Annotated in this window: 61 protein-coding genes and 1 tRNA gene (2 of these 62 only partly in view); 38 read left to right on the plus strand and 24 right to left on the minus strand. The window is 63.1% G+C overall.

Annotated elements, in window-relative coordinates; all coding sequences use genetic code 11:
• The 10 genes from AC1RRE_RS11040 to AC1RRE_RS11085 form a co-directional block, all read left to right on the plus strand.
• Window positions 1-569, plus strand: the 3' portion of a protein-coding gene (locus tag AC1RRE_RS11040; protein WP_492981184.1) for a YdcF family protein. The gene continues 226 nt to the left of window position 1, outside the view; 569 of the gene's 795 nt are visible here — the last part of the coding sequence; its start codon lies off the left edge, out of view; its stop codon occupies window positions 567-569.
• An 82-nt stretch (window positions 570-651) separates the two neighbouring features.
• Window positions 652-1815 (plus strand): lytic murein transglycosylase, encoded by a 1164-nt coding sequence (locus tag AC1RRE_RS11045; RefSeq protein WP_492981185.1) that lies wholly within the window; start codon window positions 652-654, stop codon window positions 1813-1815.
• Between the two features lie 103 nt (window positions 1816-1918).
• A complete protein-coding gene (locus AC1RRE_RS11050) occupies window positions 1919-2911 on the plus strand; it encodes a septal ring lytic transglycosylase RlpA family protein (protein WP_492981186.1) in 993 nt (330 codons plus the stop codon).
• Entirely contained in the window at window positions 2889-4076 is a 1188-nt protein-coding gene (locus tag AC1RRE_RS11055) for a D-alanyl-D-alanine carboxypeptidase family protein (RefSeq protein ID WP_492981187.1), read from the plus strand. The genes AC1RRE_RS11050 and AC1RRE_RS11055 overlap by 23 nt, the downstream gene beginning before the upstream one ends.
• Entirely contained in the window at window positions 4073-4726 is a 654-nt protein-coding gene (gene tmk / locus AC1RRE_RS11060; protein WP_492981188.1) for a dTMP kinase, read from the plus strand. The genes AC1RRE_RS11055 and tmk overlap by 4 nt, the downstream gene beginning before the upstream one ends.
• On the plus strand, window positions 4723-5859 hold the full coding sequence (locus tag AC1RRE_RS11065) for a DNA polymerase III subunit delta' (protein ID WP_492981189.1): 1137 nt from the start codon (window positions 4723-4725) through the stop codon (window positions 5857-5859). The genes tmk and AC1RRE_RS11065 overlap by 4 nt, the downstream gene beginning before the upstream one ends.
• A gap of 35 nt (window positions 5860-5894) precedes the next feature.
• Window positions 5895-6629, plus strand: coding sequence for a Crp/Fnr family transcriptional regulator (locus AC1RRE_RS11070; RefSeq protein WP_492981190.1), 735 nt, complete (start codon window positions 5895-5897; stop codon window positions 6627-6629).
• Window positions 6630-6822: 193 nt separating this feature from the next.
• Window positions 6823-7794 carry a tripartite tricarboxylate transporter substrate binding protein gene (locus AC1RRE_RS11075; RefSeq protein WP_492981191.1) on the plus strand — a complete coding sequence of 324 codons (972 nt, stop codon included), beginning with the start codon at window positions 6823-6825 and terminating at the stop codon, window positions 7792-7794.
• A gap of 69 nt (window positions 7795-7863) precedes the next feature.
• Window positions 7864-8334, plus strand: coding sequence for a tripartite tricarboxylate transporter TctB family protein (locus AC1RRE_RS11080; protein ID WP_492981192.1), 471 nt, complete (start codon window positions 7864-7866; stop codon window positions 8332-8334).
• A gap of 13 nt (window positions 8335-8347) precedes the next feature.
• A complete protein-coding gene (locus AC1RRE_RS11085) occupies window positions 8348-9853 on the plus strand; it encodes a tripartite tricarboxylate transporter permease (RefSeq protein ID WP_492981193.1) in 1506 nt (501 codons plus the stop codon).
• A gap of 3 nt (window positions 9854-9856) precedes the next feature.
• On the opposite strand, the gene AC1RRE_RS11090 is transcribed toward AC1RRE_RS11085, so the two are convergent.
• Both AC1RRE_RS11090 and AC1RRE_RS11095 read right to left on the minus strand, forming a co-directional pair.
• On the minus strand, window positions 9857-10468 hold the full coding sequence (locus AC1RRE_RS11090; protein ID WP_492981194.1) for a hypothetical protein: 612 nt from the start codon (window positions 10466-10468) through the stop codon (window positions 9857-9859).
• 114 nt (window positions 10469-10582) lie between these two features.
• Window positions 10583-11215, minus strand: a complete 633-nt coding sequence (locus tag AC1RRE_RS11095) for a TetR/AcrR family transcriptional regulator (protein ID WP_492981195.1) — start codon at window positions 11213-11215, stop codon at window positions 10583-10585.
• Window positions 11216-11423: 208 nt separating this feature from the next.
• Here AC1RRE_RS11095 and AC1RRE_RS11100 point away from each other — a divergent pair, with 208 nt between their 5' ends.
• From AC1RRE_RS11100 to AC1RRE_RS11135, 8 genes are all read left to right on the plus strand, one after another.
• Window positions 11424-12623 (plus strand): substrate-binding domain-containing protein, encoded by a 1200-nt coding sequence (locus AC1RRE_RS11100; protein ID WP_492981196.1) that lies wholly within the window; start codon window positions 11424-11426, stop codon window positions 12621-12623.
• 53 nt (window positions 12624-12676) lie between these two features.
• The gene (locus AC1RRE_RS11105; protein ID WP_492981197.1) at window positions 12677-13447 is read left to right on the plus strand and encodes an ABC transporter ATP-binding protein; all 771 of its coding nucleotides are present in this window, start codon (window positions 12677-12679) and stop codon (window positions 13445-13447) included.
• Window positions 13444-14166, plus strand: a complete 723-nt coding sequence (locus AC1RRE_RS11110) for an ABC transporter ATP-binding protein (protein ID WP_492981198.1) — start codon at window positions 13444-13446, stop codon at window positions 14164-14166. The genes AC1RRE_RS11105 and AC1RRE_RS11110 overlap by 4 nt, the downstream gene beginning before the upstream one ends.
• Window positions 14163-15179, plus strand: coding sequence for a branched-chain amino acid ABC transporter permease (locus AC1RRE_RS11115; protein ID WP_492981199.1), 1017 nt, complete (start codon window positions 14163-14165; stop codon window positions 15177-15179). Before AC1RRE_RS11110 ends, AC1RRE_RS11115 begins: the two co-directional genes overlap by 4 nt.
• Window positions 15180-15194: 15 nt before the next feature.
• Window positions 15195-16262: a branched-chain amino acid ABC transporter permease gene (locus AC1RRE_RS11120; protein ID WP_492981200.1), complete on the plus strand. Its 1068-nt coding sequence runs from the start codon at window positions 15195-15197 to the stop codon at window positions 16260-16262.
• The gene (locus tag AC1RRE_RS11125; protein ID WP_492981201.1) at window positions 16259-17104 is read left to right on the plus strand and encodes an alpha/beta fold hydrolase; all 846 of its coding nucleotides are present in this window, start codon (window positions 16259-16261) and stop codon (window positions 17102-17104) included. Before AC1RRE_RS11120 ends, AC1RRE_RS11125 begins: the two co-directional genes overlap by 4 nt.
• Window positions 17105-17146: 42 nt before the next feature.
• The gene (locus tag AC1RRE_RS11130; RefSeq protein WP_492981202.1) at window positions 17147-17644 is read left to right on the plus strand and encodes a Fur family transcriptional regulator; all 498 of its coding nucleotides are present in this window, start codon (window positions 17147-17149) and stop codon (window positions 17642-17644) included.
• 142 nt (window positions 17645-17786) lie between these two features.
• Window positions 17787-18257: an aminoacyl-tRNA deacylase gene (locus AC1RRE_RS11135; RefSeq protein ID WP_492981203.1), complete on the plus strand. Its 471-nt coding sequence runs from the start codon at window positions 17787-17789 to the stop codon at window positions 18255-18257.
• Window positions 18258-18314: 57 nt separating this feature from the next.
• On the opposite strand, the gene AC1RRE_RS11140 is transcribed toward AC1RRE_RS11135, so the two are convergent.
• From AC1RRE_RS11140 to AC1RRE_RS11160, 5 genes are all read right to left on the minus strand, one after another.
• Window positions 18315-18566: a hypothetical protein gene (locus tag AC1RRE_RS11140; RefSeq protein WP_492981204.1), complete on the minus strand. Its 252-nt coding sequence runs from the start codon at window positions 18564-18566 to the stop codon at window positions 18315-18317.
• A gap of 84 nt (window positions 18567-18650) precedes the next feature.
• Entirely contained in the window at window positions 18651-19406 is a 756-nt protein-coding gene (locus tag AC1RRE_RS11145; RefSeq protein ID WP_492981205.1) for an enoyl-CoA hydratase, read from the minus strand.
• Window positions 19407-19418: 12 nt separating this feature from the next.
• The gene (locus AC1RRE_RS11150; protein WP_492981206.1) at window positions 19419-20273 is read right to left on the minus strand and encodes a GNAT family N-acetyltransferase; all 855 of its coding nucleotides are present in this window, start codon (window positions 20271-20273) and stop codon (window positions 19419-19421) included.
• On the minus strand, window positions 20273-21457 hold the full coding sequence (metC, locus tag AC1RRE_RS11155; RefSeq protein WP_492981207.1) for a cystathionine beta-lyase: 1185 nt from the start codon (window positions 21455-21457) through the stop codon (window positions 20273-20275). Before metC ends, AC1RRE_RS11150 begins: the two co-directional genes overlap by 1 nt.
• Window positions 21458-21554: 97 nt before the next feature.
• Complete coding sequence (locus tag AC1RRE_RS11160) at window positions 21555-22568, minus strand: zinc-binding alcohol dehydrogenase family protein (protein WP_492981208.1); 1014 nt, start codon at window positions 22566-22568, stop codon at window positions 21555-21557.
• A 109-nt stretch (window positions 22569-22677) separates the two neighbouring features.
• Here AC1RRE_RS11160 and AC1RRE_RS11165 point away from each other — a divergent pair, with 109 nt between their 5' ends.
• From AC1RRE_RS11165 to AC1RRE_RS11210, 10 genes are all read left to right on the plus strand, one after another.
• Complete coding sequence (locus AC1RRE_RS11165; protein ID WP_492981209.1) at window positions 22678-23559, plus strand: LysR substrate-binding domain-containing protein; 882 nt, start codon at window positions 22678-22680, stop codon at window positions 23557-23559.
• 33 nt (window positions 23560-23592) lie between these two features.
• Window positions 23593-24993: a M20 family metallopeptidase gene (locus AC1RRE_RS11170; RefSeq protein ID WP_492981210.1), complete on the plus strand. Its 1401-nt coding sequence runs from the start codon at window positions 23593-23595 to the stop codon at window positions 24991-24993.
• Window positions 24994-24999: 6 nt separating this feature from the next.
• Window positions 25000-25455: a YqaA family protein gene (locus AC1RRE_RS11175; protein WP_492981211.1), complete on the plus strand. Its 456-nt coding sequence runs from the start codon at window positions 25000-25002 to the stop codon at window positions 25453-25455.
• 67 nt (window positions 25456-25522) lie between these two features.
• Complete coding sequence (locus AC1RRE_RS11180; RefSeq protein ID WP_492981212.1) at window positions 25523-26542, plus strand: amino acid ABC transporter substrate-binding protein; 1020 nt, start codon at window positions 25523-25525, stop codon at window positions 26540-26542.
• A 245-nt stretch (window positions 26543-26787) separates the two neighbouring features.
• Entirely contained in the window at window positions 26788-27807 is a 1020-nt protein-coding gene (locus tag AC1RRE_RS11185) for an amino acid ABC transporter substrate-binding protein (RefSeq protein WP_492981213.1), read from the plus strand.
• An 87-nt stretch (window positions 27808-27894) separates the two neighbouring features.
• Window positions 27895-29088, plus strand: coding sequence for an amino acid ABC transporter permease (locus AC1RRE_RS11190; RefSeq protein WP_492981214.1), 1194 nt, complete (start codon window positions 27895-27897; stop codon window positions 29086-29088).
• Window position 29089: 1 nt separating this feature from the next.
• Window positions 29090-30178: an amino acid ABC transporter permease gene (locus tag AC1RRE_RS11195; protein ID WP_492981215.1), complete on the plus strand. Its 1089-nt coding sequence runs from the start codon at window positions 29090-29092 to the stop codon at window positions 30176-30178.
• 14 nt (window positions 30179-30192) lie between these two features.
• Window positions 30193-30933, plus strand: a complete 741-nt coding sequence (locus AC1RRE_RS11200) for an amino acid ABC transporter ATP-binding protein (RefSeq protein ID WP_492981216.1) — start codon at window positions 30193-30195, stop codon at window positions 30931-30933.
• A gap of 167 nt (window positions 30934-31100) precedes the next feature.
• A complete protein-coding gene (locus tag AC1RRE_RS11205) occupies window positions 31101-31595 on the plus strand; it encodes a hypothetical protein (protein ID WP_492981217.1) in 495 nt (164 codons plus the stop codon).
• 64 nt (window positions 31596-31659) lie between these two features.
• Window positions 31660-32331, plus strand: a complete 672-nt coding sequence (locus tag AC1RRE_RS11210) for a DUF1345 domain-containing protein (protein ID WP_492981218.1) — start codon at window positions 31660-31662, stop codon at window positions 32329-32331.
• Here the strand turns inward: AC1RRE_RS11210 and AC1RRE_RS11215 are convergent.
• Both AC1RRE_RS11215 and AC1RRE_RS11220 read right to left on the minus strand, forming a co-directional pair.
• Window positions 32328-32648, minus strand: a complete 321-nt coding sequence (locus tag AC1RRE_RS11215) for an AzlD family protein (RefSeq protein ID WP_492981219.1) — start codon at window positions 32646-32648, stop codon at window positions 32328-32330. The genes AC1RRE_RS11210 and AC1RRE_RS11215 overlap by 4 nt on opposite strands.
• Complete coding sequence (locus tag AC1RRE_RS11220) at window positions 32641-33369, minus strand: AzlC family ABC transporter permease (protein WP_492981220.1); 729 nt, start codon at window positions 33367-33369, stop codon at window positions 32641-32643. Before AC1RRE_RS11220 ends, AC1RRE_RS11215 begins: the two co-directional genes overlap by 8 nt.
• Before the next feature lie 52 nt (window positions 33370-33421).
• On the opposite strand from AC1RRE_RS11220, the gene AC1RRE_RS11225 reads away from it, so the two are divergent.
• Together AC1RRE_RS11225 and AC1RRE_RS11230 are read left to right on the plus strand one after the other, a co-directional pair.
• Window positions 33422-34057 carry a CGNR zinc finger domain-containing protein gene (locus AC1RRE_RS11225; protein WP_492981221.1) on the plus strand — a complete coding sequence of 212 codons (636 nt, stop codon included), beginning with the start codon at window positions 33422-33424 and terminating at the stop codon, window positions 34055-34057.
• Window positions 34058-34132: 75 nt separating this feature from the next.
• Window positions 34133-36244, plus strand: a complete 2112-nt coding sequence (locus AC1RRE_RS11230; protein ID WP_492981222.1) for a catalase — start codon at window positions 34133-34135, stop codon at window positions 36242-36244.
• On the opposite strand, the gene AC1RRE_RS11235 is transcribed toward AC1RRE_RS11230, so the two are convergent.
• The 6 genes from AC1RRE_RS11235 to AC1RRE_RS11260 form a co-directional block, all read right to left on the minus strand.
• Window positions 36245-36856, minus strand: a complete 612-nt coding sequence (locus AC1RRE_RS11235) for a GNAT family N-acetyltransferase (protein WP_492981223.1) — start codon at window positions 36854-36856, stop codon at window positions 36245-36247.
• Window positions 36857-36866: 10 nt separating this feature from the next.
• Complete coding sequence (gene sseA / locus AC1RRE_RS11240; RefSeq protein ID WP_492981224.1) at window positions 36867-37733, minus strand: 3-mercaptopyruvate sulfurtransferase; 867 nt, start codon at window positions 37731-37733, stop codon at window positions 36867-36869.
• Window positions 37734-37754: 21 nt separating this feature from the next.
• Entirely contained in the window at window positions 37755-38477 is a 723-nt protein-coding gene (locus AC1RRE_RS11245) for an alanyl-tRNA editing protein (RefSeq protein ID WP_492981225.1), read from the minus strand.
• Window positions 38478-38481: 4 nt separating this feature from the next.
• A complete protein-coding gene (locus AC1RRE_RS11250) occupies window positions 38482-39483 on the minus strand; it encodes a cysteine synthase A (protein ID WP_492981226.1) in 1002 nt (333 codons plus the stop codon).
• A gap of 70 nt (window positions 39484-39553) precedes the next feature.
• Window positions 39554-40201 (minus strand): NUDIX domain-containing protein, encoded by a 648-nt coding sequence (locus tag AC1RRE_RS11255; protein ID WP_492981227.1) that lies wholly within the window; start codon window positions 40199-40201, stop codon window positions 39554-39556.
• Entirely contained in the window at window positions 40186-40683 is a 498-nt protein-coding gene (locus tag AC1RRE_RS11260) for a gamma-glutamylcyclotransferase family protein (protein WP_492981228.1), read from the minus strand. Before AC1RRE_RS11260 ends, AC1RRE_RS11255 begins: the two co-directional genes overlap by 16 nt.
• Before the next feature lie 57 nt (window positions 40684-40740).
• Here AC1RRE_RS11260 and AC1RRE_RS11265 point away from each other — a divergent pair, with 57 nt between their 5' ends.
• The gene (locus AC1RRE_RS11265; protein ID WP_492981229.1) at window positions 40741-41430 is read left to right on the plus strand and encodes a ChrR family anti-sigma-E factor; all 690 of its coding nucleotides are present in this window, start codon (window positions 40741-40743) and stop codon (window positions 41428-41430) included.
• Window positions 41431-41443: 13 nt separating this feature from the next.
• On the opposite strand, the gene AC1RRE_RS11270 is transcribed toward AC1RRE_RS11265, so the two are convergent.
• From AC1RRE_RS11270 to AC1RRE_RS11295, 6 genes are all read right to left on the minus strand, one after another.
• Window positions 41444-42796: a class I SAM-dependent methyltransferase gene (locus tag AC1RRE_RS11270; RefSeq protein WP_492981230.1), complete on the minus strand. Its 1353-nt coding sequence runs from the start codon at window positions 42794-42796 to the stop codon at window positions 41444-41446.
• An 11-nt stretch (window positions 42797-42807) separates the two neighbouring features.
• Complete coding sequence (locus AC1RRE_RS11275) at window positions 42808-43614, minus strand: DUF1365 domain-containing protein (protein ID WP_492981231.1); 807 nt, start codon at window positions 43612-43614, stop codon at window positions 42808-42810.
• A 2-nt stretch (window positions 43615-43616) separates the two neighbouring features.
• Window positions 43617-44954 carry an NAD(P)/FAD-dependent oxidoreductase gene (locus tag AC1RRE_RS11280; RefSeq protein WP_492981232.1) on the minus strand — a complete coding sequence of 446 codons (1338 nt, stop codon included), beginning with the start codon at window positions 44952-44954 and terminating at the stop codon, window positions 43617-43619.
• Window positions 44951-46441 carry a cryptochrome/photolyase family protein gene (locus AC1RRE_RS11285; protein WP_492981233.1) on the minus strand — a complete coding sequence of 497 codons (1491 nt, stop codon included), beginning with the start codon at window positions 46439-46441 and terminating at the stop codon, window positions 44951-44953. Before AC1RRE_RS11285 ends, AC1RRE_RS11280 begins: the two co-directional genes overlap by 4 nt.
• Before the next feature lie 156 nt (window positions 46442-46597).
• Window positions 46598-47455 carry a LuxR family transcriptional regulator gene (locus AC1RRE_RS11290; RefSeq protein WP_492981234.1) on the minus strand — a complete coding sequence of 286 codons (858 nt, stop codon included), beginning with the start codon at window positions 47453-47455 and terminating at the stop codon, window positions 46598-46600.
• Window positions 47456-47543: 88 nt separating this feature from the next.
• Complete coding sequence (locus AC1RRE_RS11295; protein WP_492981235.1) at window positions 47544-47996, minus strand: winged helix-turn-helix transcriptional regulator; 453 nt, start codon at window positions 47994-47996, stop codon at window positions 47544-47546.
• Between the two features lie 142 nt (window positions 47997-48138).
• Between AC1RRE_RS11295 and AC1RRE_RS11300 the strand changes: the two genes are divergently transcribed.
• The 3 genes from AC1RRE_RS11300 (at window position 48139) to AC1RRE_RS11310 (ending at window position 49730) form a co-directional block, all read left to right on the plus strand.
• Entirely contained in the window at window positions 48139-48912 is a 774-nt protein-coding gene (locus AC1RRE_RS11300) for an SDR family oxidoreductase (protein WP_492981236.1), read from the plus strand.
• Between the two features lie 130 nt (window positions 48913-49042).
• Entirely contained in the window at window positions 49043-49267 is a 225-nt protein-coding gene (locus tag AC1RRE_RS11305; RefSeq protein ID WP_492981237.1) for a hypothetical protein, read from the plus strand.
• Between the two features lie 70 nt (window positions 49268-49337).
• A complete protein-coding gene (locus AC1RRE_RS11310) occupies window positions 49338-49730 on the plus strand; it encodes a RidA family protein (RefSeq protein WP_492981238.1) in 393 nt (130 codons plus the stop codon).
• Between the two features lie 13 nt (window positions 49731-49743).
• Here the strand turns inward: AC1RRE_RS11310 and AC1RRE_RS11315 are convergent, their stop codons facing one another.
• Together AC1RRE_RS11315 and AC1RRE_RS11320 are read right to left on the minus strand one after the other, a co-directional pair.
• Window positions 49744-50370: a LysE family translocator gene (locus AC1RRE_RS11315; protein WP_492981239.1), complete on the minus strand. Its 627-nt coding sequence runs from the start codon at window positions 50368-50370 to the stop codon at window positions 49744-49746.
• Between the two features lie 110 nt (window positions 50371-50480).
• Entirely contained in the window at window positions 50481-51146 is a 666-nt protein-coding gene (locus AC1RRE_RS11320; RefSeq protein ID WP_492981240.1) for a hypothetical protein, read from the minus strand.
• A gap of 198 nt (window positions 51147-51344) precedes the next feature.
• Between AC1RRE_RS11320 and AC1RRE_RS11325 the strand changes: the two genes are divergently transcribed.
• Window positions 51345-51815: a hypothetical protein gene (locus tag AC1RRE_RS11325; RefSeq protein ID WP_492981241.1), complete on the plus strand. Its 471-nt coding sequence runs from the start codon at window positions 51345-51347 to the stop codon at window positions 51813-51815.
• 145 nt (window positions 51816-51960) lie between these two features.
• On the opposite strand, the gene AC1RRE_RS11330 is transcribed toward AC1RRE_RS11325, so the two are convergent.
• Window positions 51961-52035: transfer RNA gene (locus AC1RRE_RS11330), tRNA-Asn, on the minus strand.
• A gap of 155 nt (window positions 52036-52190) precedes the next feature.
• On the opposite strand from AC1RRE_RS11330, the gene AC1RRE_RS11335 reads away from it, so the two are divergent.
• The 3 genes from AC1RRE_RS11335 to rpsI form a co-directional block, all read left to right on the plus strand.
• Window positions 52191-52610 (plus strand): PaaI family thioesterase, encoded by a 420-nt coding sequence (locus tag AC1RRE_RS11335; RefSeq protein WP_492981242.1) that lies wholly within the window; start codon window positions 52191-52193, stop codon window positions 52608-52610.
• A gap of 410 nt (window positions 52611-53020) precedes the next feature.
• Window positions 53021-53488: a 50S ribosomal protein L13 gene (gene rplM / locus AC1RRE_RS11340; RefSeq protein ID WP_492981243.1), complete on the plus strand. Its 468-nt coding sequence runs from the start codon at window positions 53021-53023 to the stop codon at window positions 53486-53488.
• Window positions 53488-53961, plus strand: the 5' portion of a protein-coding gene (gene rpsI / locus AC1RRE_RS11345; RefSeq protein WP_492981244.1) for a 30S ribosomal protein S9. Its footprint extends 9 nt past the window's final position; the window shows 474 of its 483 coding nt (coding positions 1-474); it begins with the start codon at window positions 53488-53490; its stop codon lies off the right edge, out of view. Before rplM ends, rpsI begins: the two co-directional genes overlap by 1 nt.

Below are 53961 nucleotides of genomic sequence, written 5' to 3' on the forward strand. Positions count from 1 at the left end.
ACGGTATCCTGGTGCTGGGCGGCGCCGAGGAACCGGCGGTCATGGCGGCGTACGACTGGCCGGAATTGAATGGCAGTGCGGACCGGCTGGTGGCCTTTGTCGCGCTGGCCCGTCGCTATCCGGACGCGCGTCTGGTCTTCAGCGGTGGTGCTGCCGTGCCGCATCCGCAAGGCGCCGTGACCGAGGCCGATGTGGCGGCCCGTGCCTTTGCGCTCCTGGGGCTGGATCCGGCACGCGTGACCTATGAAAGCACCTCGGGCAATACGGCCGAAAATGCCCGCAACACCATGGCGCTGATTCGGCCGCAGCCCAACGAAACCTGGCTGCTGGTCACATCGGCCATTCATATGCCGCGCGCCGTGAACACGATTGAGTCGGCTGGCTGGCCGGCCGTACTGCCGTATCCGGTGGATTTCCGGACACAGGAAGCCGCGCGCCCGAACCTGCTGCACAGGCTGGCTCGGCTGGATGCCGCCAGCAAGGAATGGTTCGGTCTGCTTGGTTATCGGCTTATGGGGTACACGCACGATTTGCTCCCCGCGCGCAGGAGCCCTGCACCGAAACCGTGAAATATCACAGTTTGGGACTGGCGGTGGCGGCCCCGGCAGGTTAATGCCTTGAAGGTCTTACAGATTACGGATTCGGGGATTCATGATGCGAAGCTGGCGGCTTGCGGTAGTTCTGCTGGGTTTCGGACTGGTTGCTGCCTGTGGCTGGCGTCCGTCCGGCACGCCGCGGGAAGGCTCGGCCGCTGCGCAGACCGTGGCAACGGAAACGCCGGCGCAAAGCGGCAGCACCGCGCCGCAGACGCCCGCTCCGGTAGCGCCTGCATCCAATGCGACGGCGTCCGCGCCGATTGCGCCCTTCAATCGCACAGAGTTCGACGCTTTCCTCGCCGAAGTCCGCACCGAGGCCCTGCAGAAAGGCATCAAGCAGGATGTCGTGCGCACGGCGCTTACCGGCGTCGAACCGGTCATGCGCATTATCGAGCGCGACCGCAACCAGGCGGAATTCAAACTCAGCTTCGCCACCTATCGCGACCGCGTCATCACCCAGCAGAACGTGCAGCGCGGCCAGCGTCTGCGCGATGATCATCAGGCCGTACTGCGCCAGGTGGCGCAGCGTTACGGCGTGCAGCCGCGGTTTGTGCTGGCGATCTGGGGCATTGAGACCCGCTATGGCGCGGTCAAGGCCGATGTGCCGCTGATGCATTCGCTGGCGACGCTGGCCTTCGACCGTCGTCGGTCCACGTATTTCCGCAACGAGCTGTTCGCCGCGCTGACCATGCTGGATCGCGGCTATATCGATTTCCCGACCATGAAGGGGTCGTGGGCCGGCGCCATGGGCCAGCCGCAGTTCATGCCGACCAGCTACCTGTCCTATGCCGAGGATTTCGACGGCGACGGCAAGCGCGACATCTGGAACAACACCAACGATGTCTTTGCTTCCATCGCCAACTATCTCGCCAAGCATGGCTGGAACACGAATCAGACCTGGGGCCGCGAGGTGCGGATTTCCAACGACCTGCAGCGCAAGCTGCCCGACATGGTCCGCGAGGGCCGCTCGGGCTGCCGGGCCATCGACCAGATGACCCGCGACCTCTCGGTCGAGGACTGGAGTCGGCTGGGGGTGCGGCGCGCCGATGGCGGCGAATTGCCCAAGGTCCAGCAGTCCGGTGCCCTGGTGCAGCCGGACGGCCCCGGTGGCCAGACCTTCCTGGTCTACGGAAACTACCGGTCGATCCTCCGGTACAACTGCGCCCATCACTACGCTTTGACCGTCAGCCTGCTTGCCGACCGCCTCGGCGACGGTTAATATACGCAATATCTAGACCATGCAGCGACGTCGGCACGCCATCCCTTGCTATTCCGAAGGGGTCGGGGGGGACTCCCGATCCACATGGACGTCCTGCGCCCGGATGGTTGCCCTGGCGGTCCTTGCCCTCGGGCTTTCGGGCTGCGCCGAGGCGACGCTGTTCAATCACACTGCCAAGTCGGTGGTGCGCGGGGGGGACTCCAAGCAGTCCCAGGTCGGCAAGGGCGGCATCTACAAGGTAGGCAACCCCTACCAGATCGCCGGTGTCTGGTATTACCCCAAGGAAGATCCGAATTACGACGAGACCGGCATTGGCTCGTGGTACGGCGAGCAGTTCCACGCCAAGACCACCGCGAATGGCGAAACCTTCGACATGAACGAGGTCACCGCCGCGCATCCGACTTTGCCGATGCCCTCGCTGGTGCGTGTCACCAATATGGAAAACGGCCGCACCATCGTCGTGCGCGTGAATGATCGTGGTCCCTATGTGAATGGCCGCGTGATCGATCTGTCGCGCCGCAGCGCGCAGCTTCTCGGTTATGACCGTCAGGGCACTGCCAAGGTGCGCGTGCAGTATGTCGGTCCGGCGCCGCTGTCTGGCGATAACACCATGATCGCCTCGCGCAGCGCCGGTGGCGACGAACGCCCGGCTGCCGCCCCGCGTGGCGGTGTTCAGGCTGAAGCCCTGCCGCCGCCGCCCGGCGCGAAGGGCCGCAGCGGCGATGTGGTGCAGACTGCGCCGGCGCAGCCGTCGCCGATGCAGATTCTGCAGGCCCAGAATCCGCAGGGCACGCAGACCAAGGTCGGCGATACGGTCGCCGTGGCCGACCTGACACAGCAGAAGGTGGAACAGGGCCCAGCGCGCGGTGGCCAGATCTATGTTCAGGTCGGCGCCTTCACGCTGCATGAGAATGCACACAAGCTGGCGGCGCAGCTTTCAGGCATCGGCCCCACGGGTGTGTCGTCCACATTCGTGAACCGGCAGGAATTCTTCCGCGTCCGCCTCGGGCCCTTCAACCCGGTGGCCGCCGCCGACCAGGCCCTGCAACAGGCTATTAACAGTGGACAGAACAATGCGCGTATCGTTGTCGACTAAGGTTGCCCATGCGGCGTTTGCCGCGCTGATGGTTTTTGCTGCCGGCACGTTGCCGGCCAGAGCCCAGCTGGGTCAGGTCGAAACGGTGGCGCGCCAGATGCTGCTGATCGATTACGACACAGATACGGTAATCTTCGAGAAGAATGCCGACGAGCTGATGCCGCCGTCGTCAATGTCCAAGCTGATGACTGCCTTCATGGTGTTTGAACAGCTGCAGGCCGGCAAGCTGCGTCTGGACGACATGCTGCCGGTCAGCGAGAAGGCGTGGCGCATCCAGGGCTCGAAGATGTTTGTGCCGATCGGTGGCCGCGTGAAAGTGGAAGACCTGTTGCGCGGCATGATCATCCAGTCGGGCAACGACGCCTGCATCGTGCTGGCCGAAGGCATCGGCGGCAATGAAGAGCGGTTCGCCGAGATGATGACCGAGCGTGCACGGCAGCTCGGCATGAAGAACACCACGCTGCGCAATGCGTCGGGCTGGCCCGATCCGCAGCACATGATGACGGCCCGCGACCTGGCCATTCTGGCCAAGCAGCTGATCTCGCGCTTCCCGCAGTATTACCACTTCTACTCCGAAAAGGAGTTCACCTACGGCATCGACCAGGTGACCAAGAAGCCGATCACCCAGGGCAACCGCAATCCGCTGCTCTACAAGGATGTCGGCGCCGATGGCCTGAAGACGGGTCATACCGACGCAGCCGGCTACGGTCTCACCGTATCGGCCAAGCGCGGTGAGCGCCGCCTGATCCTGGTGGTGAACGGCCTGAAGAGCATGAACGAGCGGTCGCGTGAGTCCGAGCGCCTGCTCGAACTCGGCTTCAGCCAGTTCGACAATTACAAGCTGTTCACCGCCGGCGCGACGGTCGACGAGGCCGATGTCTGGCTCGGCAATGCGCCGAAGGTTCCGCTGGTGATCGAGAAGAGCCTGGCGCTGACCCTGCCGCGCCAGAGCAAGGCCGGCGTCAAGGTCACTGTCACGTATGACAATCCGATTCCGGCGCCCGTTGTGAAGGGCACTCCGGTGGCCAAGCTGGTGGTGGCCAACAAGGATGCCACGCTGATGGAAGTACCGCTGGTTGCCGGCGCCGATGTGCAGCAGCTTGGCTTCACCGGCCGCATCAGCGCCGCCGTCAGCTATCTGCTCTGGGGCGCGAAGAAGCAGTGACCGCGAAAGGCGGGCGCTTCATCACGCTGGAAGGCGGCGAGGGCGCCGGCAAGTCCACCCAGGTCAAGCGGCTGGCTGCGAAGCTGGCCGAGCGCGGCATCGAAACCGTTCTGACGCGCGAGCCCGGCGGTACGCCGGGCGCCGAAGCCATCCGCAGCCTGCTGGTCACGGGCGATCCCGATCGCTGGGACGCCATGACCGAAACCCTGCTGCATTACGCCGCCCGTCGCGCCCATGTCGAAAAGACTGTGAAACCGGCGCTGGCGCGCGGCGCCTGGGTGATCTCGGACCGGTTTGCCGATTCCACCATGGCATATCAGGGCTACGGCGGTTCAGTCGGTCGCGAGACGGTTGCCGGCCTTCACAAGCTCGTTCTGGGTGATTTCGCGCCCGACCTGACGCTGGTGCTCGACCTGCCGGTTGAGATCGGCCTGCAGCGGGCAAAAGCGCGCATGCAGGGCCAGGCTGCGGCCGAAGACCGCTACGAGCGCATGGGCACAGCATTCCACGAGACGTTGCGTCGGGCCTTCCATGACATTGCCGCCCGTGAACCGCAGCGCTGTCGCATTGTCGATGCCAGTGGCGATGTTGATGCCGTGGCAGCGGCACTCTGGAAGACAGTCGCCGCACAGTTTACCCTGATCCCATGAGCGGCTACGAGCCACAACAGGCGGCCTCCTGGGGGCCGCGCCATAATGCTGCGCTGTTTGGCCATGCCACAGCGGAGAAGACGCTGCTGGATGCCTGGGCGTCCGGTCGCCTGCCGCATGCTTGGATGATCACCGGCGCGCGCGGCATCGGCAAGGCGACGCTGGCCTTCCGCTTTGCGCGCTTCCTGCTCAAGCATGGTCCGGCCGCCAATATGGACAGCGGCCCCAGCCTGTTCGGCGACGGTCCGGTGCTGCCCGAGACGCTGGCCATCGCCGAAGACGATCCGGTGTTCAGCCGCGTCGCCAATGCTGGCCATGCCGATCTTATCACGGTCGAGCGCAGCTACGATGAGAAGGGCGACCGCTGGCGCGGCGACATCGTGGTGCAGGATGTGCGCGCGGTGATCGACCGCTTTGCCATGACGGCGGCCGAAGGCGGCTATCGCGTCTGCATCGTCGATGCAGCCGACGACATGAACATCAATGCGGCGAACGCATTGCTGAAGATTCTGGAAGAACCGCCGCCGGATGCGGTGCTGCTGCTGGTCACCCATGCGCCGGGCAGCCTGCTGCCCACCATCCGCTCGCGCTGCCGCCGGTTGCCGTTACGCGCGCTGGATGAAGCCGCGTTGCTGCCGGCACTGGAGGGCATGCTGCCCGATCTGGATGCAGCCGAACGCCGTGGCCTTGCCGTGCTGGCGGAAGGATCGCCCGGCCGCGCGGCGATGCTGGCCGGGCAGGGCGGATTGAAGCTGCTGCACGGCCTGCTCGATCTGGTGGCGCAACTGCCCAAACCCGATATTGCCAAGCTTCATGCCTTCGGTGACGCGATCAACCGTGACCGCAGCGGAGCCGGCTTCCAGTTGATGACTGACCTGTTCCGCTGGTGGCTGGCGCGTCTGGTGCGGGCTTCGGCCGCGGGCCGGATCGGCGGCACCGGCTGGTCGGAGATTTTTCCTGGTGAAACCGCGCTGGCGCAGCGTTTGGCGCAATGGCAGGGGCCGGACCGCTGGGCTGAGGACTGGGAACAGATCGGTCGCTTGCTCGACCGCGGGGAATCGGTCAATCTTGACCGCAAGCAGATGCTGCTGAACCTGTTCGCAGCGCTGGCGCGGTCTGCAGCCGCTCGTTGAATATTCAGCTTACCGTTTAGGGGCAGGGGGATTTCATGGCCAAGGCCGCCGTTGGCGCCAGCGCACCCGACAGTCTGGAAAAGATCGAACTGCTGTCCGATCTGAGCCCGGCTGCGCGCGCCGAAGTCGAGCGTGCCTGCCAGTGGCGTCGCTTCGCCGCCCATGAACAGATTCTGGATCGCAACAGCGACAGCCGCGATGTCTATTTCGTCGTCGAGGGCACCGTCGAGGTGGTGAACTTCTCCGGCAACGGCCGTGAGATTTCCTACGCACTGGTTTCGGCCGGCAGCTATTTCGGCGAGATCGCGGCCATCGACGGCGAGCGCCGCTCGGCCAGTGTGGTGGCGCAGACGACCTGTCGTCTTGCCGCGATGCCGCCCAAGGCTTTTGAAGCGCTGGTGGCGCGCGAGCCCGCCGTCGGCATCAAGGTGATGCGTCGTCTGACCAGCATCATCCGTGCCAATAACGAACGCATCATGGATCTGGCGACACTGGGCGCAATCCAGCGCGTCTATCGCGAACTGCTGAAACTGGCGCGCCAGGATCCGCTCAATGCCGATGGCTGGATGATCTATCCGATGCCCAAGCAGCACGAGATCGCCCGCCGTGCCGCCACCACGCGTGAGACGGTGGCGCGCGTTCTGGCCAACCTGCTGCATGGCGGTCAGGTCACCCGCAAGGACAAGACCTACTATCTGACCGACCGCGGCGCACTGGAACAGGCGATTGTTCGCCTGGATGTCCGCCAGAACAGCCACGGGCTGGCGTAAACTCTTCACCTGTCACCTGTCGATACAAGTGATGCTGCGCTGCACTGTCTGCGCATTAGGTCGAACCGCGCCTGCACGTTTCCAGATTGCCCTGACATATCAGATGCGAGATAGTAACCGGGTGGTGCATAGACGCGCGGCTTAAAGACGTGTCGGCACAACGAGGAAACGTCAATCAGCAGGAGGGTAACCCATGCGTGGGTTCAAGGCATTCGTCACCAGTCTTGTCGCTGGCGCGGCATTGCTGACGTCAGTCGGCGCGCAGGCCGCATTCCCGGACCGCCCCATTACCATGATCGTACCCTGGGGTGCCGGCGGCGGCACCGATGCCACCGCGCGCATCATCGCCAGCCTGATGGAAAAGGAACTCGGCCAACCGGTGAACGTCGTCAACCGCACCGGCGGCAGTGGCGTGGTCGGTCATGCCGCCATCGCCCAGTCGCAGCCTGACGGCTACACCATCGGCCTCATCACGGTCGAGATCGCGATGATGCACTGGCAGGGCCTCACCGAACTCACGCCGTCATCCTATACGCCGATCGCGCTGGTGAATGCCGATCCGGCCGGCGTTCAGGTTGCTGCCGACGCGCCGTATAAAACCGTGAAGGAATTGCTTGCGGCGGTGAAGGCCAGCCCGGGCAAGTTCAAGGCTTCCGGCACCGGGCAGGGCGGCATCTGGCATCTCGCCATTGCCGGCCTGCTGCGCGACCAGGGCATTGATCCGGCCTCCGTCGGCTGGGTGCCTAGCAACGGTGCCGCGCCGGGCCTGCAGGACATGATCGCCGGCGGCGTGCAGATCGCACCGGTTTCGCTGCCCGAGGCCCGCGCGCTGATCGAAGCCGGCAAGGTGAAAAGCCTGGCCATCATGGATGCCAAGCCCTCGGCGCTGTTCCCCAACGTGCCGACGCTGAAGTCCGAAACCGGCAGCGACTGGACCATGGCTGCCTGGCGCGGCATTGCGGCGCCGAAGAACATCCCGAAGGAAGCAGCCGACAAACTGCTGGCGACGGTGAAGAAGGTCTATGACAGCAAGGACTATCAGGACTTCATGGCGCAGCGCGGCTTCGGCATCGTCTGGGCTGGTCCGGAGGACTATGCCAAGTTCATGGCCAAGTCGGATGCCGATATGGGCACCATCATGAAGGCCGTCGGCATCGCCAAGTAAGCGCACGCGTCTCTGCCGGCGCGGTCATGCGGCCGCGCCGGCCTTTCTATTTCCAGACAGGTATGGCCCATGCGTATCCATGATGCCCTCAGCGGTGCGGTTCTGGCATTGCTGTCCGTACTGATCCTTGTCACCGTCAGTCAGTATCCCCCCATTCCCGGACAGAACATCGGGCCTTCGGCTTTCCCCGGGCTTCTCGCCATCCTGCTGCTCGGCTGTTCGCTGGCATTGATCTGGCGCGGTATCCGCGCCGAACGGCAGCCGCTGATTGTGCTGGGCGCCTGGGTGCGCTCGCCGCATCATATGGCCAACTTCCTGCTGATCATCGCGGCGCTGCTGTTCTATGTCTTCTGCGCCGATATCCTCGGCTTCATCCCCACCGGCATTCTCATTCTCAGCGTGCTGTTTTACAGCCTGCGGGTGAAGCTGATGCTGATCCTGCCAGTCGCTGCCGGCGTGACGCTGGTGATCCATACGATCTTCTACAAATTCTTGCGCGTGCCGCTGCCTTGGGGGCTGCTGCAAGGAATGATCTGGTAGGGGCGCAAAAACCATGGGCGATTTTCTTCAGCATACCACCGCGGCCTTCCATCTGGTCTTTGACCCCTATGTTCTGGTGGTCATTCTCTGTTCAGCCATGTTCGGGATGTTCGTCGGCTGCATTCCCGGCCTGACGGCGACGATGGCGACGGCGCTGCTGGTGCCGATCACCTTCTTCATGCCACCGGTGCCGGCCATTGCCGCCATCGTCACGGCGACGGCGATGGCGATCTTTTCCGGCGACATCCCTGGTGCGTTGTTGCGCATTCCAGGCACGCCGGCCTCGGCCGCCTATACCGATGAAGCCTACAAGATGACCCTGAAAGGGCAGGCCGAAACCGCGCTGGGTGCCGGCCTGGTCTTCTCGGCCATCGGTGGCCTGTTCGGCACGGCGGTGCTGGTGACATCCGCGCCGGCGCTGGCCGAGATCGCGCTGAAATTTTCCTCGTTCGAGTATTTCTGGCTGGTCCTGCTCGGGCTGGCTGGCGCGGTTTTCATCGGTAGCAACAGCATCCTGAAGGCCTGTATCTCGTTGATCCTGGGCCTGCTGATCGCCTGTGTCGGCCTCGACAATCCCGGCGGCTATCCACGCTTCACCTTTGGCAATACCGAATTGATGGGCGGCGTCAGTCTGATTCCGATGATGGTGGGCATGTTTGCCGTTTCGGAAATCCTGCGCTTTGTCGTCAGCATGGATCCACCGATGACCATCGCCGTAACGCGGCTGGGCAGCGTGTTCAAGGGCATGTGGGGGTTGTTGGTGAAGTATCCCGGCGCGCTGCTGCGTGGCAGCGTGTTGGGCACCATCATTGGCATCCAGCCGGGCTCGGGCGCCGACATGGCGTCCTGGATGTCCTATGCGATGAGCAAGAAATTTTCCAAGGAACCCGAGAAGTTCGGCACCGGCCATGTGGAAGGCATCGTCGAGTCCGGCGCGGCCAACAACAGTTCGTTGGCGGGCGCCTGGATTCCGGCGCTGGTTTTTGGCATTCCGGGCGATTCCATCACCGCTATTGCCATCGGCGTGCTGTACCTGAAGGGCCTCAATCCCGGGCCGACGCTGTTCCTGAACGCCCCGGAAAACGTCTACGCGATTTTCCTGGTCTTCATCCTGGCCAACATCATCATGGTGCCGCTGGGCTGGCTGACCATCCGGCTGGCGACCAATATTCTGCGTGTCCCGCGCAACATCCTGATGCCGGTGATCATGCTGTTCTGCATCGTCGGCTCGTTCGCCATCAACAACACCGTGTTCGGCGTTCTGTTGATCCTGGTCTTTGGCGTGCTGGCTTTCGTGATGGAAGAGAACGGCTTTGCCGTCGCACCAGCCATCCTGGGCGTGGTGCTGGGCACCATGCTGGAAGAGACCTTTGTCACCTCGATGATCAAGGCGAACGGCAATCCGCTGGTCTTCTTCGAGCGACCGATTTCGGCGGGACTGGGCGTCGCCACCTTCATCATCTTGTTCTGGCCGCTGGGGAGTTGGCTGGTCGGGCGTCTGCGCGCCAGACCAGCCTGACCATCAGGCGGAGGCGGCAGTCACGCGCATGGCGCGGCTGCGCCACCAGCCGGCGATCCGGATGATCATCGCCAGCACGACCAGTGCCACCGGCAGCCAGTAGAGCGGCATGTCCGGTGTGCGCTTGATGTTGGTGAAGATGAATGAAATCGCGATATACCAGGCGCCAGTCCAATGCAGGATGCGCCAGTTGCGCGCTCCCACGAACCGCACTGCGGCGTCGAACGACGTGGCTGCCATCAGCACGATGAACAGATAGGCCGAGGCGCCGCTGATGATCGAGGACAGCGGCGACATCTCGTTGAACAGCACCGGATCGAGTATGGCGAAGGCGATAATGAGAATGGCATGGATGCCATGCGAGGCGGCGAAGCTGACGCCGAGATAGCGGCGGTTGCGCAGCAGCCAGCGGGTAAAGCCGCCGGGCCAGAACTTCACCAGCGCCGAGGCCATGAAGACCGGCAGGAACAGGACCAGCGAGGTTCGGGCCGTGACCCGGATCGCCGTGCGGATGCTGTCGACGGAGTAATCGCCAGCGCCGACAATGAGTAGAGCCATCAGGGCGAGCAGGGCTGAGATCAGTCCCGTCAGTCGCCAGCCATTGAGATGTGTCATCGGTAGGCCCTCCCTGCAAAGCCATGCGCCATCCTTCTCAGGCAAAGGCAGGAACGACAAGTGATGGCCGTTACATCCGCTTTGCGGTCACGGCCACGTGATGGTGCGTAACGTCTAGCGAACGTGAATGGCGATGCCGTTGGCGATCATGGCCATCGCGTCATCCACGACAGGCCCCAGTGGCGTCTTGGTGTCCCACAGACCGTAGCGCTTGCCGAGGAAGTCGGCCATGCCCATCAGCATCCAGGCGCGGATTTCGGTCGCCTGCCGCCCGCCGCCGGGGGTGATCTCGTTGTGCTTTTCGGCTTCGTCCAGCACCTCGCAATAACCGGCGACGAAGTCGAGGTAATACTGGCGATAGATTTTCGGATCGACAAACTGCGAGACGTCGACCACCTGGTAGAGATCGGGATTGCGCCGCACGAATTCCAGGAAGGCGAGCAGGCCCAGCCGTTCGGCCTCCATACGGTTGCGCGCGCCGGCAATCGCCTCGGTCAGCTGGTGGCGCAGGCTGCGGCCCAAATGCAGCACCAGTTCGCGCAGCACGTCTTCCTTGGTGCGGAAGTAGATGTAGAAGGTGCCCTGGGCGACGCCGGCCTCGGTGGTGATGGCGGCGATCGAGGTTTCGGCAAAGCCGTGCCGGCCGATCTCGCGCTTGGCGGCGTCGAGGATTTTCTGCCGGGTCTGTTCGCCGCGCCCTGTCTTGGGCCGGGGCAGGGCGCGGTTTTTCTGGGTCGCGGTCGCCATGGGCGGTGCTGTCATTCTCCGTGGGCGGCCGGTTCCACCGGCCGCAATCCGCCTTGACGGGCGGTGGACCTGAGAGTACGAATACATGAAACATGAATCAACTGTCATGTTTGGGCCGCCCGGGTGGGCGCGGCCCGGCACTGGGGACCCCACTGGGACCACCCGGGCCACCGCCGGCTCATCCATACTGTTTCAAGGGAGAGGAAACATGCAGCGCATCACCAAGACGGCCGGTCTGGCCGCTGTCCTGACAGCCGGTCTGGCATTGTCGGCGCAGGCCGCCGACCTGAAGATTGCCCTGATCACCAGCAAGTCCAGCAATCTCGAAGCCTATGCCCGGCAGACGGAAGACGGCTTCAAGATGGGGCTGGAATACCTGACCAAGAACACGATGACCTGGCAGGGTCGCAAGATTCAGCTGATCATCAAGGACGATCAGGGCAAGCCTGATATGGCCAAGTCGCTGCTGGAGCAGGCCTATGCCGACGACAATGTCGACATCGCGATCGGCACCACCTCGTCCGGCGCTGCATTGGCCATGCTGCCGGTCGCCGAAGAGCACAAGAAGATCCTGATCGTCGAGCCCGCCGTGGCCGATGATATTACCGGGGCGAAGTGGAACCGGTATATTTTCCGCACCGGTCGCAACTCGACACAGGATGCCATTGCCGGCGTCGCTGCATTCCCGGCAACGGGAGAAATGAACATTGGCACTTTGGCGCAGGATTACGCCTTTGGTCGCGATGGCATTGCGGCTCTGAAAAAGTCGCTGTCCGAGCTGAAGCCCAACGTCAAGGTTGCGTTCGAGGAATACGCCCCGCAGAACGCGACCGATTTCACCGCCTCTGCGCAGCGTCTGTTCGATGCACTGAAGGACAAGCCCGGCCGGAAAATGATTGTCGTCTACTGGGCTGGCCCCAATCCGCTGCCCAAGATCGCCGACCTGAAGCCGGAGCGTTTCAATATCGAACTGTCCACTGGCGGCAACATCCTGCCGGTGATGAAGACCTTCAAGCCGTATGCCGGTATGGAAGGCGCTATCTACTATTATTACGACTTCCCGAAGAACGCGATGAACGATTGGCTGGTTGCCGAACACAAGAAGCGTTTCAACGGCAATCCGCCGGACTTCTTCACTGCTGGCGGCTTTGCGGCTGCCTCTGCCGCGCTGACTGCTGTGCAGAAGGCGGGCGGCACCAACACCGAGAAGCTGATCGCCGCCATGGAAGGCATGGCCTTCGATACCCCGAAGGGCAGCATGATCTTCCGCAAGGAAGACCATCAGGCGATGCAGCAGATGTATCACTTCAAGGTCAAGAAGGACGGCAAGGACGACAACGATCTTCTGGAGCTGGTGCAGACCATCCAGGAATCGGCCATGCCGCTGCCGATCCGCAACAAGCGTTGAGTCCACACGGCCGGGGCAGGTGACTGCTCCGGCCGTTTTTATCTACTGAGATCATGTCCGCCACGCCCACGCTCGAAACCCGCGACCTGACCATCCGTTTCGGCGGCCATGTCGCCGTGAACGCGGTGAGCTGCGCCTTCCGGCCCGGCACCCTGACGGCCATCGTCGGCCCCAATGGCGCCGGCAAGACCACCTATTTCAATCTCATTTCCGGCCAGCTGAAATCCACCGCCGGGCAGGTGCTGCTCAATGGCGAAGATGTCACGGGCCTGAGCGCGTCCGCCCGCACCAAGAAGGGCATGGGCCGCGCCTTTCAGCTAACCAACCTGTTTCCGAACCTGACCGTGCGCGAGAATGTGCGCCTTGCTGTTCAGTCTCGTGCGGGCGCCGGGCTCCAGTTGCTGCAGCTCTGGAGCCATCGCCGCGACCTGATCGACAAGGCGGATGCGCTACTGGCGTCTGTGCGTCTGCATGACAAGGGCGACGCCACGGCGGGCGCCTTGCCGCATGGCGATCAGCGCAAGCTGGAAGTGGCGCTGCTGCTGGCGCTGGAACCCGATATCTTCATGTTCGACGAGCCGACTGCGGGCATGTCGGTAGACGAAGTGCCGGTGATCCTGGAACTGATCCAGGACATCAAGGCACGCGGCGACAAGACCGTGCTGCTGGTCGAGCACAAGATGGATGTGGTGCGCAGTCTTGCAGATCGCATTATTGTTTTACACAACGGCCAGCTGGTCGCCGATGGCGAACCGGCAGCCGTGATCGCCTCGCCGATCGTGCAGGAAGCCTATCTCGGCATCAGTCCGAAGCAGGCGGCATGAGCGACCTGCTGCGTCTGGACGGCGTCCATACCCATATCGCGCAGTACCATATCCTGCATGGCGTCGATCTCGCCGTGCCGCGCGGCCAGCTCACCATGCTGCTCGGGCGCAACGGTGCCGGCAAGACCACGACCCTGCGCACGATCATGGGCCTGTGGCAGGCCAGCAAGGGCCGCGTGGTGTTCGATGGTGAGGATATCACAAGCAAGCCGACACCCGAGATCGCGCAGAGCGGCATCGCCTACGTGCCCGAAAATATGGGAATCTTCGCCGACCTCACGGTGCGCGAAAACATGATCCTGGCGGCCCGCAGCGGCGAGATAGATGCAGCGCGGCTGAAATGGATTTTCGGCCTGTTCCCGGCGCTGGAGAAGTTCTGGCTGCTGGCGGCGGGCTCGCTGTCAGGCGGGCAGAAGCAGATGCTGGCGATTGCGCGTGCCATCGTCGAGCCACGCGCACTGTTGCTGATTGACGAACCGACCAAGGGCCTCGCGCCCGCGATCATCATGAACATGATCCAGGCATTCAGGGAACTGAAGTCGACCGGCGCGACCATCCTGCTGGTCGAACAGAATTTCCTTGCCGCCAAGCTGCTGGGCGACCATGTCGCCGTGATGGATGACGGCCGCATCGTGCATAGCGGCGCGATGGCGGAACTGGCCGAGGACAAGAGTCTGCAGCAGCGCCTGCTGGGCCTCAGCATGGATGCGCATCAATGACAGCCGCTGCCGCCACCGAAACCGCCAGCCTGCCTCGGGTGAAGGTCGATATCTTGCCGGTGCTGCTGGTGCCGCTGCTGATGCTGGTGGCGCTGCCTTTCGTCGGCAGCGTGTCGACCTGGGTGACGCTCACCGTGGCCGCGCTCGCCATGGGCATGATGATCTTCCTGATGGCTTCGGGGCTGACGCTGGTCTTCGGCCTGATGGACGTGCTGAATTTCGGCCACGGCGTTTTCATTTCGTTTGGCGCCTATATGAGCCTGGTGGCACTGGGGCCGCTGGCTGCCTGGGTCGAGGCCGACAACCTGCTGCTCAATCTCGGCGTCCTGCTCGCCTGTATCCTTGTGGCCATGGTTGTCACCGGCGGCCTGGGCTGGGCGTTTGAGCGCGTGGTGATCCGGCCGGTCTATGGCCAGCATCTGAAGCAGATCCTGATCACCATGGGCGGCATGATCGTGGCCGAACAGATGATCCATGTGCTCTGGGGTGCCAGTCCGATCCCGTTACGGCTGCCGACCGCGCTACGCGGCGCCATCGTGGTCGGCGATGCGGCCATGGAGAAATACCGCGTCATCGCCGTGGTGCTGGGCCTGGCTGTCTTCGGCCTCATGTACCTGATCCTGAACCGCACCAAGATCGGGCTTCTCATCCGTGCCGGCGTCGAGAATGCCGAGATGGTGGAAGCGCTGGGCTACAAGATCCGTCGACTGTTTGTGGGCGTCTTCATTGCCGGCTCGGCGCTGGCCGGGCTGGGTGGTGTGCTCTGGGCCTTCTATCGCCAGACGCTGACTGCCGGCATGGGTATGGAAGTGAACGTGCTGATTTTCATCGTCATCATCATCGGCGGGCTGGGCTCGGTCGGCGGCTGCTTCACCGGCGCGCTGCTGGTGGCACTGGTCGCCAACTATACCGGCTTCCTGGCGCCCAAGCTGGCGCTGGGCAGCAGCATTCTCCTGATGGTGCTGATCCTGCTGTGGCGGCCGCAGGGGCTGTATCCCGTGGCGAAGCGGTAAGGGGGGCAGAGCAACATGCTGCATAGCCTTCTCTCCGGCGATTATCCGCGCTCAAAGCCATTGGCCGCCGTGCTGGTGCTGATCCTGATCAGCCTGGCCTTCGCGCCCTTCCTGTTTCCGGGCAGCCAGCCGCTGAATGTCGCGGCCAAGATCTGCGTCTTCATCATCCTCGTGGCGAGCTACGACCTGCTGCTCGGCTATACCGGCATCGTGTCTTTCGCCCATACCATGTTCTACGGCATCGGCGGCTATGGCGTGGCAATTGCCATGTACAACTTCGATGCCGGCTGGGGTGCGTTGGGCATCGGCGTGCTGGTGGCGATGGTGCTGGCCATGCTGCTGGCGCTGCTGATCGGGCTGTTCAGCCTGCGCGTCCGCGCGATCTTTTTTGCCATGATCACGCTGGCGGTCGCCTCCGCCTTTGCAATCCTGGCGTCGCAACTCAACGAGATTACGGGGGGAGAGGACGGCCGCAGCTACCGGATTCCGGAATTGCTGCGGCCGGCTTTCCGGCTGTTCGATGATCCCGTCCTGGGGGTCAATATCAACGGCCGCATCCTGACCTATTACCTGATTTTCTTCTCGGCGCTGGGCCTGTTCCTGCTGGCGCTGCGGATGATGAACTCGCCGTTCGGCCGTGTGCTGCAGGCGATCCGCGAGAATGATTTCCGCGCCGAGGCGTTGGGCTATCGCGTCGTGGTCTATCGCTCGATCGCCAACTGCCTCTCGGCTGGCATGGCCACGCTGGCCGGCGTGCTGATGGCGCTCTGGCTGCGCTATACCGGCCCGGATACCACGCTCAGCTTCGCCATCATGATCGACATCCTGCTGATGGTTGTGATCGGCGGCATGGGCACGCTCTATGGTGCGGTGCTGGGTGCGACGATCTTCATTCTGGCGCAGAATTACCTGCAGGTGCTGATGGGGCAGTTCAGCACGGCGCTGGAAGTGGCCGGCGTGCCGCTGCTGCCCAGTCTGTTTCATGCCGACCGCTGGCTGCTCTGGCTCGGCATCCTGTTCGTCCTGAGTGTCTATTTCTTTCCTGCCGGCATCGTCGGCAAGTTGCGGCAAATGCGCCGATGACACCTGAATCCCGCTACCTCACGCTGGCTGGCCGTAGCGTCCATGTCTTCGATTGGGGCGCGAAGGACGCGCCGCCGGTCATCCTCTGGCATGGCTTTGCCCGCAACGCGCATGACTTTGACGACCTGGCCGCGGCGCTTAGTGACCGGTATCGCCTGATCGCCGTCGATACCATCGGCCGTGGCCTGAGCGCCTGGAGCCCGAATCCCGATGTGGAATACAGCGTGCCTTTCTACACGGGGCAGGCGGTCGAGCTGCTGGACCAGCTCGGGCTTTCCACCGTGCGCTGGGTCGGCACCTCGATGGGTGGTCTGGTCGGCATGGCGGCAGCTGCGACGGTGCTGAAATCCCGCATCAGCCATCTGGCATTCAACGATATCGGCCCGGCCATTGCCCCCGAGGCCGTGCAGCGCATCCTGAAATATGCCGGTGCGCCGCCGGCGTTCGACACGCTGCCGGAACTGGAACAGTATTTTCGCGAAATCTACGCGCCCTTCGGGATCGCCAGCGATGCCGGCTGGCGCAAGCTGGCCGAAACCTCATCGCGCCGTCTGCCCGATGGCCGGCTGACGCCGAATTACGATCCACAGATCGCTGCGGTCTTCGGCCGTCAGGTGGCTGCGGCGCAGGGCGCTGACGCCTGGCCGATTTATGATCTGATCACCACCCGCACGCTGCTTGTCCGTGGCGCGGTCTCCGATCTGCTGAGTGCGGATACGGCAGCGGAGATGACCCGGCGCGGCCCCAAGGCACGCCGAATCGATATCCCCGGTGTGGGCCATGCCCCGGCGCTGGATACCCCTGAACAGATTGCCCTGATCGCGGCATTTCTGGCGGAATAGCGGCAGTTGGCCGGGCCGGCGGCCCGCCCTATACTGAAGCCCATGTCCAGCGCGCCCCACCAGCTTCATACCCATGTCCATGGGCATGGCCACGACCATGCCAGTTGCATCTCCGATGCGCTGGCCAAGGCCGAGGCTCATTGCGCCGCCAAGGGGGCCAAGCTCACGCCCGTGCGCCGTCGCGTGCTGGAGCTGATCTGGCAGAGCCACAAGCCGGCCGGCGCCTATGACCTGCTGGCGCAGCTGGGCAGTGATGGCCAGAAAGCGGCGCCGCCGACGGTGTATCGCGCGCTCGATTTCCTGGTCGAGCAGGGGCTGGTGCATCGCGTCGAAAGCCTGAACGCCTTCATTGGCTGCACCGAGCCCGGCCATGCCGTGCAGCAGGAAATCTTTATCTGTCGCAATTGCGGTACGGCAACCGAGATCAACGATCCGGAACTGGGCAACCGTATCCAGCAGGATGCCCGCGCGCTCGGCTTTCAGGTGGAACGCCAGACCATTGAAGTGGTTGGCATCTGTCGCGACTGTCGCGCTTTATAAGCAGCGCACACAAGCGCCGCGTCCCGCAATTGTCATTTTTGCCGCTGCTGCATTCCGTCGTAGCCTGATCGCAATCGGTGGTCATGCCGGGGGAAACAGATTGAAGCCGGCATAACCGTCGCCCTTGCCAGAGGAGGGTGCCATGGCACTTGCGACCAGTTTGCGGCAGTTTCTCGACCGTCACGATATTCCTTATGACATCGTTTCCCATCGTCGCGCGGCAACCATGCAGGAAGCTGCGCATTCGGCCGGCATTCCGGAATCCTGCGTCGTTAAAGCGGTGCTGGTGGAGGACGATGACGGCTTCATGCTGGCTGCCGTACCGGCCTCCTGCGATGTCGCTCTGCATAAGCTGTCGCGGGCCGTAAAACGTCCGGTGGGCCTGGCCAGCGAGCGCGATATCGGCACGCTGTTCAAGGACTGCGCACCCGGTGCCTTGCCACCGCTGGGCAGCGCCTATGGCGTCGAGGTCGTGATCGACCGCAGTCTGGATGCAGTGGACGATCTTTATTTCGAAGGCGGTGATCACTGCACGCTGGTGCATGTGCGGAGCAAGGATTTCCGCCGCCTGATGCCTGAAGCCCGGCACGCACGGATCAGTGTCGAACACTGAATCAGAAAGGCCCGCAGTTGCCTGCGGGCCTTTCCTCCGTTTCTCCCTGTAATGGGCTTAGTGTTTCTGCTTCTGACGATCGCCGTCGATCTCACCGGGCTTGCGGCCCGGTTTCACGACGCGGCTATCGCCATCGGTATCTTTGCCAATCTGGCTGTCGGCTCGCTTGCCGCCATCGACGTCACCGGCGACGTGACCCGGTTTCACCACGCGGCCGTCGTTATCGGTGTCGCGGCCCACATCGCTCTGGCCGGATTTCGGCGGCATGCGGGTCTGCTGCGGTGAAGGCTGTTGTGTCTTGTTGGGCATGAGGTTCTCCCTTTCTGGTTATGAAGGAAAAACCCATGTACAGCGATGATGTTCCGCTTTGATTGCGGCTACGCCTCGCTTGAATCAACTGAATTTTGGCGGTCTCTTCTCGAAGAACGCCGTCATCGCCTCGCGTGCTTCGGCCGACTGCAGCTGTGCGCGGAAATGCACGCCCTCGGCGGCCATCTGGCCGGCGATGTCACCACGGCTTTTCCGCAGCAATTCCTTGGTCAGCTTCATCGCGGTCGGCGGCTTGGCCGCCAATTTCTGCGCCACCTTGGTGGCCTCGGCCAGCAATTTGTCATCGGGGAAGACCGCATTGGCAATGCCGTACTCTTTCGCCGTGGCAGCCGTGAAGGGTTCGCCCAGCATCACCAGTTCAGCCGCGCGGTGATAGCCGATCATGGCTGGCAGCAGCAGCGACGAGGCAGCCTCGGGCACCAAGGCCAGGTTGACGAAGGGGAAGGAGAGCTTCGCGCTCTCGCCCACATAGACCAAATCGCAATGCAGCAGCATGGTGGAGCCGACGCCGACCGCGACGCCGGAGACGGCGGCGATCATCGGTTTCGACAGCGTGCTGATCGCGCGCAGGAAACGGAAGACCGGACTGCCATCACCCTGCGGGGGATTGTTCAGGAAGTCCTGCAAGTCGTTGCCGGCCGTGAAGGCGCCACCGTTGCCGGCAAACAGCACGACGCGCACGGCGCTGTCGCCTTCAGCCTTTTCCAGTGCATCGGCCAGCGTGGCGTACATGGCCGAAGTGAGGGCGTTCTTCTTGTCGGGACGGTTGAAGGTGATGGTCAGGATGCCATCAGCCTGTGCGGTCAGAATCTCGGACATCTCGTCTGCTCCCTAATCTTTGAGCAATACGATGGCATAGTCTCCGACACGGGAAAAGCCTAACGCAAGGTAAGCCTGTCGCGCCGGATGGTTATCCTTGGCCGTGAACAGGATTGCCGCCGCAACGCCTGTCTGTTGTGCCTGCAGGAGGGCGTCGGCGACGACGGCCCGGGCATAGCCGCGGCCGCGCTGATCGGTTGGGGTCCAGACATTGCCGATCTGCACCATGTCGGGCAGGCGGGCATTGTGGCAGCAGCCGGCAACCGGCTGGTCTCCATCGAACAGGATGAACTGCGCCTGCTCATCGATCCACAGTGCGACGGCATTCTCAGCTTCAGTCCGCGCCCGGTCCGAAGCTTGCGCGCCATTCAGGGCAATATCGAAGTCCAGCCGCCACCTGCCCAGCAGCTGAATGTTGTCCCTGGTCGCAAGACGGCAGGTGAGGGTGCCATCGCGCAGCCTGTCCGGCACAATCAGGTCGGGCAACGCAAGCTGAAACAGATCTTCCGGACTATCGACCCGCATCTCGCGGCCGGCCAGTGGCAAAGCAGCCTTCGCCGCTTCCACCTGGGCTTGCGGTCCGATGATGCCGGACAGCATGCGGCCCTCGACTGCGGCCAGGGAGAGTGCCGCAGCATGGTCGGGCGCGAGCAGCAGCAGGATGTTGTTCCAGTAATGCGCTGCCACCCCGACGATGCGCACACCGTCGAGGGCGGCGACATAGCGGCCGCAATAGGTCTCTGCGCCATCGCGGATGCCGCTACGGGCAAGATTGGACCGCAGGAACATCGCCTGTGCGGCATGGTCGGTGAGGAAGCGTTCCAGCTCGGTGCGATCCGCCGGCACCAGCTGGCGGATTGTCACCATCAGCCTTGCGCCTTGTTCAGGCGGTCGAAGCCGGCCTTCAGGTCGTCCATCAGGTCGCCCGCGTCTTCCAGGCCGATATGCAGGCGCAGCAACGGGCCATGGTCTCGCCAGGGTTCGGCTGAGCGGATGCCATGCGGCTTGGCCACGGTGATCAGGCTTTCGAAGCCGCCCCAGGAATAGCCGATGCCGAAGAGTTCGAGATGGTCGACGAATGCAGCTATGGCGGCGTCGGAATATTTTTTCTGCAGTTCGAACGAAAACAAGCCGCAGGCGCCGAGGAAGTCACGCTTCCAGATCTGGTGTCCCGGATCCTGCGGCAGGGCAGGGTGCAGCACGCTGGTCACTTCCGCCCGGCTGCGCAGCCAGTCGGCCACGGCGATGCCGCTTTCCATATGGCGCGCCAGCCGCACCGCCATGGTGCGCAGGCCACGCAGGCCGAGGAAGACTTCATCGGGGCCGGCATTGGCGCCGATGGCACGTGCGGTCTCGCGCAAGCTCGGCCAGCTGTCCTTGGTGGCGACAACCACACCCAGCATCGCATCTGAATGGCCGACAATATATTTGGTTGCCGCATGCACCGAGAGATCGACGCCGTGACTGAAGCTCTTGAAATACAGCGGCGTGCCCCAGGTGTTGTCGACCGCCACCTTGGCGCCATGCTTGTGCACGATGTCGCAGATCGCGGGTACATCCTGCATCTCGAAGGTCAGCGAGCCTGGAGACTCCAGGAAGACCAGCGTGGTGTTGGCACGCAGCAGCGCCTTGAGCCCGGCGGTATCCTGCATCGGCCGGTAGTATTCGGTCTCGACGCCCATACGCTTCAGCACGGTGTCGCAGAAATGCCGGGTCGGGCCGTAGATGTTGTCCGAAACCAGGATGTGATCGCCGCTTTTCACCACGCTCAGAATCGCGCCGGAGCAGGCGGCTGCGCCCGAAGGGTAACCCATGGCGCGATAGCCGCCTTCCAGTTCGGCCACCGTATTCTCGAAGGCATAGGTCAGCGGTGTGCCGATGCGGCCATAGGTCGTCACCTGCTCATCGCGGCCGCGCGCGGCATACATGTCGGCCAGTGCCTTCAGGTTCGGCTGCAGGATGGTGGAGGCACGATAGACGGGGATATTGACCGCACCGTGATGGCCATCGGGATCGCGGCCGAGTGCGGAAAGTTTGGTTTCGTCTTTCATGTCGGACTCCAGTCTGGACCCCGACTATCGCAAAGGCCGGCGCGGCTGGAAAGCCGCACCGGCCCGGATATCACCTGAGAAATCCTGATGTCTCGATTTAGAAACCGGCCAGCACCAGCTTGCCGCGGGTGCGGCCGCTTTCCACCATGCCATGGACCTTGCGCAGGGTGGCTGCGTTGATCGGGCCCATGACTTCGGCCAAGGTGGTCCGCAGTGTACCGGCATCAACCAGACCCGCAACCTCGGCCAGCAGTTCATGTTGCGCCGCGATGTCGGGCGTCTGGAACATCGAGCGCGTGAACATGAACTCCCAGTGCACGCTCACGCTCTTGCGCTTGAACACCGAGATATCCAGCCCCTTGGGATCATCGATGAGGCCGAATTTTCCCTGCGGCGCCATCATCTCGGCGAAGGCGACGACATGCTGCATCGTCTCGGTGGTCGAGAAGATGTAGTCGATGCCGCTGCCGAAGCCGGCGGCCTTCACCTGCTCGGGCATTGGCTTGCCATGATCGATTACATGATGGGCACCAAGCTCTTTCACCCAGCTCTGGGTTTCCGGCCGCGAAGCGGTGGCCAGCACAGTCAGGCCGGTCAGCTGGCGCGCGAGCTGCACGGCGATCGAACCGACGCCGCCGGCACCACCCAGAATGAGCAGGCTTTTGCCCTTGCCTTCGCCTTTGCGGATGCCGAAGCGGTCGAACAGCATCTCCCAGGCGGTGATGGCGGTCAGCGGCAGGGCAGCGGCGGCGGGGAAGTCGAGCGATGCAGGCTTAGGGCCAACGATGCGCTCGTCGACCAGATGGAATTCCGCATTGGTGCCGCTACGAGTCAGATCGCCGGCATAGAAGACAGCATCGCCCGGCTTGAACAGCTTTGTCTCGGGACCGACGGCCTCCACCACACCGGCGGCATCGAAGCCCAGCACGCGAGCAGTGCCTTCGGCCGGGGCCATATTCCGCCGCACCTTGGTGTCGACCGGGTTCACCGATACCGCCATCACCTTCACCAGCAGGTCGCGGCCAGCCGGCTGCGGCTTGTCGAGCTTGATGTCGAGCAGGGCTTCGGGGTGATCGACGGGGTGAGAGGCCTTGTAGGCGACGGCTTTCATGACGGGCTCCGGAAAGGGGTAGAAGTGGACAGGGTGGACTATGGTGCAGTCTCATTCATATGAGAAATTGATAGTTGCTATTTTTATCATTCGTTTTAATTATTGATCCATGCGCTATCCCGATCTCGACCTCGACGCCCTGCGGTCCTTCGTAGCGATTGCCGAAGCTGGCGGCTTCACGGCGGCCGGTGACCTGTTGGGCCGCAGCCAGGCGGCCATGTCGATCAAGATCAAGAAGCTGGAGGAGGCGCTGGGGCGCCGGGTGTTCGAACGCACCAGCCGCTCGCTCAGTCTGACCCGTGATGGCGAGGTGCTGCTGGATTACGCCCGTCGCCTGCTGGAGCTCAACGACGAGACCGTGCGCCGTTTCGCGGAGCCCAATGCGGTCGGCGAAATCCGCCTCGGCGTGGTCGAGTATTTCGTGCCTAACCATCTGCCTGAAGTCTTGAGTCGCTTCGCCCGTGTCTATCCGCGCATCCATATCGACGTGAAGGTCGGCATGAGCAGCAACGTGATCGACGCGCTCGACAGCGGTCAGCTCGACCTGGTGATCGCCAAGCGCGACGAGGGCGAGACGCGCGGCCGCGCCATATGGCGCGAGAACCTGCAATGGGTCTGCGCGCCACAGTTCCAGCTGGACCTTTCCGTACCATTGCCGTTTTGTGCGCTGCCGCCGCCCTGCATTTTCCGCAGCCGCGGGCTGGAGGCGCTGAAAACCGCCGGTCATGCCTGGCGCGTGGTCTACACCAGCGAAAGCGGCATGGGTGTTCTGGCTGCTGCGCGCGCCGGTTTGGGCATTGCCGTGATGGGCGAGGGCAGTCTTACGCCCGAGTTGCGCCGCCTGCAGCCGGAAGACGGTTTTCCGGCGCTGGGCAGTGTCGAGCATGCAGTGTTTGGCGAAGGCGGTAACCAGAGCGATCTGAAAGCTGCCCTGGTCGGCTTCATCGAAGACAGCCTGCGGGCCTTGGCGGGGACCCGTCAGGCGGCCTAACCTGTCTCGTCGTTTTCCGATGAGAGTGCCCCCATGACCCGCGCTGCAGCAATCCAGGCCGCCACTGCCTATCTGGACGAGGGTGGTTTTGCCGCCGATCTCGCCCGCCGTGTCGCCATCCCGACCGAAAGCCAGAACCCGGAGCGCGCCAGTGCGCTGGGCGACTATGTCGAGAAGGAAATGCGCGCCAGTCTCGAGGCGCTCGGCTTTGAATGTGCGGTGCATCCCAATCCCTCACCAAAGGGCGGGCCATTCCTGGTGGCAACCCGCCGCGAGGCTGGTGCGACCAAGACGCTGTTCTCCTACGGCCATGGCGATGTGATCCGCGGCCAGGAAACGCAGTGGCGCGATGGCCTCAATCCCTGGGTGCTCACCCAGGATGGCGAAAAGCTCTATGGCCGCGGCACGGCCGATAACAAGGGCCAGCACACGGTCAACATCGCGGCGATGGCGGCGGTGCTGAAGGCACGCGGCGGCAAGTTCGGCTTCAATGTCGTGCTGCTGATCGAGACCGGCGAAGAGGTCGGTTCGCCCGGGCTGGATGCATTTTGCAAATCGCAGCGCGACAACTGGAAAGCCAACCTGTTTCTCGCCTCGGATGGTCCGCGCCTGTCGCCGGAACGGCCGACGCTCTATTGCGGCGCTCGCGGCGCACTGAACTTCGATCTCACGGTCGACCTGCGCAAGGGTGCGCATCATTCGGGCAACTGGGGCGGGCTGCTGGCTGACCCGGGCATCATCCTGGCGCATGCCATCGCCAGCATCGCCGGTCCCACCGGTCAGATTCGCGTGCCTGAATGGGTGCCGAGCGAACTGCCGGCCAATGTGAAGCGCGCGCTGGCCGATTGCGAAGTCAGCGGTGGCAGCGACGGCCCGCAGATCGATGCCTGGTGGGGCGAGCCGGGCCTGACGCCGGCCGAGCGCGTCTATGGCTGGTGCAGCTTCGACGTGCTGGCCTTCAAGACCGGCAACCCCGAGTTCCCCGTCAACGCCATTCCGGGCACGGCTTCGGCGCATTGCCAGATCAGGTTCGTCGTTGGCCCGGATTCCTCACAGTTCCTGCCGGCGCTGCGCCGGCATCTGGATCGCCACGGCTTCCCGCAGGTGCAGGTGGCGCAGGCGCGCGCTGAAATCTTCCGCGCGACCCGCCTCGATCCCGACCATCCCTATGTGAATTTCGCATTGGCCTCGGTGGAGAAGACCATGGGCCGCCGCCCGGCGCTGCTGCCCAACCTGGGCGGCTCGCTGCCCAACGAGGTCTTCGCCGAAACGCTGGGCCTGCCCACCGTGTGGATGCCGCATTCCTATGCGGCCTGTTCGCAGCATGCGCCGAACGAGCACATCCTGCTGCCGGTGATGCGCGAAGGGCTGCAGATGATGGCTGGCCTGCTGTGGGATCTGGGCGAGCCTGACGCCGCCGTCCTGCCGTCATAACGCCGGGTGGACTTCGCACTCAGTCTGAGCGGCTTGTTCGTCTGGTCGCTGCTGGCGGCGACGCTGGTGCCGCTGTCATCCGAGGCAGCTCTGGCTGCAGCGCATGCGGCTGCCATTGCACCACCGATAGTTCTGCTTGCGGTTGCGACAAGCGGAAATGTGCTGGGCGCGCTGATCAACTGGTCATTAGGTGTCTGGTGCCTGCGGTTTAAGCACAAACGCTGGTTTCCGATCAGCACTGTGCAACTGCAAAAAGCCCAGGATAGGTTCCAGCGATGGGGCGGTATAACGCTGCTTTTCTCTTGGATTCCCGTGGTCGGCGACCCGTTGACCTTTGCCGCCGGTGCCCTGCGATACCCTCTGGCCCGATTTTTGATAGTGGTTACCCTTGGAAAGGCAGCCCGTTACGCCATGGTTCTGTGGATAACGGATGTTGCCTTGCCGGTTTTTTTGGCGTCATGATGATCGGGACATGGCGCTGAGTAAACCGCAGTGCCCTCGTCGTAAAACAGGGAAAAGGCTAACTTCAATGACACTTCTGAAAACGATCGCGGCTGCGGCCGCATTGGCGTTTGTTGCACAAGGTGCGCAGGCAGGCGCGACTTTTGATGCCGTTAAGACCAAGGGCTTCGTGCAGTGCGGCATGAACGGCAGCGTCGGTGGCTTCGGGGCCCCGGACGCCAAGGGCGAAATGAAGGGCATCGACGTCGATCTTTGCAAGGCGGTTGCCGCCGCGATGTTCGGCGATGCCACCAAGGTGAAATTCACCCCGCTGACCGCGCAGCAGCGCTTCACCGCGCTGCAGTCGGGCGAAGTCGATCTGCTCGCCCGCAACACCACGCAGACTCTGTCGCGCGATGCTTCGCTGGGTCTGATCGGCGCTGGCGTGAACTACTATGACGGCCAGGGCTTCATCGTGACGAAGAAGCTGGGCGTCAAGAGCGCCAAGGAACTGAACGGCGCCACCGTCTGCGTGCAGCCGGGCACCACCACCGAACTGAACCTGGCCGACTACTTCCGCGCCAACCGCATCACGTTCAAGCCGGTTGTGATCGAGAAACTGGACGAAGTGGTTGCCGCTTATTCGGCCGGCCGCTGCGACTCCTACACCACCGACATCTCGGGTCTCGCATCCACCCGTGCGACCCAGCTGCCGAACCCCGATGACCATGTCATCCTGCCGGAAGTCATCTCCAAGGAGCCGCTCGGCCCGCTGGTCCGTCAGGGCGACGACACCTGGCTGGTCATGGTTCGCTGGACCCTCAACGCGATGATCGAGGCTGAGGAATACGGCATCACGTCGGCGAATGTCGATGAGATGCTGAAAAGCGACAACCCGAACATCAAGCGCATCCTCGGCGTCACGGCCGGCGGCGGCAAGGCGCTCGGCGTTGACGAGAAGTGGGCCTACAACATCATCAAGCAGGTAGGCAATTACGGCGAAAGCTTCGAGCGCAATGTCGGCAAGGGCAGCGCGCTGAAGCTCGATCGCGGCGTGAATGAACAGTGGACCAAGGGCGGCCTCCTGTATTCCTGGCCGATCCGTTAAGGGTTGAGGAGCGGGCGGAGTCGCGGGGTAATCAAACCCGGGATTCCGTCCGTGTCCTGCATAATCCGTCCGTGTCCTGCATAATATGTGACCTTCTGCAGACGGTACGGCGGCCCGGCCTGTGGATAACTGTGGTTATGTTGCTGGTTTTTGGGGCGTCATGATATTTAGGCAGGGTGTCCGGACCCCCCATAAACGCTCTGGCCACAGGTAGTACCTAGTCGAAATAGAGAAGGACTAACCCAATGAAACTTTTGCAATCGGCCGTCGCCGCGGCCGCCCTGATGTTCATCGCACAGGGTGCCCAGGCGGGCGCCAGCTTTGATGCCGTCAAGGCCAAGGGCTTTGTGCAGTGTGGTGTCCATACTGGCTTGGGCGGTTTCTCCGCTCCTGACGCGCAGGGCAACTGGAAGGGCCTCGATGTCGACATGTGCAAGGCGGTTGCCGCCGCCATGTTCGGCGATGCCACCAAGGTCAAGTACACGCCCGTCACCACCCAGCAGCGCTTCACCGCCCTGCAGTCGGGTGAGATCGATCTGCTCGCCCGCAACACGACGCAGACCCTGAGCCGCGATGGCTCGCTGGGCCTGATCGGCGCCGGCATCAACTACTATGACGGCCAGGGCTTCATCGTGACGAAGAAGCTGGGCGTCAAGAGCGCCAAGGAACTGAATGGCGCCACCGTCTGCGTGCAGCCGGGCACCACCACCGAACTGAACCTGGCCGACTACTTCCGCGCCAACAAGATCACGTTCAAGCCGGTTGTGATCGAGAAGCTGGACGAGCTGGTCGGCGCCTATTCGGCCGGCCGTTGCGATGCCTTCACCACAGACAAGTCGCAGCTCGCCGCGATCCGTTCGACGCAGCTGCCGAACGGCGATGACCACGTCATCCTGCCCGAGACGATCTCCAAGGAGCCGCTTGGCCCGATGGTGCGTCAGGGCGACGATGCCTGGCTGGTTGTTGTCCGCTGGGCGCTGAACGCGATGATCGAGGCTGAGGAATACGGCATCACCTCGAAGAACGTCGACGAGATGCTGAAGAGCGACAACCCGAACATCAAGCGCATCCTCGGTGTGACGCCTGGTGCCGGCAAGGCGCTCGGCGTTGACGAGAAGTGGGCCTACAACATCATCAAGCAGGTAGGCAATTACGGCGAAAGCTTCGAGCGTAACGTGGGCAAGGAAAGCCCGCTGAAGCTCGATCGCGGCGTGAACGCGCAGTGGTCGAACGGCGGCGCTCTGTACGCCTGGCCGATCCGTTAAGTCTGTGATGGTGACCGGCGGCGAAACAGGGCGCCGCCGGTCACTCATCTCAGGGTTTGTTTTTACAAGTCTAGCCATGGGGGGCACATGGCCAATAGCAAGCTAACCGGCGCGCAAGCCGCGCCGAAACGTCGACTGAGCTGGAACGATCCCGACGTCCGATCCGTCGTCTATCAGGTGGTGGCCATCGGACTGGTCGTTTGCATCGGCTGGTTCCTGATCTCGAACACGCTGCACAATCTGGCGGTTCGCAATATCTCCACCGGCTTCCACTTCCTGCAGCGCGAGGCGGGCTTTGCCATCGGCGAATCGCCGATCGCCTACGGGCCGGAAAACACCTACGCGCGCGCCATCCTGGTCGGCCTGCTGAACACACTGCGCATTGCGGTGGTCGGCATCATTCTGGCCACCCTCATCGGCACCGTCATTGGTATCGCGCGACTGTCGAAGAACTGGCTGATCGCCAAGCTCTCGATGATCTATGTCGAGGTGATCCGCAACGTGCCGCTGCTGCTGCAGCTGTTCTTCTGGTACGCGATCATCACCGAATCGATGCCCGGACCGCGTGACTCGCTTAAGCCCATTCCCGGCGTCTTCATCTCCAATCGCGGCATCAAGATTCCGTCGCCGACCGACCATGTCGCCTTCGACCTAGCAGCCGGCGGTTTCTTCCTCGCGCTGATCCTGATCGGCGTGGTGGTGCATTTCGCCAAGAAGCGCCAGGACGCCACCGGCAAGGCCTTCCCGATTTACCGCACGGCCATCGCCATGCTGTTCGGGCTGCCGCTGCTTGGCTGGCTGTTCGGCGGCGCGCCGATGGAACTGGATGTGCCGAAGCTGCAGGGCTTCAATTTCGTGGGCGGCGCGACACTGACCCCGGAATTCGCGGCGCTGCTGTTCGGCCTCGTGCTCTATACCGCCGGCTTCATCGCCGAGGTGGTGCGCGCTGGCATCCAGGCCGTGAATTACGGCCAGTGGGAGGCGGCAGGGGCGCTCGGCCTGAGCCGCAGCCAGACGCTGCGCCTGATCGTGTTGCCGCAGTCGCTGCGCGTGATCATTCCGCCGATGACCAGCCAGTATCTGAACCTGACCAAGAACAGCTCGCTGGCTGTGGCGATCGGATATCCCGATATTGTCTCGGTCGCCAACACGACGCTGAACCAGACTGGTCAGGCCATCGAAGGCATTATGATCATCATGGCGGTGTATCTCAGCATCAGTCTGTCGATCTCGGTCTTCATGAACTGGTACAACAAACATATAGCCCTGGTGGAGCGGTAAGATGAGCACAGCTTCCGAAACCATGGCGCCGCCGAACAGCTCCACCGGGCCGATTGCCTGGCTGCGTGACCGGCTTTTCTCGACGCCACTGAACGCGATCCTGACCGTCATTGCGGCGACGATCCTGATCTTCTCGTTGCCGCCATTCGTCGAGTGGGCGCTGATCAAGGCCAGCTTCACGGCCTCCAGCTCGCAGGAATGCCGCGCCGGCGGCGGTGCATGCTGGGCCTTCATCGGGCAGAAATACCGCCTGATGCTGTTCGGCCTGTATCCCTATGACGAGCAGTGGCGCCCGCTGATCGCGGCCATCATGCTGATCTGCATGATTGTCATGAGCTGCATGCAGCGCTTCTGGAACAAGAGCCTGCTGTATATCTGGGTCGGTGGTCTGGTCTCGGTCGCCGTCCTGATGTGGGGCGGCATCCTGGGCCTGCGCTATGTCGAGGACACGCTCTGGGGCGGCCTGCCGCTGACGCTGATCCTGTCCACCTTCGGCATCGCCATCGCATTCCCGTTCGGGCTGATGCTGGCGTTGGGTCGCCGGTCCAAGATGCCGGCGATCAAGACGATCTGCGTGCTCTATATCGAGCTCATCCGCGGCGTGCCCCTGATCAGCATGCTGTTCATGTCCTCGGTCATGCTGCCGCTGTTCCTGCCCGAGGGCTTCAGCATCGACAAGCTGCTGCGCGCCCAGATCGCCATCATCCTGTTTGCCGCGGCCTATCTGGCCGAGGTGGTGCGCGGCGGTCTGCAGGCGATCCCGAAGGGGCAGTATGAGGGCGCGGAATCGCTGGGCCTCAGCTTCTACCAGCAGTCCCGCCTGATCATCCTGCCGCAGGCACTCAAGATCGTGATCCCGCCGCTGGTCAGCCTGTTCATCGCGGTGTTCAAGGACACCTCGCTGGTGGTGATCATCGGCATCTATGACCTGATGCAGTCGACCAAGGTGTCGCTCACCGATCCCGCCTGGCGCGGCTTCTCGATCGAGGCCTATATCTTCGTCTCTCTCATCTATTTCGTCTTTTGCTACTCGATGTCCAAGTACAGCCGGAGGCTCGAAGAGCGTCTGGCCACCGGACACAAGCGCTGAAGGAACCGTTGAACATGGCTGGTCCCGTTATCGAACTGCAGAGCGTCAACAAGTGGTATGGCGAATTCCACGTGTTGCGGAACATCAACCTCAACGTCAAGAAGGGCGAGCGTATCGTCGTCTGCGGGCCGTCCGGCTCCGGCAAGTCGACCATGATCCGCTGCATCAATCGCCTGGAAGAGCACCAGAAGGGCCATATCATCGTCGATGGCACCGAGCTGACCAACGACCTGAAAAACATCGACGCGATCCGCCGCGAAGTGGGCATGGTGTTCCAGCACTTCAATCTCTTCCCGCATCTTACCGTGCTGGAAAACCTGACGCTGGGCCCGATCTGGGTGCTGCGTCAGCCCAAGGCGGAAGCCGAAGCCACCGCGATGAAGTATCTCAGCCGCGTGCGCATCCCCGAGCAGGCCAACAAGTATCCGGGCCAGCTTTCGGGCGGCCAGCAGCAGCGCGTCGCCATCGCGCGGTCGCTTTGCATGAACCCCAAGATCATGCTGTTCGATGAGCCGACCTCGGCGCTCGATCCGGAAATGGTCAAGGAAGTGCTGGATGTCATGGTCGGCCTGGCCCAGGAAGGCGGCATGACCATGCTCTGCGTGACTCACGAGATGGGCTTCGCCCGCAAGGTGGCCGATCGCGTGATCTTCATGGATCGCGGCGAGATCATCGAGCAGAACACGCCCGATGAGTTCTTCTCGAATCCGCAGAACGAACGCACCAAGCTGTTCCTCAGCCAGATCCTGCACTGAGCGGCCATGACGTAACTGCCCCGTTTACATGGACGGGGCAGAGCGGTGACGACGTAAGCGCGGTCCATACCCGTCTTTGACATTCGGGTGATGTGATCGCGCTTCGTCATTTGGATCGCTGAAACCCGTGATAGGCTTCTCTCCATAATAAAAAGGGGAGGAGCATCATGCGTCGCATTGTCCTTGGTCTTCTTGCCGGCCTTGTTGCCGTTGCCGCCGGGCCTACCATCGCCCAGTTGCCCAATGTCGATCCCGTCAATCAGTACCGTCTGATCGGTCCATCCGGTCGCAGCGACAACCGCTGCATCGGCCAGACCGATACGCCGGTCTGCGCCGTCGAAACCCTGCTGGCCTGCTTTGCCCGCCGCGACACGGATCTGTGCCGCAAGGTCTGGTCGGTCGGTCCGGTCGGTCTGGGCTTCGAGGGGACGGAGCATCTCGGCTACTGGTGGAGCTACCGGATCGCGGCCGTCGAGGCGCCATCCGGCGACGAAGCAGTGATCGCTGTTGCCGGCCGCAACTGCGGCTTCCAGATGGAAGAGCCGGATTGCTTCACCACGCCGGCGCCGCCCACGCGCTATCATCTGCGCCGCACCAACGGTCAGTGGAGGGTGCTGGACTGGCAGTCGCAGCCGGGCGACCCGACGCCTCTGCAGCGATAGGGAACTGCCGTTTCCCGGCTTCCGTTGTACTCTGGCCCGCCTGACTGCGGACCAAGAGGACACCATGAATCGTCTGTTCGATATCCTGCGCCACATGCCGGCGGGCTGGCGCCTGCTGATTTGCCTGTGCATCGGTGCGGGCATCTTCCTCTGGCCGTTCCAGCCCGATGATCCGATGGTGCATGCGGGCGCCGCCTGGGTGGCGGGCGTTCTGCTGTTTCTCGGCTGGACCGTATATGCGGTGAACAACATCTCGATCGCCCAGCTGCGTAAACGCGCTCGCGATCTGGACGACAGCGCCTGGGTGGTCTCGATGCTGGTGGTGATCGCCGCCATGATCAGCCTGCTGGCGCTCGGCCTGATCATCTATGGTAAGGGGACGGCGGAAGGGCTGATCCTGGGGCTGCGGCTGGGCTTTGGTGGTGCCAGCATGATCTGCGCCTGGTTCCTGATCCACACCGTGCTGGCGCTGCACTATGCGCATCTCTATTACGGCGACGAGGCTGGTGACGGGAAGAAAGAAGACCGCCGCGGGCTCGACTTCCCGGGCAAGGGCGATCCGGACTACTGGGATTTCGCCTATTATTCCTTCGTCATCGGGATGACCTGCCAGGTCTCGGATGTTTCCACCCAGTCGCGCGGCATGCGGCGATTGACGCTGGCGCATAGCATCGTGTCGTTCTTTTTCAATACGACCGTGATTGCGCTGACCGTGAACCTGATCGCCAGTAATTAAAGCGGCAGCAGATAGCGCATGACGACGGCGACGATCATGCCGATCAGAATGGCGGTCATCGACTTGCGCAGCACCAGCATGGCGACGATGGCGGTTGCAAGCCCGGCCCACATCGCCGGGTCGCCTTTCATGGCGGCAGCGGTGACGATGGCGACCAGCACGCCGCCGGCCATGTGGCGCAGGAAGCGCTCCAGCCGCGGCGAGATGGTGACATAGCTCATCATCCAGAAACCGCCGACGCGGGTCAGCAGCGTGGCGAGCGCCATGCCGGCGATGGCGATCACGGCGGCGGTGTTGAAGGTCAGGAATTCAGTCATTGCGGCCGCCCCACAAACTGGCAAGGCCGGCGCAGGCGCCGCCGATCAGGATGTACCAGTTGCCCGGCAGCCAGAGCAGGGCCGCGATGGTCCCGGCCACGGCGGCGATCCAGGGCAGGATGTCGCTGCGATCACGATAGAGGCCGATGACTGAAGTGGCGAAGACGCCGGCGATCAGCACGTCGAGGCCCCAGCGCTTCACGTCCAGGCCACCAGCACCGGCAAATGCCCCCAGCACCGTTCCGCCCACCCAGATCGGCCATTGCATGATCACGGTGCCCAGCAGGATACCCAGATCGCGACGGCCATTGGTCATCGCCTGCAGCGTGATGGCCCAGCCCGCATCGGTCATGCCGCTGGCGATAGGCAGCACCCAGCGGAGCGGCAGGTTGGCGATATAGGGCTGCATGGCCGCACCCATCACGATATGCCGGGCATTGACCAGGAAGCCGGTCAGGATGATGGCCAGCACGGGCAACGGCGCGGCGCTCCACAGACTCAGCACCGCGAACTGCGCGCTGCCGGCAAAGGCGGCCGCGCTCATCAAGGTCGCTTCGCCCGGCGACATGGTGACGCCAACCGCGGCTGCGCCAAATGCGATGCCGAAGGGCAATGCGCTAACACTGAAGGGCAGGGTCAGCTTCATGCCATACCAGACGCCTTCACGCGTGAAGACGCCCCCAGATGCATGGGCGGCAGAATCGGGCGTTTGTATATTCATGGGGCGCAAACTAGGGATTGGCGTGCGGGCAGTCAACCGGTATGATGGTTATATGACGAAGACGCTGCCCATCCTCGAACTCAGCCTGCATGGCGGTCATCCGGCGCTGGATTACGTCAATACCGTCGACTGGCGCGACCGACCGGTGGACGAGGGCGGAGCGGTGGAGATGATGACCTCCTACGCGGCACTGCTGGCCTGGTGCCGGCGCTGCGGCATCATCGGGGCATCGACCGAAACCGAGCTCGAGCGTCAGGCTGCAGCCGCCCCATCCAGAGCGACAGCGATACTGACCGAAGCCATCGCACTGCGCGAGGCACTGCATGGTCTGACCAGGGCCGCGCGTCTGAGCAAGACCGCAAGGTCCGCCGATCTGGATATCCTGAACACATGCCTGCTGCGCTATCCCGAAGGCCGCAGTATCGCGCCATCGGGGCAGCGCTTTGTCTGGAAGTCGCATGGCGACGGCCTCGCGCTCGGCTCGCCGCTGGGCGCCATTGCGCGTCTGGCGGCCGAACTGCTGGTGACGGCGGAGCCAGCCAGCATCCGCTGCTGTCCCGGGCCAGGCTGCGGCTGGCTGTTCCATGACAGCAGCCCGAACAAACGCCGCCGCTGGTGCTCGATGGAAAGCTGCGGCAACCGCGCCAAGGCGCGCCGCCACTACGAACGGGTGAAAACAGCTCATTAGAGCTCGATCCGGAACTTTGCGGCTGGGCTTTCATTGGAATCATTCCAGTGAAGTGACCAGCAGCAGAGGTGGACAATGGCTAAGGCCCCGAATAAAGCCGCGCCGGCAAAGGCAGCGGCAAAGAAAACCGTTGTCGGCAAGGGTGGCGAGACGCATCAGCAGGCCAGCGCCACCGATGGCCGCGATCGCCTGACCACCAATCAGGGCACGGTCATCGCGGATAATCAGAATTCGCTGAAGATCGGTGCGCGCGGTCCGACGCTGCTGGAAGATTTCATCCTGCGCGAGAAGATCACGCATTTCGATCACGAGCGTATTCCCGAACGCATCGTGCATGCCCGTGGCTCGGGCGCGCATGGCTATTTCCAGGTCTACAAGGACCAGAGCGCCCTGACCAAGGCGGCCTTCCTGCAGAATCCACGCGAAAAGACCAAGGTCTTTGTGCGCTTCTCCACCGTGGCTGGCGGCGCGGGCTCGCCCGATACGGTGCGCGATGTTCGCGGCTTTGCCGTGAAGTTCTATACGTCTGAAGGCAACTTCGATCTGGTTGGCAACAACATCCCGGTCTTCTTCATCCAGGATGCGATGAAATTCCCGGATCTGGTTCATTCCGTGAAGATGGAGCCCGACCGCGCCTTCCCGCAGGCGGCCTCGGCCCATGACACCTTCTGGGACTTTGCCTCACTGATGCCCGAGACCACTCATATGCTGATGTGGGCGATGTCGGATCGCGGCATTCCGCGCAGCTATCGCATGATGGAAGGCTTCGGTGTCCATACCTTCCGCTTCGTCAATGCCAAGGGCAAATCCACCTTCGTGAAATTCCACTGGCGGCCGACCATTGGCTCGGTCTCGCTGATCTGGGACGAAGCCGTGAAGCTGGCCGGCGCGGATTACGACTTCCATCGCCGTGACCTGTGGAACGCCATCGAGGCTGGCGATTTCCCGGAATTCGAACTCGGCATTCAGGCTTTCGATGAAAAGACCGCTGATGCGCTGGGCTTCGACGTGCTCGATCCCACCAAGGTGATCCCCGAGGAAATGATCCCGGTGACCATGATCGGCAAGCTGGTGCTGGACCGCAATCCTGACAACTTCTTCGCCGAGACCGAGCAGGTGGCTTTCCATCCGGGCCATATCGTGCCGGGCATCGACTTCAGCAACGATCCGCTGCTACAGGGCCGGCTGCATTCCTATCTCGACACCCAGCTCAGCCGCCTCGGCGGTCCGAACTTCCATGAAATTCCGATCAACCGGCCGGTCTGCCCGATGCGCAACTTCCAGCGCGACGGCATCCATCGCATGGACGTGCCAAAGGGGCGCGTCGCCTATGAACCGAACAGCCTTGATCCGGACAGCCCGCGCGAACATCCCACGGCGGGTTTCAGTTCATTCCCCGAGACCGTGAACGACGACAAGCTGCGGGCGCGGCCGGAAAGCTTCGCCGACCATTACAGCCATGCGCGGCTGTTCTGGCTGTCGATGACGCCGCCGGAACAGACCCATATCGTCAGCGCCTTCGCCTTCGAGCTGGCCAAGGTTGAGACCATCGCCATCCGCCGCCGCATGCTGGGCCGGCTGAAGCTGGTGCACACCGATCTCTGCGGTCAGGTGGAAGCGGCGCTGGGCATGGAAGGGCAGGCCGAGACGCTGACGCCCGCCGTGCCGGCCAAGACCATGAAGCCGTCCAAGGCGCTCAGCCTGATCGCCAAGGCGCCGCCCACCATCAAGGGCCGCAAGATCGGCGTGCTGCTGACCGATGGCGGCGATGCGGCATTGCTGGCCGCCGTGCAGAAGGCGGCGCAGACCGAAGGCGCGATGGTCGAGATCGTGGCGCCGAAGATCGGCGGCGCCAAGCTCAGCGACGGCAGCAAGGTGCCGGCCAATCACACCATCTCGGGCGGGCCGTCGGTGCTGTTCGATGCGGTCGTGCTGCTGCCGTCCGCCGATGGCGTGAAGAAACTGGTGCGTGAAGCCGGTGCAGTGGCCTGGGTGCATGATGCTTTCAGCCATCTGAAGGTGATCGGCCATGTCGCCGCAGCCAAGCCGCTGATGGACAAGGCCGGCGTCGAGCCCGATGACGGCATCGTGGCGCTGGAAGGCAAGGGTGGCATGAAGGCTTTCACCGCTGCCGCCTGCCAGCATCGCATCTGGGCGCGCGAGCCGAAGCTTCGTAGTCCAGGCTGATCAGCGGCGCGGATCGAACAGAGCTTCGCGCGTCTGGTACGGCCGGAAACCGATCTTCTGGTAAAGCGGCAACGCCGTCGGGTGATCGAGGTTGCAGGTGTTCACCAGCAGCCGCTGCGTGCCATGGGAAAATGCTTGCCGCACGCCGGCGCGCAGCAGCCACGGGCCGAGGCCACGTCCGAAAAATTCCGGCGCCAGGCCGAAATAGGCGATGTTGATCGGCCGGCGCGGATCGCTGCCCTCGTCGCGACGGTCGAGCTCGATATAGCCGGCCGGCACGCCGCCGACATACGGCACCCAGATTTCCACCAGCGGATCGGTGATGATCTGGCCGAGCGCGACATCGCTCAGGCGATGGCGGTCGAGCCAGTGCCAGGCGCGGCCGACGGTATCGTAGAGGTAGCGGTAGAAACCGACGGTGGGCTTGTCCAGCCGCAGCAGGGCGAGTTTCGGCACCAGCGGCGCGCGGTCGCTGCCCTCGGGCAGGTTTTTCAGCATTTCGAGATAGACGACGGTGACGTTGTAGCGTCCGTCATCAAGCAGCATGGCCGGCGGCAGCCGGAAGATCGCCGGCGCAACCGTGTTCTGATCGGTATGGCGGGCTTCGGCCATGGCGCTCCGGTCAGGGCTTGTTGAGTTCTGCCGGCAGGTCGGCGCGGCCGCCCCATTCGGTCCAGGAGCCATCATAGACGGCATTCTGGCGATGGCCCAGCAGATGCAGACCCAGCATCAGGATGCAGGCCGACACACCCGAGCCGCAGGTGGTCGTGGTCGGCTTGGCCAGGTCGACGCCGGCCGTGGTGAAGATATCCTTCAGCGCATCGGCGGACTGGAATAGGCCGGTTTTGGGATCGGTCATCAGCGATGACGGCACGTTCAGCGAACCGGGGATATGGCCGCCGCGCAGGCCGACACGCGGCTCGGCTTCGGTGCCTTCAAAGCGCCCCTTGCTGCGGGCATCCACCACCTGCTCGCGCGGTGCGCTCATGTTGGCGCGCATCTGGTCGACGTCACGCACCAGCAGGTCGTTGCGGCGGGCAGTAAAATGCCGTTCGCGCGGCATCGGTGGCAGGTCCTCCACCGGACGGCCTTCGGCTTTCCATTTCTTGAAGCCGCCGTTCAGCACGGCGACATCGGTATGGCCGAAGACACGGAACATCCACCAGGCGCGCGGGGCGGAGAGGTGATTATCCGAGCCGTCATACACCACGATACGGTTGCCGTCGCCGATCCCCAGCCGCCGCATGCGCGAGGCGAATTTTTCCGGGCTGGGCAGCATATGCGGCAGCGGCACGTCGGTGTCGGCGATCTCGTCGATATCGAAGAACACCGCGCCGGGGATATGCGCATCGGCATATTCGGCTTTGCCATTGCGGCTCATGGTCGGCAGGTACCAGGAGGCATCGACGATGCGCAAATCAGGCGCCCTCAGGTGCTCGGCCAGCCATTCGGTCGATACCAGCGCGTCCGGATTGACGTAGTTCATCATGCTGCTCCCTGATTGCGGTCTTCAGGCCGCGAATTCGATATTCACCCGGCGGTTCTGCCGGCCCTTGTTCTCAACCTTGCGCACGACCACCGGACCGATCTCGCCGGTCTGCTTCACATGAGTGCCGCCGCAGGCCTGCAGGTCGAGCGGTCGCTCGACGCCCACCACCTCGATCAACCGTACCTTGCCCAGACCCATCGGCGGCTTCACCGCCATGGTCTTCACCAGATCGGGGCTGGACAGCAGTTCATCGTCGGTGATCCAGCGCGATGTCACGGCATGATCGGCGGTGATCAGTTCGTTCAGCTTCGTCGTCAGTGTGTCCTTGTCCGGGATACTGTCGGCCATGTCGAAATCCAGCCGGCCCTTGCCGTCGCCGACTTGGCCGCCGGTCACGGGGAAGGGCACCAGCGCCGACAACAGGTGCAGGCAGGTATGCATGCGCATCAGGCGATGCCGCCGCGCCCAGTCGAGTTCCAGCTTGCCCTTGCCGCCCACTTTCAGTGCCGCCGTGCCGCCGGCCGGCACATGGATGATGCCGTCGGGGCCATCGCCCTTGCGGGTATCGGCGATCTCGACGATCTCGCCACCTTCCAGCACGAAGCGGCCGACATCGCCGGGCTGGCCGCCGCCCATCGGGTAGAAGATGGTGCGGTTGGTCTGGAAGCCGCGTTCGTCGATGGCGGTGATCACCGCCTCGCAGCTTGTCAGATAGGCATCGTCGCGGAACAGGAAGTCGGTCATGGGATCAGGCCATCCAGGGCGGGACAGGCAGGTTCTTGGAACGCAGAAATTCCGGATTGAACATCTTGCTCTGATAGCGCGCGCCGCCATCGGCCAGAATGGTCACGATGGTGTGGCCCGGCCCCATTTTCTTGGCGAGGCGTATCGCGGCAGCCACGTTGATGCCGGTCGAGCCGCCCAGCACCAGGCCTTCATGCTGCACCAGGTCGAACACCACGGGCAGGGCTTCCTCGTCGGTGATCTGGAAGGCGTCGTCGGGCGTGATGCCTTCCAGGTTGGCAGTGATGCGGCCCTGGCCGATGCCTTCGGTGATCGAGCTGCCTTCGGCTTTCAGTTCGCCATGCTTGTAGTAGTGATAGAGCGCCGCGCCCATCGGATCGGCCAGCGCCACCTGTACCTTCGGATTGCGTTCTTTCAGCGCCATCAGAATGCCGGCGAACGTGCCGCCCGAACCGACCGCGCAGGTGAAACCATCGACCTTGCCATTCGTCTGGTCCCAGATCTCCGGGCCGGTCGTGCGGTAATGCGCCTCGCGGTTGGCGACGTTATCGAACTGCTGGGCCCAGATCGCGCCGTTGGGCTCGGTCTTGTTCAGCTCTTCGGCCAGACGGCCGGAATATTTCACGTAGTTGTTCGGATCCTTGTAGGGCACGGCTGGTACCAGACGCAGGTCGGCGCCGCACAGGCGCAGGAAATCCTTCTTCTCCTGGCTCTGGGTATCCGGCATCACGATCACGGATTTGAAGCCCATGGCATTGGCCACCAGCGCCAGGCCGATGCCGGTATTGCCGGCAGTGCCTTCCACGATGGTGCCGCCGGGGCGCAGCGCGCCGCGCTTGATCGCATCCTGCACGATGAACAGGGCCGCGCGGTCCTTGACCGAGCCGCCGGGATTCATGAACTCGGCTTTGCCGAGGATGTTGCAGCCGGTGAGGTCCGAGGCTGCTTTCAGGCGAATAAGGGGGGTCTTGCCGATGCTGTCGATGAAGTCTTTACGGATGTCCATGCCGGGCTCGGTCTGTTGGGGTTTGGGCTGATATAGCGCCTCCCGAAGCCCATCCTATACCGAGGGGGGGTTAGGGTCGCAACCCGCGGGGATCGGCCCATTTTTTTCGCAACTGCTCACGGTATACGCCGAGCCAGAGCAGACCCACGGCGGCCGGCGAATTGGGGATTTTTCCCGCCTCCCACATGGCGAAGGCCTCGGTGAAGGGCAGGGTGAAAACGCGAATATCCTCGTGTTCGTCATCCAGACCGTGCACCCCGCCGGCCTTGGTGGCGTCCACCCGGGCGCAAAACATGTGGAACCGTTCGCAGCAGAAGCCCGGCGTGGAATAGGTCATGCCGATCGGCAGCAGGTCGCCGATGGCCTCCAGTCCGCTTTCTTCCTTCAGCTCGCGCCGACCGACATCCTCGATCGCCTCGCCGTCCTCGATCAGGCCGGCGACGACCTCGACCATCCAGGCGGGATCGTTGTTGAACAGCGCCGATGTCCGGAACTGTTCGATCAGCACGACTTCATCGCGTTCGGGATCGTAGGGCATGATGCAGACTGCATCGCGCCGCCACACCACCTCGCGATCGATCTCTTCGCTCATGCCGCCATTGAACAGGCCGTGGCGGAGATAGATTTTGTCGACCTTGAGATGGCCGCGGAAGAGGGCTTCCTGTCGGGTGACTTCCACCGGCATCGGCTGCTGGCTGGTGTCTAGCGGCTTGCGCATGGCATCGGTCCCTGATTCTGGAGACTGCGGAGAAAATCGGTCTTCTGGTGGCGCTGCCATGTCGACAATCGCCAGTCGGCGCTGGAAGCAGGCAGGGCGCCGCGCGCCGGCAGAAACACCAGCGCAAGCTGGCTGCCGGCATCGGATGGTTTTGTTTCCGCCTGCCCACACAGGTGCTGCACAGGCAACCGTCGGGCCAGGTATTCTGGTCCTTCATAATTGGCCAGTCGGGCGGCATCCCGGGGTCGAGCTGCGTGGAACGGCAGGCCATCGACCACGCCGCCCGGCGCCCGGATCAGGACCGGGTAGCTGTGGCCCAGAGCCTGCTTGCGCCGGTAGCCGTGCAGGCGGGCCGGCTGCAACTGGCGCGGGCTGGGCCGATAGCCGAGAATCAGGCTCTGGACGTCCGGATCGCACAGGGTGCCATAAAAGAAATACTTCATGGGGTGGCTGGCTTGACCTGTCTGGGGAATGATCCACATTGCGAAGACTTGCGTATATTAACCGTGTAGTTGAGAGAGCGGAATTCCTCAAAGATCATGGCTGTGACCAACCTAGGCCCGACCCCGGAGACTCGTCTCCCGGAACATCATATTCCGGGCGAGTTGCTGCTCGATTACGCCAGCGGCAATTTGGCGGAATCATGGTCGCTGGTGGTCGCCTGCCATCTGACGCTCTGCCCCCATTGCCGCCGCGAGCTGGCGACCATGGAACGTGCCGCCGGCAGCCTGCTTGAGGCTGCCCCTGCGGAAGCGGTCCACACGGCCGGTTTCGAGGCCATCGCCGGCCGGCTGGGTCCGCAGGAACCCGCCGGTGCCGCTCTGATTCCTGGTCCGGGCCGCATCCCGAAGCCGCTGCATGATTATCTGGTGCGCGGCATCGACGACATTCCCTGGCGCTGGAGCGGTGCCGGGCTGCATTCCTACGCCCTGCCGGTGACCCGCTCGAAGGGCGGCATGGTCAGCCTGCTCAAGATCGCGCCCGGAACGGGCATGCCGCTGCATACCCATCGCGGCGAGGAAATGACCCTGGTGCTCAGCGGTGGCTTCAACGACGAAGCCGGCGAATTCCGGCGCGGTGATGTGGAAGTGGCTGATGGCGGCATCGTCCATCGTCCCGTCGCGATGCTGGACCAGCCCTGCATCGCGCTGGCCGTCACCGATGCGCCGCTGAATTTCAGCGGGCCGTTTGGCTGGGTTCTGAACCAGTGGGCAAGGCTTTCGGCCTGATCGGCCGACGTCGCTAGCTCTTGCTGAAGCCGTATTGCATGACGTCGATGGTGCCGGCGTTGAAGCCGCCCTCGCAATAGGCGAGGTAATAGCGCCACATGCGGCGGAAGCGTTCATCAAACCCGAGCAGCCGGCTTTCCAGCGCGCGGATTTGCGGCCAGGCGGCCTCGAAGCGGCGATGCCAGTCGTTCAGCGTGCGCGCGTAATCGCGGCCGAAGCTGAAGGCGTCGGCGATCTGCAGGCCGGCCGCGTTGGCTTGCCTGGCGATCATGTCGGGCGAAAGCAGCATGCCGCCGGGGAAGATATGCGCCTGGATGAAATCCATGGTGCCGCGATAGTCGTCGAAAAACTTGTTGTCGATCACGATGGCCTGGATGCCGGCGCGGCCCTGCGGCAGCAGGCGGTCGCGCAACTGGCTGAAATAGGTCGGCCAGTATTTTTCGCCCACGGCCTCGATCATCTCGATGGAGGCGATGGCGTCATACTGCCCGGTCAGGTCGCGATAGTCGCGCAGTTCGATGGTGATGCTGTCACCCAATCCTTCACGCTGCACCCGTGCCTGCGCATAGTCGTGCTGCTCGCGGCTGATGGTGACGGCATGCACCTTGGCGCTGAACTCGCGTGCGGCCACACAGGCAAAGCCGCCCCAGCCGCAGCCGATCTCCAGCACGCGCTGGCCCGGCTTGAGCTGCAGGGTCTCGCCGGCCAGCCGGCGGTATTTGTTGAACTGGGCTTCTTCCAGGCTCTCGTCGCCGCGATGCCACAGCGCCGAGGAATAGGTCATCGAGCGGTCGAGCCAGTGGCCGTAGAAGTCGTTGCCCAGATCATAGTGATAGGCGATGTTGCGCTTGCTGCCGCGCTTGCTGTTGGCGGCGAAGGCAAAGCCGATGCGGCGTAGCGCCCGCAGCCAGGGTTTGCCCATCAGGGTGGAATCCAGCCCGCTGTTGAGGCAGGCCCACTCGGTCAGCGCGCCGAGATTGTCGCAATCGTAATCGCCGTCGATATAGGCCTGGCCGACGGCGAGGTTGCCGCCCAGCAGCAGTCTCTTCGCCAGCCGCTGGTTGTTCACATGCAGTTTGGCAGCGGGACCGGGCTGGGTGCCATGAGCCTGCAGGGCGCGGCCATCGGGCAGGGTGATGGTGATGCTGCCGTGGCTGATGCGCGCCGACAGCGACAGCATCAGGCGCATCCAGCGGGTCAGGCCGGGCAGGTGCCGCACATCCTGCGGCGACCGGACCACCAGCGGCTCGGCTGAAGAAGGGTGAGCAATGCGGGGATGCGCAAGCCGGGCGTGCACAGCTTCAGCGGCGACTTCGATTGCAGCTTCACCCAGGGTCGACTTGCGATCAACAAACGCTTCAGTCATGCAATGCTCCGTCACGCTTTCTCGTGTTTTGGTCGGCCGGCCGAGACAGGATCGTGCGGCGGCGCCGTCCAGCGGAAGAAGGCTGCGCCCTTGCGCCAGAGCTGCAGGGCCTCCCAGTGGATGCCGGCAACGATTTTTACGGTCATCAGCGGATGGCGGATGAAGGCCTTCAACAGACTGTGATCGGACAGCGCTTCATGACGGCCGGTCTGGGTGGCGATCAGCTGCAGCGCGCCGCCCTCGCCATGCTGGTGGATCACGATGCCGATCTTTTCGCCGGGTGGCAGCAGGCGAAAATGATATTCGCCACTGAGCGGCAGGAAGGGCGAGACATGGAAGCGCTTGGCCACGCTGTGCTCCAGCGGCGCGCTGTTACGCTGCGCCGGAATCTCGATCAGATAGGTGTGCTGGTCGCCGAAAGTGTTCTTCACTTCATACAGTACGGCGCGCAGGCGCTCGGCCGCGTCGTAGCAGAAGAAGACACTGAGCGGATTGAAGACATGGCCGAACAGGCGCGGGAAGCAGAAGATGCGGATGCGCGCCGCTGCCTCACTCAGGCCCTCGCGTGCCAGTGCCGCCTCCACCCAGGGGCGCAGCGGCGATCCATCGCGCGGGCCATGATCGCGGTCATGAAAGCCGAGCAGGCCGAAGCGGTTGTAGCTGAGCAGGCGCGAGCCCGCGGCGATCTGCGGTAGCCGGTCGATATCCAGCAGCAGCGAGAAAACGCGGTAGTCGAACCTGTGCCGGAAGGGCAGCAGGCGCTCGTGCATCACCCGGCAGCGGTAGAGACTGGCATCGGGCAGAGAGAGCGTTGTCATGCTCAGCCCGCTGCCGCCAGATCGGGCGCGACGACCGGCATCGCGAAGGGATCGGCGACGCCAAGGCCGGCCGCCACATTGAGACCGGCGGTGAAGCCGTCCTCGTGGAAGCCGTATTTGCACCAGGCGCCGCAGAACCACATCCGGTGGCGTCCCTGGATTTCGCCCATGCGCGTCTGCGCCTTCACGGCCCAGCGGTCGAACAGCGGATGCTCGTAGGAAAATTCGGCGAAGACCTTGTCCTTCGCCGGCTCCTGGATCGGATTGAGCGTGACGAACAGCGGATGGCGCTCGTCAATCGACTGCAGCTTGTTCATCCAGTAGGTGAGGCCGACGCGGCGTTGCAGGTCGCGGCGCGGTTCCGACAGATAATTCCAGCTCGACCATACGCTGCGCCGCACCGGCATCAGCGCCGGATCGCGATGCAGCACCGCGCGGTTGGGCTGGAAGCGGAAGCTGGACAGGATGTCGCGTTCGGTAGCCGTCGCCTGATCGCCGAGCAGGCGCAGCGCCTGATCGCCATGGCAGGCCAGCACGATCTGGTCGAAGCCATGACTGCCGCTGGCGGTCACTACAGTGGCGTCTTCAGCATTGCGGCGCACGGCCTGCACTGGCGTGTTCAGATGCAGCGCAAAGCGGCGGTCGGCCAGCAGGCGGCGCACATATTCGCGGCTGCCGCCTTGCACGGTGTACCATTGCGGCCGGTCGTTGACGCTGAGCAGGCCGTGGTTCTTGAAGAAGCGCGCGAATGTCTCGGCCGGGAAGTCCATCATGCCGGCCAGCGGCGTCGACCAGATCGCGGCACCCATGGGCAGCAGGTAGTCCAGCATGAAGCCGTCGCCATAGCGGCCCAGGCTGAGATAGTCGCCCAGCGACAGTCCCGCCATGCGGCCGGATTCAAGATCGGCGATGGCGGTGGCGTTGAAGCGCAGGATGTCGCGGCACATGCGATAGAAACGGGGGCGCAACAGGTTGCGCTTCTGCGCGAACAGCGTGGCGAGGCTGCTGCCGCTCCATTCGAGCTGGCCGGGCTTTTGCGCATCGCCCACCGTGATGGCGAACGACATTTCGCTCTTGATCGCCGGCACCTTCAGGTGCTCGAACAGCTTTGTGAGATTCGGGTAGTTCCAGTCGTTGAAGACGATGAAGCCGGTATCGACCGGAATGGCGGTGCCGTCATAGTCGACCACCGCGGTGTTGCTGTGGCCACCAGGATAGGCGTTGGCTTCAAAGACGGTGACGTCATGCTGCCGGGACAGCGCCCAGGCCGTTCCCAGTCCGGCGATCCCTGCGCCGATGACGGCGATGCGTTGCCGCCGTTCGTTGTCGGTCCGACTCATTCAGCCCCCGCTGCCTCTCGAATATCATTGCGTAAAGCGGCGAAGGCCGCCAGTGCTGCTTTGCGGGCCTCGTTGTGATCGACCAGCGGCTCGGGGTAGTCGCGCCCGAGTCTCAGGCCGGCCGCCGCCATCACTTTTTCAGGCGCCATCCAGGGCTGATGGATGTATTTGTCGGGCAGCGCCGCGATCTCGGGCACCCAGCGCCGCACATAGAGGCCCTGGCTGTCGAATTTCTCACCCTGAAGGGTGGGATTGAAGATGCGGAAATAGGGCGCGGCATCGGCGCCCGAACCGGCGACCCACTGCCAGCTCGCAGAGTTGTTGGCGAGATCGGCATCGACGAGCGTGTCCCAGAACCAGGCCGCACCGCGCCGCCAGTCCTGCCGCAGATGTTTCACCAGGAAAGAGGCCGTGATCATGCGTACGCGGTTATGCATCCAGCCCGTATGCCAGAGCTCGCGCATGCCGGCGTCAACGATGGGATAGCCGGTGCGGCCTTCCTGCCAGGCGGCGAGCAGGCTCTTGCGATTGTCCCAGGGAAAACTCTCGAACTCCTCGCGGAAGCTGCGCACGGGCAGGGCGGGAAAATGGAACAGCAGATGATGCGAGAATTCGCGCCAGCCCAGTTCAGCCAGAAATTTCTCTGCGTTGCGCCCGATGCCGAAGCCGCCCTTGTCGGCCTGATGCCGGATCGCCTGCCAGATCTGGCGCGGACCGATCTCGCCGAAATGCAGATGCGGCGAGAGCCCTGAGGTCAGCGCGCGATCCGGCCGGTCGCGGCCATCGGCATAGCCATGCAATGCGCCATCGAGGAAGGCTTTCAGCTTTGCGGCCGCGGCGTCTTCGCCGGGCGTCCAGTGATCGCGCAGGCCATGCGCCCAGTCCGGCATGAGCGGCAGCAGTTGCCAGTCGGCCAGCGTCTCGCTGTCGAGGCGATGCGGCCAGCGTTCGATCCTGTCCGGCGCGCGTTGTGGCAGTTCCGGATCGGGCAGGGTGCGGCAGGCGCGCCAGAAGGGCGAGAAGACCTTGAACCAGCCGCCGGCCTGCGTCTTCACCGTCCAGGGTTCGAACAGCAGCGCGGCATTCTGCGTCTCGACCGCGACGCCATGATCCTTCAGCACGGCCTTGATGTCGGTGTCGCGCGCGATCGCCGCCGGTTCGTAGCAGCGGTTCCACAGCGCGCAGCCGGCACCGGTCTCGCGCACGAGGGCTGGCAGGATGGCGCGCGGATCGCCGCTACGCAGCACCAGCGGGATGCCATAGCGCGCGTTCAGTGCGGCGGCGAGTTTTGCCAGACTGTGATGCAGCCACCAGCGGCTGGCGCCACCCAAGGACGATTCCGGGCTCCAGGTCTTGCTCGCAGTATCGAGGATATACAGCGCGATGACCGGACGACCGCCGGCGGCGGCCTGCGCCAGCGCCGGATTGTCATGCAGGCGCAGGTCCTGGCGGAACCAGAGGATGGCGGGAGAGGAGGATGAGGACATGCCGTGCCGTATCTGCTGTGCGCCGCAGCCGGAAATCGCTGCGGTGTTCGCTTTTTGATACGCAAGGCTGGAGGAAGCGGATCACCGTCGGCACGGCTCCGCTGTGGTTCGCTATGGTCCGGTGACGGTGGTCACCACGGTCTCGTGAACGGCGTGTTACCGGCCGCTGTTGCCGTCGGTATCGCGCTCGAGCAGGCGCAGCGCCAGCGAGGCGGCCTGGGTGCGGTTGAACACCTGCATCTTGGTGAAGATCTGGCGCAGATGCGCCTTCACGGTCACTTCCTGCACGCCCAGCCGGATGGCGATGGCCTTGTTGGAGTCGCCCTGGCTGACCCATTTCAGCACCTCGCGCTCGCGGTCGGTCAGCGCCGCCAGACGCGGATCGGCTTCCGAGGTGGCGAGCGGACGCGGCGGCGTATCGTCGCCGGCGTCGAGTTCCTGACGCAGGCTGCGCAGCAGTTCGCGGTCGTCGGCGCCGTTGCGGGCGCGTTCGGCCAGGTTGGCGAACTTGGCGGCGGCGATATAGCTGGGCAGGAATTCCTCATACAGCCGCAGCGCCTTCACCACGGTGAGGATCATGCTCTGCTGCGTGATTTCGGTCTTTTCCTTGTAGTCGTTGATGCCGTGGTTCGACACCACGGTCAGCGGCGGCGCCTGACCCGGCTGGCCGGTGCGGATCACGATCTGCGTCGACTTGTTGGCCAGGTCGGTGCGGATGAAATCGACCAGCGCCAGACCGGCATGCTCGGTCTCCATCACCACATCCAGCAGCACCAGCGCGATATCGGGATTGTCGCGCATCACGTCGCGCGCCTCGGTGGCCGAGAAGGCGCTGAGGAAATTCAGGCCGCGCTTGCGATAGTTGAAATTGCGCAGCAGCAGTTTGGTCAGCGAATGCACGTCGGGCTCGTCGTCGACGATCAGTACCTTCCAGAATCGCGCGCCGCCGCCGGGCGGACGGGTGTCGTCGCGCCGGTCGGACTTCTCGTCGACAAAGTGAAGCGAAGGTTCCAAAGCTGCTGCCTTCCGTGTGCCGCCTATTGTAGCGGATCATCGCGCAAAAGATACGCCGGGCAGATGAGACCTTAAGCCTGGAATTGGTTCAGCCAACCTTGATGCGCGGCTGCAGGCGGGTATCGCCGGGCTGCAGCAGGCGGCCGTCGGCGGCGCGCAGTTCCAGGTTCCGCACGCGCGCCCCGGTCTCGCGGTCGACCAACTCCACCGGGCAATCGTCATCGGGGAACTGGTAGGTCTCGCCCCATTCCCGCATCGCGACCAGCACGGGGAAGAGGGCGCGGCCCTTGTCGGTCAGAGCATAGTGCTTCCAGGCGCTGCCATCGGCAGCCGGTGCGGTGTCGAGGATGCCCTGCGCCACCAGGCCGCGCAGGCGGGTGGTCAGGATGTTCTTGGCCAAGCCCAGGCTTTTCTGGAAATCCCCGAAGCGGCGCGGGCCGCCCAGGGCATCGCGCACGATCAGCAGCGACCACCAGTCGCCCACCACGTCCAGGGTGCGGGCGATGGGGCAGTCGGCATCTTCCAGGCTGGTCCGTTTCATCGGCAGGTCCTTTCCCGGGGGCAGGGCGCGGAGGCTGGCGGTCCTGTGAGGGCCGTCACGCGGCAATTGGTTGCAATATAAAACCATGAGGGGTAAGTCTCAAGTGTGGTTTTATCATTAAACCAATAACTGGAGGCATCCCATGAGGCTCAAGAACAAGACGGCGCTGATCACCGGCGGCAACAGCGGCATCGGCCTGGCGACCGCCAGGGCCTTCATCGCCGCGGGCGCCCGCGTCGCCATCACCGGCCGCAACAAGGCCACGCTCGACGCCGCGCTGGCCGAACTGGGCCCCAACGCCATCGCGCTGCAGGCCGATGCCACCGATATCGCCGCCACCGAACGGGCGGTGGGCGAGGCAGCGAAGGCTTTCGGCAAGCTGGATATCGTGTTCGCCAATGCCGGCATCATCAATCGCACGCCGCTGGGCGGCAGCGCGTTGGAGGCTTTTGAGGCCGTGCTGCGCACCAACATCACCGGTGTCTTCTTCACCGTGCAGGCCGCGATGCCGCATCTGAACGATGGCGCCTCGATCATCCTGAACGGTTCGGTGATGTCGCAGATGGGCTCGCCCGGTTCCTCGGCCTATGCCGCCAGCAAGGCCGGTGTGCGCGGCATGGCGCGCGTGATGGCCTCTGAACTGGCACCACGCGGCATCCGCGTGAATGTTGTCTCGCCCGGCGCGACGCGCACGCCGATCTGGGATGGCTCGGCGCCGACGCCGGAAGCCAAGGTGCAACTGGAGAAGCGGCTGGCCGGCATCATCCCGCTCGGCCGTCTGGGCGAGGCCGACGAGATTGCGAAGACCGTGCTGTTCCTCGCGTCTGACGATGCCTCTAATGTCAACGGCACGGAGATATTCGTCGATGGCGGCACCAACGGTGCGCCGGTGGGCGGCCCGGTCTTCCGGGGCTAGGGGATTGCACAGGGTCCGGGCCGCCACAGCAAGACAACGCAGGCGGCCCGGCCTGGTTTTCGGCATCCGGGGAACTTCAAGCTTGGCCGTACGTAATACGTCCATGCTGATGCAAAGAAAGCCACGTGTCGTGGCCATGGGAAGTGTGCGGGCGGAATATCCGGGGCAGGCGCCTCTGCTGACGCTTGAGCAGAATGACCGGATCGCTGAACTGGCCCGCCGTGCCGGCCTGACTCAGGAAGAGATGACCCGGCGGCTGGTTGCCGCCGCGCAGCCTTCGATCGACAAGGTCATCGACGCCGCCCTGCGGCTGATGGTCATGCAGATGGAATCGACAGGCAGCATCGATCACTGACACTTCGGCCGGCGCCGTAACATCCGGGATGTGTGATCGGGAATACTCGGCAGCAACCCTGGAGAGCCCGATGAAACGCCACGTCATCCGCGTCGAACCGTTATCCACCTGGCTGGAGCGCTGGAAGGCGCCGACCTCGGCCGTCACCCGCCATGGCGACACCATCTATGTCTCGGGTTTTCCGCCCTTCGATCCGGAAACCGGCGAGGTGGTGGATGCGCCGATCGAGCGCCAGACCGAACTGGTGCTGGAACAGCTCAAGCTCTGCGTCGAGACCGCGGGTTCATCGCTGGAGAATGTGCTGAAGTGCAATGTGTATTGCACGTCGGTCGACATGTTTCCCGTGGTGAACGCGATCTATGCGCGCTACTTCCCCAAGGACCCGCCGGCGCGCATCTTCGTCAACGTGCCGGCCTGGCCGGGCCATTTCGACATCGAGATCGACTGCATTGCAGCCATCTAGACCTGCGCCGACGTTACTGCAGGCGCGCGGTCAGGATCTTGAAGCCGGCATAACCAAAGGCCAGCGCGAAGACACCCTCGAACCAGCGCCGCAGCTTCAGATACACGCGCACCGCAGGGGCACTCGAAAACAGCATCGCATAGCCATGGAACACCAGCGTGCTCTGCACCGCCACGGCGGTGATGATGGTGAGCAGGGTGAGGGGCGAGGCCTGCGCCGGTACGCCTACCGCATAGAGCGAGCCGAAGAAGAGGATCGCCTTCGGGTTGGTCAGATGCAGCGCCAGTCCGCTGGCATAGGCGCGCTTCAGCGACGTGTAGGTCGTGTCCTTGATCGTGGCATCGCCGGGCTTCAGCGCCGAGCGTGCCGACTTGAACGCGAGGAAGATCAGGTAGCCAGCGCCGAAATAACGCATCAGCTCGAAGACCCAGGCATTGGCCAGCATCACCGCGCCCAGGCCGAAGGCGGCGGCCGTCGACCACATCAGCGAGCCGGTGCTGACGCCGGATGCCATCGCGAAGGCATAACGCCGGCCGGAGGTCATCGCCGTGCCGGCGATGTTGAGCGTGGCCGGGCCCGGGCTGCCGGTGGCGAGCAGGGCAGCGAGAAGGATAAGTGGGAGGTTGATATCGTCGAGCATGGGGCAAGCTTCGTTGGCGGCAGAACAACGATCAAGTGCAAACTTGTACCGCTACAATGCGTCGTGATTGCGCATCCCACTGTCGCTTCTTGATTATTACCTTATAGCTATTATGGATATTCTTCCGACAGTCTTTCGCGCTCTCGGATAGCGGAGGCATACCTGCGACGGAATTCTTCTTCCTCATTACCAATCAGCGGGGTTCGGTCTAATGAAAAAGTTTGCCCTCTGAGGACGTCTAGAATGCGGAACTCTTCAGGCGGGACATCAGGTAAAGCCTGAGTAAGCAACCAGAGGCCTAATCGAGCAGCTTCATCTGACAGAACAGGAGTTGGAGCGAAGTACGGATATACGACACGCTCAGTGTTTAGCCCGTCTCTGACTGAAAGAATGTTGTCAACTTTGACGATGGCAGTCAGGCCTGGAAATGGAAAATGCGCTTTCAATGTTTGACCTGGCCGAAATGGCAGGTTGGTCCAACGACGTCGCTGATTCCACCATAATAAAAATCCATCTCTAAGTCGGCGATATAAATTCGTTCTGCGTTGATTGGCTGCAATGCGGCCATCGACTAAATCGCGAAGGTCAGCGATGGAAAAAACATGGTCTTTGGCGTCAGCCCAGAAAGGCGCATAGAAATCGCCGCCTGCTGTATTTTGCCCGGCCGCTTTCGCTCTCTCTTCTCGAATATCGGCACGCAAAGCCGACTGACGTTCATTCGGTTGGAGAAAGAGTATCTTTAGAAGCTTACGAAGATGAATGCGGTCAAGTGCCATGATGCTTCCCTATGCGGTGCATCATCGATCAATTAAAAATAGCTTTTCAATGGAAAATGTATCTATGCGCTGAATGTCAGAGTCAGCTGCATACGATACGAATAACTGGGCCGAGTGCAGACTAATTATTTTTAAGTTTGGTCTATGCACTTACGTGAGCAAGATGGCATTTTCAATTTTTGTTTGTTTAGTTGACAGATGCTCAGCACGGAGAGTTTTCCTGTGAAATTATATTCTTTTGCTTCTGAAAACCTTACCAATATCTGGGCTGGGATTGGTGCCGGAATGTGGGCTGTGGGTGAGAGTAAGGATCCTGTTTTCGTGAAGGGGCGCAATACAAAAGCGGCTCGCATGCCTATTGGCGCTTTAGGCATTCTTTATTGCAATGACACGGGTAGCCTCACAGTGCCCTTCGTAGTCTATTCCAAAGCTAACCTTGAGTGCACCGAGACAGAGGTATGGTCGAAGCCTTGGGTGCTTCCATTCGCGATTAGGCCTTTAGGCACGCCGCGTCGACAGTTATCTCGTAAGCGTGCCGGAGAGGTCATTCCCTCTATGGCCAGCAAGTCCTTTGGGAAGCTTTTTCTGGTGCAAGGCCAGTTTGCGTTCCAGGCAACCGATGTGACGGATGCTGACTGGGCCGCCCTTATTAAAGAGCTTGCAGCTTAGAAGCGGCTGCTCTATCCACCTGTCTCTCTCATAAGCGATCTTGGTCAGGGGCTCGATACACCAGTATCGGACGCCACGTGATATGCGAATCCTGTTGCCGCTGCGATGCAGCGGGTGATGAAGTGTGGCGATGTTTTGGAAATACTGGCTCCGAGGGAGGGATTCGAACCCCCGACCGGGCGATTAACAGTCGCCTGCTCTACCACTGAGCTACCTCGGATCAGTGCGGGCGGAACCTAACCACCCGGGCCCCGCGCCGCAAGTCCCCAAGATGACTACCTGTTCAAAAATTTCGCGGTAGTACCGGTGTCCCGCCGAACCCGCTTTTCCCCTTGCGCGCCAGATGCTAAGCGGGAGGTGAGGGAGCCGCAAAACATGAAAATGACCAAGGCCGAACTGGAAGCCTTTCTCGACAGTGAATTCCCGCAGATGCGGCCGATGCGGATGCGAATCGAACACTGGGACGGTGTCACCATGCGGCTGACCATTCCGATCGGCGAGCAGCATCTGCGGCCGGGCGGCACGGTCTCGGGTCCGGCGATGATGACGCTGGCCGATTGCGCCGCCTATCTGCTGATCCTGGGCCTGATCGGGCCGGTGGCGCTGGCCGTCACCACCAACCTGAACATCAATTTCCTGCGCAAGCCGGGCCTGGGCGACCTGACCGCCGAGGCCACCATGCTGAAGCTGGGCAAGACGCTGGCCATCACCGAGATCAGCCTGACCTCGGCCGGGGTGGATGGCCCGGTGGCCCATTCGGTGCTGACCTACGCCATTCCGCCCGCGCGGGCTTGATCTGCGGCAAATTGTTCCTATTTTGTTCCTTATGGTTGTGACGGTTCGCCGGCTAAACCCGGGGAACCAGAAACAAAGCAAAACGAACGTCTGCGAAGCGCAATGAAGGCTCGGCAACCAGCCCGACGTGCTGCGAAAGCAGACGAGCGTCTGTGAAGCCGGAAGACGCAGTTCAACCGGGCGGAAAGCGGCCTGGAGGAGGGTGGTTGAGGGGCGCACCGGGCAAGTGATTGGATAATCCCGTAAGCCTTTGATTTATATATGCTGACGTGAAGGTATTATAATACCGCTGCGTAAATACATGATTTCCCGTGCTGATCCCGTTTGACAGTGCGGCAAAAATCCTCATAGTGCGCCCCGATCCGTCCGCCGGCCTGTCCGTCGGGCAACTCTACCCGTTAGGAACCGTGATGAAGACCTTCACTGCCAAAGAGTCCGAAGTGGACAAGAAGTGGCTGCTGATTGACGCGGACGGCCTGGTGCTGGGGCGGCTTGCCTCCCTGATCGCCATGCGTCTGCGCGGCAAGCACAAAGCGATTTTCACCCCGAACTGCGACACCGGTGACAACATCATCGTCATCAATGCGGAGAAGGTGCGCGTCACCGGCCGCAAGGAATCGCAGAAGGTGTTCTACTGGCACACCGGTCATCCGGGTGGCATCAAGGGCCGCACCATCGGCGAGGGCCTCAATGGCCGCTTCCCCGAGCGCGTGATCCTGAAGGCCGTCGAGCGCATGCTGCCGAAGGAGAGCCCGCTGGCTCGCCGTCAGCTTGGCAAGCTCAAGGTCTACAAGGGCACCGCCCATCCGCATGAGGCACAGCAGCCGGTCAAGCTGGATGTCGCCGCCCTCAATCCGAAGAACAAGAGGAACGACTAATGGCTGAGTCCCGCACACTCGCCGATCTGAGCCTGGGCAACGCGCAAGCTGCCGTTGCCACCAAGGCCGTCGTTGAAGAACGCAAGGTTGACAAGCTGGGTCGCGCCTATGCGACCGGCAAGCGCAAGAACGCCATCGCCCGCGTCTGGATCAAGCCCGGCTCGGGCAAGTTCACCGTGAACGGCAAGGAGAGCAACGATTACTTCGCTCGCCCCGTGCTGCGCATGCTGCTCGCCCAGCCGATGATCGTCACCAACCGCGCTGGTCAGTTCGACGTCATGGCCACTGTGGTCGGCGGCGGTCTGTCCGGCCAGGCCGGTGCGCTGCGTCACGGCATTTCCAAGGCGCTGACCTACTTCGAGCCGGCGCTGCGTCCGGCGCTCAAGGCTCAGGGCTTCCTGACCCGCGACAGCCGCGTCGTCGAGCGTAAGAAGTACGGTAAGCCGAAGGCCCGCCGCAGCTTCCAGTTCTCG

It is taken from the genome of Ferrovibrio sp. GW821-FHT12D07 (assembly GCF_058807275.1).

Excerpts from the sequence above, each read along its gene's own strand:
- AC1RRE_RS11045 (WP_492981185.1), top strand. The coding sequence starts at position 652 with ATGATGCGAAGCTGGCGGCTTGCGGTAGTTCTGCTGGGTTTCGGACTG.
- AC1RRE_RS11050 (WP_492981186.1), top strand. The coding sequence starts at position 1,919 with ATGGTTGCCCTGGCGGTCCTTGCCCTCGGGCTTTCGGGCTGCGCCGAG.
- AC1RRE_RS11055 (WP_492981187.1), top strand. The coding sequence starts at position 2,889 with ATGCGCGTATCGTTGTCGACTAAGGTTGCCCATGCGGCGTTTGCCGCG.
- AC1RRE_RS11065 (WP_492981189.1), top strand. The coding sequence starts at position 4,723 with ATGAGCGGCTACGAGCCACAACAGGCGGCCTCCTGGGGGCCGCGCCAT.
- AC1RRE_RS11070 (WP_492981190.1), top strand. The coding sequence starts at position 5,895 with ATGGCCAAGGCCGCCGTTGGCGCCAGCGCACCCGACAGTCTGGAAAAG.
- AC1RRE_RS11075 (WP_492981191.1), top strand. The coding sequence starts at position 6,823 with ATGCGTGGGTTCAAGGCATTCGTCACCAGTCTTGTCGCTGGCGCGGCA.
- AC1RRE_RS11080 (WP_492981192.1), top strand. The coding sequence starts at position 7,864 with ATGCGTATCCATGATGCCCTCAGCGGTGCGGTTCTGGCATTGCTGTCC.
- AC1RRE_RS11085 (WP_492981193.1), top strand. The coding sequence starts at position 8,348 with ATGGGCGATTTTCTTCAGCATACCACCGCGGCCTTCCATCTGGTCTTT.
- AC1RRE_RS11090 (WP_492981194.1), bottom strand. The coding sequence starts at position 10,468 with ATGACACATCTCAATGGCTGGCGACTGACGGGACTGATCTCAGCCCTG.
- AC1RRE_RS11095 (WP_492981195.1), bottom strand. The coding sequence starts at position 11,215 with ATGGCGACCGCGACCCAGAAAAACCGCGCCCTGCCCCGGCCCAAGACA.
- AC1RRE_RS11100 (WP_492981196.1), top strand. The coding sequence starts at position 11,424 with ATGCAGCGCATCACCAAGACGGCCGGTCTGGCCGCTGTCCTGACAGCC.
- AC1RRE_RS11105 (WP_492981197.1), top strand. The coding sequence starts at position 12,677 with ATGTCCGCCACGCCCACGCTCGAAACCCGCGACCTGACCATCCGTTTC.
- AC1RRE_RS11110 (WP_492981198.1), top strand. The coding sequence starts at position 13,444 with ATGAGCGACCTGCTGCGTCTGGACGGCGTCCATACCCATATCGCGCAG.
- AC1RRE_RS11115 (WP_492981199.1), top strand. The coding sequence starts at position 14,163 with ATGACAGCCGCTGCCGCCACCGAAACCGCCAGCCTGCCTCGGGTGAAG.
- AC1RRE_RS11120 (WP_492981200.1), top strand. The coding sequence starts at position 15,195 with ATGCTGCATAGCCTTCTCTCCGGCGATTATCCGCGCTCAAAGCCATTG.
- AC1RRE_RS11125 (WP_492981201.1), top strand. The coding sequence starts at position 16,259 with ATGACACCTGAATCCCGCTACCTCACGCTGGCTGGCCGTAGCGTCCAT.
- AC1RRE_RS11130 (WP_492981202.1), top strand. The coding sequence starts at position 17,147 with ATGTCCAGCGCGCCCCACCAGCTTCATACCCATGTCCATGGGCATGGC.
- AC1RRE_RS11135 (WP_492981203.1), top strand. The coding sequence starts at position 17,787 with ATGGCACTTGCGACCAGTTTGCGGCAGTTTCTCGACCGTCACGATATT.
- AC1RRE_RS11140 (WP_492981204.1), bottom strand. The coding sequence starts at position 18,566 with ATGCCCAACAAGACACAACAGCCTTCACCGCAGCAGACCCGCATGCCG.
- AC1RRE_RS11145 (WP_492981205.1), bottom strand. The coding sequence starts at position 19,406 with ATGTCCGAGATTCTGACCGCACAGGCTGATGGCATCCTGACCATCACC.
- AC1RRE_RS11150 (WP_492981206.1), bottom strand. The coding sequence starts at position 20,273 with ATGGTGACAATCCGCCAGCTGGTGCCGGCGGATCGCACCGAGCTGGAA.
- metC (WP_492981207.1), bottom strand. The coding sequence starts at position 21,457 with ATGAAAGACGAAACCAAACTTTCCGCACTCGGCCGCGATCCCGATGGC.
- AC1RRE_RS11160 (WP_492981208.1), bottom strand. The coding sequence starts at position 22,568 with ATGAAAGCCGTCGCCTACAAGGCCTCTCACCCCGTCGATCACCCCGAA.
- AC1RRE_RS11165 (WP_492981209.1), top strand. The coding sequence starts at position 22,678 with ATGCGCTATCCCGATCTCGACCTCGACGCCCTGCGGTCCTTCGTAGCG.
- AC1RRE_RS11170 (WP_492981210.1), top strand. The coding sequence starts at position 23,593 with ATGACCCGCGCTGCAGCAATCCAGGCCGCCACTGCCTATCTGGACGAG.
- AC1RRE_RS11180 (WP_492981212.1), top strand. The coding sequence starts at position 25,523 with ATGACACTTCTGAAAACGATCGCGGCTGCGGCCGCATTGGCGTTTGTT.
- AC1RRE_RS11185 (WP_492981213.1), top strand. The coding sequence starts at position 26,788 with ATGAAACTTTTGCAATCGGCCGTCGCCGCGGCCGCCCTGATGTTCATC.
- AC1RRE_RS11190 (WP_492981214.1), top strand. The coding sequence starts at position 27,895 with ATGGCCAATAGCAAGCTAACCGGCGCGCAAGCCGCGCCGAAACGTCGA.
- AC1RRE_RS11195 (WP_492981215.1), top strand. The coding sequence starts at position 29,090 with ATGAGCACAGCTTCCGAAACCATGGCGCCGCCGAACAGCTCCACCGGG.
- AC1RRE_RS11200 (WP_492981216.1), top strand. The coding sequence starts at position 30,193 with ATGGCTGGTCCCGTTATCGAACTGCAGAGCGTCAACAAGTGGTATGGC.
- AC1RRE_RS11205 (WP_492981217.1), top strand. The coding sequence starts at position 31,101 with ATGCGTCGCATTGTCCTTGGTCTTCTTGCCGGCCTTGTTGCCGTTGCC.
- AC1RRE_RS11210 (WP_492981218.1), top strand. The coding sequence starts at position 31,660 with ATGAATCGTCTGTTCGATATCCTGCGCCACATGCCGGCGGGCTGGCGC.
- AC1RRE_RS11215 (WP_492981219.1), bottom strand. The coding sequence starts at position 32,648 with ATGACTGAATTCCTGACCTTCAACACCGCCGCCGTGATCGCCATCGCC.
- AC1RRE_RS11220 (WP_492981220.1), bottom strand. The coding sequence starts at position 33,369 with ATGAATATACAAACGCCCGATTCTGCCGCCCATGCATCTGGGGGCGTC.
- AC1RRE_RS11225 (WP_492981221.1), top strand. The coding sequence starts at position 33,422 with ATGACGAAGACGCTGCCCATCCTCGAACTCAGCCTGCATGGCGGTCAT.
- AC1RRE_RS11230 (WP_492981222.1), top strand. The coding sequence starts at position 34,133 with ATGGCTAAGGCCCCGAATAAAGCCGCGCCGGCAAAGGCAGCGGCAAAG.
- AC1RRE_RS11235 (WP_492981223.1), bottom strand. The coding sequence starts at position 36,856 with ATGGCCGAAGCCCGCCATACCGATCAGAACACGGTTGCGCCGGCGATC.
- sseA (WP_492981224.1), bottom strand. The coding sequence starts at position 37,733 with ATGATGAACTACGTCAATCCGGACGCGCTGGTATCGACCGAATGGCTG.
- AC1RRE_RS11245 (WP_492981225.1), bottom strand. The coding sequence starts at position 38,477 with ATGACCGACTTCCTGTTCCGCGACGATGCCTATCTGACAAGCTGCGAG.
- AC1RRE_RS11250 (WP_492981226.1), bottom strand. The coding sequence starts at position 39,483 with ATGGACATCCGTAAAGACTTCATCGACAGCATCGGCAAGACCCCCCTT.
- AC1RRE_RS11255 (WP_492981227.1), bottom strand. The coding sequence starts at position 40,201 with ATGCGCAAGCCGCTAGACACCAGCCAGCAGCCGATGCCGGTGGAAGTC.
- AC1RRE_RS11260 (WP_492981228.1), bottom strand. The coding sequence starts at position 40,683 with ATGTGGATCATTCCCCAGACAGGTCAAGCCAGCCACCCCATGAAGTAT.
- AC1RRE_RS11265 (WP_492981229.1), top strand. The coding sequence starts at position 40,741 with ATGGCTGTGACCAACCTAGGCCCGACCCCGGAGACTCGTCTCCCGGAA.
- AC1RRE_RS11270 (WP_492981230.1), bottom strand. The coding sequence starts at position 42,796 with ATGACTGAAGCGTTTGTTGATCGCAAGTCGACCCTGGGTGAAGCTGCA.
- AC1RRE_RS11275 (WP_492981231.1), bottom strand. The coding sequence starts at position 43,614 with ATGACAACGCTCTCTCTGCCCGATGCCAGTCTCTACCGCTGCCGGGTG.
- AC1RRE_RS11280 (WP_492981232.1), bottom strand. The coding sequence starts at position 44,954 with ATGAGTCGGACCGACAACGAACGGCGGCAACGCATCGCCGTCATCGGC.
- AC1RRE_RS11285 (WP_492981233.1), bottom strand. The coding sequence starts at position 46,441 with ATGTCCTCATCCTCCTCTCCCGCCATCCTCTGGTTCCGCCAGGACCTG.
- AC1RRE_RS11295 (WP_492981235.1), bottom strand. The coding sequence starts at position 47,996 with ATGAAACGGACCAGCCTGGAAGATGCCGACTGCCCCATCGCCCGCACC.
- AC1RRE_RS11300 (WP_492981236.1), top strand. The coding sequence starts at position 48,139 with ATGAGGCTCAAGAACAAGACGGCGCTGATCACCGGCGGCAACAGCGGC.
- AC1RRE_RS11310 (WP_492981238.1), top strand. The coding sequence starts at position 49,338 with ATGAAACGCCACGTCATCCGCGTCGAACCGTTATCCACCTGGCTGGAG.
- AC1RRE_RS11315 (WP_492981239.1), bottom strand. The coding sequence starts at position 50,370 with ATGCTCGACGATATCAACCTCCCACTTATCCTTCTCGCTGCCCTGCTC.
- AC1RRE_RS11320 (WP_492981240.1), bottom strand. The coding sequence starts at position 51,146 with ATGGCACTTGACCGCATTCATCTTCGTAAGCTTCTAAAGATACTCTTT.
- AC1RRE_RS11325 (WP_492981241.1), top strand. The coding sequence starts at position 51,345 with ATGCTCAGCACGGAGAGTTTTCCTGTGAAATTATATTCTTTTGCTTCT.
- AC1RRE_RS11335 (WP_492981242.1), top strand. The coding sequence starts at position 52,191 with ATGAAAATGACCAAGGCCGAACTGGAAGCCTTTCTCGACAGTGAATTC.
- rplM (WP_492981243.1), top strand. The coding sequence starts at position 53,021 with ATGAAGACCTTCACTGCCAAAGAGTCCGAAGTGGACAAGAAGTGGCTG.